At 42.7% G+C, this 57,671-nt stretch carries 50 protein-coding genes (1 of these 50 running past the window's edge); 20 read left to right on the top strand and 30 right to left on the bottom strand.

All coding sequences use genetic code 11. The features are described from left to right. The 7 genes from GTK07_RS04800 to GTK07_RS04770 form a co-directional block, all read left to right on the top strand. Positions 1-786, top strand: partial view of a glycosyltransferase family 4 protein gene (locus tag GTK07_RS04800; RefSeq protein ID WP_163633602.1) — the 3' portion only. 420 nt of this gene lie to the left of the window's left edge; the window shows 786 of its 1,206 coding nt (coding positions 421-1,206); the start codon falls outside the window, past its left edge; its stop codon occupies positions 784-786. A gap of 83 nt (positions 787-869) precedes the next feature. Then, on the top strand, positions 870-1,886 hold the full coding sequence (locus GTK07_RS04795; protein ID WP_163633600.1) for a glycosyltransferase: 1,017 nt from the start codon (positions 870-872) through the stop codon (positions 1,884-1,886). Positions 1,887-2,010: 124 nt separating this feature from the next. Continuing rightward, positions 2,011-2,616, top strand: a complete 606-nt coding sequence (locus GTK07_RS04790) for a formyltransferase family protein (RefSeq protein ID WP_163633598.1) — start codon at positions 2,011-2,013, stop codon at positions 2,614-2,616. Between the two features lie 98 nt (positions 2,617-2,714). Next, positions 2,715-3,359 carry a sugar transferase gene (locus GTK07_RS04785; RefSeq protein ID WP_163633596.1) on the top strand — a complete coding sequence of 215 codons (645 nt, stop codon included), beginning with the start codon at positions 2,715-2,717 and terminating at the stop codon, positions 3,357-3,359. A 14-nt stretch (positions 3,360-3,373) separates the two neighbouring features. Further along, entirely contained in the window at positions 3,374-4,486 is a 1,113-nt protein-coding gene (locus GTK07_RS04780) for a GNAT family N-acetyltransferase (protein ID WP_163633594.1), read from the top strand. 310 nt (positions 4,487-4,796) lie between these two features. Continuing rightward, positions 4,797-5,765, top strand: coding sequence for an ATP-grasp domain-containing protein (locus GTK07_RS04775; RefSeq protein ID WP_163633592.1), 969 nt, complete (start codon positions 4,797-4,799; stop codon positions 5,763-5,765). Next, positions 5,749-6,408 carry an HAD family hydrolase gene (locus GTK07_RS04770; RefSeq protein ID WP_163633590.1) on the top strand — a complete coding sequence of 220 codons (660 nt, stop codon included), beginning with the start codon at positions 5,749-5,751 and terminating at the stop codon, positions 6,406-6,408. Before GTK07_RS04775 ends, GTK07_RS04770 begins: the two co-directional genes overlap by 17 nt. Positions 6,409-6,416: 8 nt before the next feature. On the opposite strand, the gene GTK07_RS04765 is transcribed toward GTK07_RS04770, so the two are convergent. The 12 genes from GTK07_RS04765 to GTK07_RS04710 all read right to left on the bottom strand — a co-directional run bounded on the left by GTK07_RS04765 (position 6,417) and on the right by GTK07_RS04710 (position 20,008). Then, positions 6,417-7,400 carry a hypothetical protein gene (locus tag GTK07_RS04765; protein WP_163633588.1) on the bottom strand — a complete coding sequence of 328 codons (984 nt, stop codon included), beginning with the start codon at positions 7,398-7,400 and terminating at the stop codon, positions 6,417-6,419. A gap of 2 nt (positions 7,401-7,402) precedes the next feature. Further along, positions 7,403-8,857 carry an MBOAT family O-acyltransferase gene (locus GTK07_RS04760; RefSeq protein WP_163633586.1) on the bottom strand — a complete coding sequence of 485 codons (1,455 nt, stop codon included), beginning with the start codon at positions 8,855-8,857 and terminating at the stop codon, positions 7,403-7,405. Between the two features lie 106 nt (positions 8,858-8,963). Next, the gene (locus tag GTK07_RS19470; protein WP_163633584.1) at positions 8,964-9,128 is read right to left on the bottom strand and encodes a carbamoyltransferase C-terminal domain-containing protein; all 165 of its coding nucleotides are present in this window, start codon (positions 9,126-9,128) and stop codon (positions 8,964-8,966) included. Positions 9,129-9,221: 93 nt separating this feature from the next. Next, the gene (locus tag GTK07_RS04750; protein ID WP_235932439.1) at positions 9,222-10,364 is read right to left on the bottom strand and encodes an OmpA family protein; all 1,143 of its coding nucleotides are present in this window, start codon (positions 10,362-10,364) and stop codon (positions 9,222-9,224) included. A gap of 144 nt (positions 10,365-10,508) precedes the next feature. Further along, positions 10,509-10,886 carry a hypothetical protein gene (locus GTK07_RS04745; RefSeq protein ID WP_163633582.1) on the bottom strand — a complete coding sequence of 126 codons (378 nt, stop codon included), beginning with the start codon at positions 10,884-10,886 and terminating at the stop codon, positions 10,509-10,511. Positions 10,887-10,972: 86 nt separating this feature from the next. Beyond that, positions 10,973-12,115 carry an N-acetyl-alpha-D-glucosaminyl L-malate synthase BshA gene (bshA, locus tag GTK07_RS04740; RefSeq protein ID WP_163633580.1) on the bottom strand — a complete coding sequence of 381 codons (1,143 nt, stop codon included), beginning with the start codon at positions 12,113-12,115 and terminating at the stop codon, positions 10,973-10,975. A 30-nt stretch (positions 12,116-12,145) separates the two neighbouring features. Then, positions 12,146-15,058 (bottom strand): glycoside hydrolase family 3 N-terminal domain-containing protein, encoded by a 2,913-nt coding sequence (locus GTK07_RS04735; protein WP_163633577.1) that lies wholly within the window; start codon positions 15,056-15,058, stop codon positions 12,146-12,148. Positions 15,059-15,149: 91 nt separating this feature from the next. Further along, on the bottom strand, positions 15,150-15,632 hold the full coding sequence (locus GTK07_RS04730) for an ABC transporter ATPase (RefSeq protein WP_163633575.1): 483 nt from the start codon (positions 15,630-15,632) through the stop codon (positions 15,150-15,152). A 1-nt stretch (position 15,633) separates the two neighbouring features. Continuing rightward, complete coding sequence (locus GTK07_RS04725) at positions 15,634-16,419, bottom strand: (Fe-S)-binding protein (protein ID WP_163633574.1); 786 nt, start codon at positions 16,417-16,419, stop codon at positions 15,634-15,636. A 10-nt stretch (positions 16,420-16,429) separates the two neighbouring features. Next, positions 16,430-17,758, bottom strand: coding sequence for a 4Fe-4S dicluster domain-containing protein (locus tag GTK07_RS04720; protein WP_163633572.1), 1,329 nt, complete (start codon positions 17,756-17,758; stop codon positions 16,430-16,432). After that, positions 17,759-18,727, bottom strand: coding sequence for an MlaD family protein (locus GTK07_RS04715; RefSeq protein WP_163633570.1), 969 nt, complete (start codon positions 18,725-18,727; stop codon positions 17,759-17,761). Positions 18,728-18,793: 66 nt separating this feature from the next. After that, positions 18,794-20,008, bottom strand: coding sequence for an N-acetylmuramoyl-L-alanine amidase family protein (locus GTK07_RS04710; RefSeq protein ID WP_163633569.1), 1,215 nt, complete (start codon positions 20,006-20,008; stop codon positions 18,794-18,796). A gap of 130 nt (positions 20,009-20,138) precedes the next feature. Here GTK07_RS04710 and GTK07_RS04705 point away from each other — a divergent pair, with 130 nt between their 5' ends. Together GTK07_RS04705 and GTK07_RS04700 are read left to right on the top strand one after the other, a co-directional pair. Then, a complete protein-coding gene (locus GTK07_RS04705; RefSeq protein WP_163633566.1) occupies positions 20,139-22,829 on the top strand; it encodes a putative LPS assembly protein LptD in 2,691 nt (896 codons plus the stop codon). Positions 22,830-22,871: 42 nt separating this feature from the next. Next, positions 22,872-23,252: a RidA family protein gene (locus tag GTK07_RS04700; RefSeq protein WP_163633565.1), complete on the top strand. Its 381-nt coding sequence runs from the start codon at positions 22,872-22,874 to the stop codon at positions 23,250-23,252. Here GTK07_RS04700 and GTK07_RS04695 read toward each other — a convergent pair. From GTK07_RS04695 to GTK07_RS04680, 4 genes are all read right to left on the bottom strand, one after another. After that, positions 23,245-24,096, bottom strand: coding sequence for an N-acetylglucosamine kinase (locus GTK07_RS04695; RefSeq protein WP_163633563.1), 852 nt, complete (start codon positions 24,094-24,096; stop codon positions 23,245-23,247). The two genes, GTK07_RS04700 and GTK07_RS04695, sit on opposite strands and share 8 nt — an antisense overlap. A gap of 75 nt (positions 24,097-24,171) precedes the next feature. Further along, positions 24,172-25,173 (bottom strand): type I glyceraldehyde-3-phosphate dehydrogenase, encoded by a 1,002-nt coding sequence (gene gap / locus GTK07_RS04690; protein ID WP_163633561.1) that lies wholly within the window; start codon positions 25,171-25,173, stop codon positions 24,172-24,174. Positions 25,174-25,197: 24 nt separating this feature from the next. Next, the gene (gene pfkA, locus GTK07_RS04685; protein WP_163633559.1) at positions 25,198-26,184 is read right to left on the bottom strand and encodes a 6-phosphofructokinase; all 987 of its coding nucleotides are present in this window, start codon (positions 26,182-26,184) and stop codon (positions 25,198-25,200) included. A gap of 131 nt (positions 26,185-26,315) precedes the next feature. Then, positions 26,316-30,737, bottom strand: a complete 4,422-nt coding sequence (locus GTK07_RS04680) for a translocation/assembly module TamB domain-containing protein (RefSeq protein ID WP_235932438.1) — start codon at positions 30,735-30,737, stop codon at positions 26,316-26,318. A gap of 101 nt (positions 30,738-30,838) precedes the next feature. On the opposite strand from GTK07_RS04680, the gene tsaD reads away from it, so the two are divergent. Together tsaD and GTK07_RS04670 are read left to right on the top strand one after the other, a co-directional pair. Next, on the top strand, positions 30,839-31,867 hold the full coding sequence (gene tsaD, locus GTK07_RS04675; RefSeq protein WP_163633557.1) for a tRNA (adenosine(37)-N6)-threonylcarbamoyltransferase complex transferase subunit TsaD: 1,029 nt from the start codon (positions 30,839-30,841) through the stop codon (positions 31,865-31,867). A gap of 19 nt (positions 31,868-31,886) precedes the next feature. Beyond that, positions 31,887-32,591, top strand: a complete 705-nt coding sequence (locus GTK07_RS04670) for a 16S rRNA (uracil(1498)-N(3))-methyltransferase (protein WP_163633555.1) — start codon at positions 31,887-31,889, stop codon at positions 32,589-32,591. Here GTK07_RS04670 and GTK07_RS04665 read toward each other — a convergent pair. Further along, positions 32,588-33,376: a DUF1223 domain-containing protein gene (locus GTK07_RS04665; protein WP_163633553.1), complete on the bottom strand. Its 789-nt coding sequence runs from the start codon at positions 33,374-33,376 to the stop codon at positions 32,588-32,590. The two genes, GTK07_RS04670 and GTK07_RS04665, sit on opposite strands and share 4 nt — an antisense overlap. Positions 33,377-33,415: 39 nt before the next feature. Between GTK07_RS04665 and GTK07_RS04660 the strand changes: the two genes are divergently transcribed. The 3 genes from GTK07_RS04660 (at position 33,416) to GTK07_RS04650 (ending at position 36,356) form a co-directional block, all read left to right on the top strand. Continuing rightward, positions 33,416-34,066 carry a DUF4159 domain-containing protein gene (locus GTK07_RS04660; RefSeq protein ID WP_163633551.1) on the top strand — a complete coding sequence of 217 codons (651 nt, stop codon included), beginning with the start codon at positions 33,416-33,418 and terminating at the stop codon, positions 34,064-34,066. 3 nt (positions 34,067-34,069) lie between these two features. Further along, the gene (locus tag GTK07_RS04655) at positions 34,070-35,170 is read left to right on the top strand and encodes an AI-2E family transporter (protein ID WP_163633549.1); all 1,101 of its coding nucleotides are present in this window, start codon (positions 34,070-34,072) and stop codon (positions 35,168-35,170) included. Positions 35,171-35,243: 73 nt separating this feature from the next. After that, positions 35,244-36,356 (top strand): class I SAM-dependent methyltransferase, encoded by a 1,113-nt coding sequence (locus tag GTK07_RS04650; protein ID WP_313790704.1) that lies wholly within the window; start codon positions 35,244-35,246, stop codon positions 36,354-36,356. On the opposite strand, the gene GTK07_RS04645 is transcribed toward GTK07_RS04650, so the two are convergent. The 5 genes from GTK07_RS04645 to GTK07_RS04625 all read right to left on the bottom strand — a co-directional run bounded on the left by GTK07_RS04645 (position 36,353) and on the right by GTK07_RS04625 (position 39,854). After that, positions 36,353-37,279, bottom strand: coding sequence for an alpha/beta hydrolase (locus GTK07_RS04645; protein ID WP_163633545.1), 927 nt, complete (start codon positions 37,277-37,279; stop codon positions 36,353-36,355). The two genes, GTK07_RS04650 and GTK07_RS04645, sit on opposite strands and share 4 nt — an antisense overlap. A gap of 15 nt (positions 37,280-37,294) precedes the next feature. Next, the gene (locus tag GTK07_RS04640; protein WP_163633543.1) at positions 37,295-38,014 is read right to left on the bottom strand and encodes a M15 family metallopeptidase; all 720 of its coding nucleotides are present in this window, start codon (positions 38,012-38,014) and stop codon (positions 37,295-37,297) included. Beyond that, positions 38,011-38,733: a carboxylesterase family protein gene (locus GTK07_RS04635; RefSeq protein WP_163633541.1), complete on the bottom strand. Its 723-nt coding sequence runs from the start codon at positions 38,731-38,733 to the stop codon at positions 38,011-38,013. Before GTK07_RS04635 ends, GTK07_RS04640 begins: the two co-directional genes overlap by 4 nt. Positions 38,734-38,740: 7 nt before the next feature. Then, positions 38,741-39,262, bottom strand: coding sequence for a 5' nucleotidase, NT5C type (locus GTK07_RS04630; RefSeq protein ID WP_163633539.1), 522 nt, complete (start codon positions 39,260-39,262; stop codon positions 38,741-38,743). A gap of 148 nt (positions 39,263-39,410) precedes the next feature. Beyond that, positions 39,411-39,854: a hypothetical protein gene (locus GTK07_RS04625; protein ID WP_163633537.1), complete on the bottom strand. Its 444-nt coding sequence runs from the start codon at positions 39,852-39,854 to the stop codon at positions 39,411-39,413. A gap of 9 nt (positions 39,855-39,863) precedes the next feature. Here GTK07_RS04625 and GTK07_RS04620 point away from each other — a divergent pair, with 9 nt between their 5' ends. The 4 genes from GTK07_RS04620 to GTK07_RS04605 are packed head-to-tail and all read left to right on the top strand — an operon-like array spanning position 39,864 to position 45,283. Beyond that, the gene (locus tag GTK07_RS04620) at positions 39,864-40,742 is read left to right on the top strand and encodes an aminotransferase class IV (protein WP_163633535.1); all 879 of its coding nucleotides are present in this window, start codon (positions 39,864-39,866) and stop codon (positions 40,740-40,742) included. 10 nt (positions 40,743-40,752) lie between these two features. Further along, positions 40,753-42,336: an N-acyl-D-amino-acid deacylase family protein gene (locus GTK07_RS04615; RefSeq protein WP_163633533.1), complete on the top strand. Its 1,584-nt coding sequence runs from the start codon at positions 40,753-40,755 to the stop codon at positions 42,334-42,336. Positions 42,337-42,345: 9 nt separating this feature from the next. Then, on the top strand, positions 42,346-43,647 hold the full coding sequence (locus tag GTK07_RS04610; protein WP_235932437.1) for a M20/M25/M40 family metallo-hydrolase: 1,302 nt from the start codon (positions 42,346-42,348) through the stop codon (positions 43,645-43,647). A gap of 1 nt (position 43,648) precedes the next feature. Further along, on the top strand, positions 43,649-45,283 hold the full coding sequence (locus GTK07_RS04605; RefSeq protein ID WP_163633531.1) for a serine hydrolase domain-containing protein: 1,635 nt from the start codon (positions 43,649-43,651) through the stop codon (positions 45,281-45,283). 85 nt (positions 45,284-45,368) lie between these two features. Here GTK07_RS04605 and GTK07_RS04600 read toward each other — a convergent pair whose 3' ends face one another. From GTK07_RS04600 to GTK07_RS04575, 7 genes are all read right to left on the bottom strand, one after another. Then, positions 45,369-46,808 carry an efflux transporter outer membrane subunit gene (locus GTK07_RS04600; protein WP_163633529.1) on the bottom strand — a complete coding sequence of 480 codons (1,440 nt, stop codon included), beginning with the start codon at positions 46,806-46,808 and terminating at the stop codon, positions 45,369-45,371. An 8-nt stretch (positions 46,809-46,816) separates the two neighbouring features. Then, a complete protein-coding gene (locus tag GTK07_RS19325; protein ID WP_262887564.1) occupies positions 46,817-47,995 on the bottom strand; it encodes an efflux RND transporter permease subunit in 1,179 nt (392 codons plus the stop codon). After that, the gene (locus GTK07_RS19320) at positions 47,992-49,971 is read right to left on the bottom strand and encodes an efflux RND transporter permease subunit (RefSeq protein ID WP_262887563.1); all 1,980 of its coding nucleotides are present in this window, start codon (positions 49,969-49,971) and stop codon (positions 47,992-47,994) included. The genes GTK07_RS19325 and GTK07_RS19320 overlap by 4 nt, the downstream gene beginning before the upstream one ends. 160 nt (positions 49,972-50,131) lie before the next feature. Beyond that, complete coding sequence (locus GTK07_RS04590; RefSeq protein WP_163633527.1) at positions 50,132-51,301, bottom strand: efflux RND transporter periplasmic adaptor subunit; 1,170 nt, start codon at positions 51,299-51,301, stop codon at positions 50,132-50,134. Positions 51,302-51,482: 181 nt separating this feature from the next. Continuing rightward, positions 51,483-52,403 carry a helix-turn-helix domain-containing protein gene (locus GTK07_RS04585; RefSeq protein WP_163633525.1) on the bottom strand — a complete coding sequence of 307 codons (921 nt, stop codon included), beginning with the start codon at positions 52,401-52,403 and terminating at the stop codon, positions 51,483-51,485. Between the two features lie 317 nt (positions 52,404-52,720). Continuing rightward, entirely contained in the window at positions 52,721-53,311 is a 591-nt protein-coding gene (locus GTK07_RS04580) for a hypothetical protein (RefSeq protein ID WP_163633523.1), read from the bottom strand. Further along, on the bottom strand, positions 53,298-53,771 hold the full coding sequence (locus tag GTK07_RS04575) for a PspC domain-containing protein (RefSeq protein WP_163633521.1): 474 nt from the start codon (positions 53,769-53,771) through the stop codon (positions 53,298-53,300). The genes GTK07_RS04580 and GTK07_RS04575 overlap by 14 nt, the downstream gene beginning before the upstream one ends. Positions 53,772-53,937: 166 nt before the next feature. Between GTK07_RS04575 and GTK07_RS04570 the strand changes: the two genes are divergently transcribed. Further along, a complete protein-coding gene (locus GTK07_RS04570; RefSeq protein WP_163633519.1) occupies positions 53,938-55,728 on the top strand; it encodes a histidine kinase in 1,791 nt (596 codons plus the stop codon). 17 nt (positions 55,729-55,745) lie between these two features. Continuing rightward, a complete protein-coding gene (locus GTK07_RS04565; RefSeq protein WP_163633517.1) occupies positions 55,746-56,480 on the top strand; it encodes a LytR/AlgR family response regulator transcription factor in 735 nt (244 codons plus the stop codon). Between the two features lie 38 nt (positions 56,481-56,518). On the opposite strand, the gene GTK07_RS04560 is transcribed toward GTK07_RS04565, so the two are convergent. Then, complete coding sequence (locus tag GTK07_RS04560) at positions 56,519-57,436, bottom strand: TolB family protein (protein WP_163633515.1); 918 nt, start codon at positions 57,434-57,436, stop codon at positions 56,519-56,521. Positions 57,437-57,671 lie beyond the last annotated feature (235 nt).

The raw sequence follows: 57,671 nt of genomic DNA, 5'->3' as shown, positions 1-57,671 counted from the left end.
GCCATTAAAAACAAATTCCTTCAAAAATTGACAAGGTCCTTCGAAAAATCGATCTATAAAAATGCAAAACATATTGTTGCCCTTTCCCCAGGGATGAAAGATGGTGTAATGGCACAAGGTGTTAAGGATGAAAAAGTTACCATGATTCCCAATATGGCAAAAATGGATAAATTTTGGCCCAGGGAAATCAATACGAGCTATCTGAAGAAACTGAATCTTAGAGAGGATTCCTTTAAAGTGGTCTATTTTGGTGCTTTGGGCCTGGCCAACGGGATCGAATACATCATGGACGCCATTGTCGAACTGAAAGACGACCCATCCATCGATTTTGTTTTTATAGGTCAGGGTAAAATGGCGGCTCGCATTGAAGAAAGGAAAAATGAGGAACAATTGACCAATCTTCACTATTATGGCTCTTTCAAAATGGAAGACACTTCTGAAATAGTGAATCTTTGCCATGTTTCATTGGTGACTTTTGATGACCTTCCCATTTTGGCCACCAATTCGCCAAACAAACTGTTCGATTCCCTTTCGGCAGGTAAACCTATTATTGTGAACAACCCAGGTTGGACCAAAGATCTTGTAGAGAAAAATAATTGTGGGGTATATGCAGATTGTAAATCCCCTTCCGATTTGGCCGCCAAAATCAGGTTTCTGAGGGATAATCAAGATTTACGAAAACAAATGGGTATTAATTCCAGAAAATTGGCAGAGACCAAATACGACAAATCAATTCTTTGTGATCAGTTTGCCAAAACCGTAAAAAGGCTTGAACCTGGTTCTTAAAACATTTTTATCCACTATATTACATCAATTCTAATTTGAAAAGCTAAAAATAAAGTCCCCCGACCAACCACAACCAGTAACGGATGAAACTTAGTATTGTAATACCTTGTTTCAACGTGGCCGAATACCTTCCACAATGTTTGGAAAGTATTCTTGATCAGGGACTAAAAGATGCTGATTACGAAATTATTGTGATCAATGATGGTTCTACGGACAACACGTTGGACATTGCATGCCGCTTTAGCGATACATACCCTGTCATTAAGGTTTTTGATCAAGAAAATCAGGGACTTGGAGCTGTAAGGAACAGGGGCATTGATCTAGCCCAAGGTGAGTATATCTACTTTCTGGATTCTGATGATTATCTTGCCGAAAATACATTGGGGGCCATTTTAAATATAGTGGAGCACAACGAACTTGATGTACTAACCTTCAAGACCAGACATGTTTTTGATGACTCCGCCATTACTTCCAACAAATTACCGACCGACAATAGCTCAATTTTAAAGATGGTTGACGGTATCACGTATATCTCAAAGGGCAAGTTTCGTAATGAAGTATGGTGGTACTTGATCAACAGACAATTTTTACTTGATTCAGGATTACGATTTATTGTGGGAAAATGGATGGAGGACACCCTTTTTACAACCAACCTGTTCTGTTTAGCAAACAAAATTACCCATGTTGATGCCGATGTGCACCGTTACCGTATACGCCCTAGTTCTGCTATGAAGAACAAATCTCCAGGGCATTATAACAAGGTAATCGATGATATGGCTGTTGCGGCAATCTGCTTTGACGAGATAATTAAATCAGTACCGGAAAACCATATTTTATCTAACAAATGCAAAAGTACCCTTCGCACCAAACAACAGGCCTTAGTATTTTTTTTGCTGGTCAGGTATCTAAAATCAGATTTGCCGATTTCCTATTTACGGAAAATTCTCGTAGATTTTAAAAAGTATGGGGCATATCCACTTCATCATTTTCTTGGTACGGACTACCATGGCCCCTCTTATAGATTACTTACTCTTATATTTAACTTTAAGCTCATTTTTTATCCGTTTGTAAAACTTTTCCGAATTTTTTATTCCCGCTAAAAATTACATCGGACTTTTAATCACTTTCATCTATAATCCTAAGCTGGTTAGAGAATTCTGAATATATTTAGCTCTTGTATGACAAAGTTCCCAATTGCAATAGTCCATTAAGAACCAGAATCATATGAATAATTCGCACAACAAGGACCAAAGGAAAGTTAAGTGGGCTTTCTTATGCAGTTTTTGGGGGAAGAATGCCAAGGATGTAATTACGTGGTATGCCGAAAACGATGATATCAACAAAATTGGTCTGGTAATTGGTGAGCAGCACAAATGCGGAGCCATGGACGAAGCACAAAAATATAACATCAAATGCGTCCACATAAAACCTGAGGATTTCTCCGATAAGAACGATTATCACGATAAACTTCTAAAAATTCTAATTGAGGAAAAAATCACCCATATCTTCTTATTGGGTTATCAATATTTAATTAAAAAGCCCATTTTAGAAGCTTTTCCAAATAGGATAGCTAACATCCACCCATCCTTATTCCCAAGTTTTTTGGGAACCAAAACGGCCATACAGGATGCCCTTGAATACGGGGTGAAGGTAACGGGTATCACCACACATATAATTGACCACCGATTTGACCGTGGTACCATTCTAAGGCAAGAACCCATAATAATAGAGGATACCGATACATTTGAGACGCTTTACCCTAAATTTTCTGAGAAAGGCCTTCCTATGATATTGGATACTATGCAAATGGTAGAGACGGGGATGGTGTAGGAATTTTATCTAGAAAAGATTACTTCTATCGGTTTTCTCCTGCTTTAAAAGAAAAAACAGGGTACTTTTAGGCAGAAGAATTGCCTCAACCTATTTCTATGTACAAGTCCTTTTTTAAGAGATTGATTGACTTTTTCGTTGCAATGATGGGATTGTTGATTATCTCCCCTATTTTTTTGTTGGTTGCCATCATGCTTTGGTTCGATTTTAAGGGAACCCCGTTTTTTAAACAACAACGCCCAGGGATGAATGAGAAAATTTTTAGCATCATAAAGTTTAAAACGATGAACAACAACACCGATGCAAATGGAAAATTATTGCCAGATAGTCTGCGAATTACAAAACTAGGCAGGTTTATCCGCAAAACATCTTTGGATGAGATTCCCCAGCTGTTCAATGTATTAAAAGGTGATATGAGCTTGGTGGGGCCGCGCCCTTTGCTCCCAAGCTATTTGCCATATTACAAAGAGGACGAACGTATAAGACATAGCGTGCGTCCTGGCATAACAGGTTTGGCCCAAGTCTCAGGAAGAAACTACTTGACCTGGGAAGAAAAATTTGCTTTTGATGCGGAATACGTAAACAATTTAACTTTTAGGATGGACTTTCAAATTTTGTCCAAAACCGTTAAAAAAGCCCTTAGCGGACAAGACGTTGCCTTTGATGCTGATGAAATTGTGGAGAGGTTGGATGATTACCGAAAAAATAATGTCGGACAGAAAAGCGTATTAAAAAAAGTTTAAATGCCATTACATTGATGAACAAAGTACATAGCCAATCAATAATGTCAGCCGATGCCAAAAAACTTGAGGTGTTTGATATAGGTACCGACTCAGAGGTAGAGGCCTTTAAGAACTTTATCAATACCATAAATCCAGACAATCCTTTTTATAAACCTGAACTTTTCAAAGAAGCAGGAAACATAGATGGAAATATAAGATACTTCGTTTATTTTGAAAATAATAAACCTTGTATCCTGATGAGTTTTTATCTACGATCGATCAAAATTAATGGGGAGATTACCGAATATAAGGATACTACTAGCCCATATGGTTATAGCGGCCCTTTATTTCAACCCGATATAGACCACGAAAAGCTGCAAAGTTTCTGGGAAATGGTCGACGCCTGGTACCGGGAGAACAATGTAGTTGCCGAGTTTATTCGATTTTCATTGAACGGAAACCATATCGGATATACAGGGACACCTTTCGCTACCCTGAACAATGTAAAGGGAAAACTGATATCCAAAGAAACCCAATGGGAAAATTTCAAACCGAAAGTCCGGAACAATTATAGGAAGGCCCAGAAAGAAGGTCTGGAATTTGTGATGCATCACGGTGACATTTCCCCTGAAATTGTTTCCCAATTCTATGATATCTATATCAAGACCATGCAACGCAACAAAGCTGTCGATTACTATTACTTTCCAAAAAGTTATTTTTCAGAATATCTGGAAAATAATCCAAAAAATGCTGCGATTGCCATGGTACTGTTGAATGGTATGGCCATTTCAACCGAGTTTATCCTCTTATCCAGTAGCACCATCTTTTCGTATTTGGGAGGAACCCTTGCCGAATTCTTCCACACCCGTCCCAACGATTTCTTGAAAATCAATGTTATGGATTGGGGTCGGGAAAATGACCGAACCCACTATGTTCTGGGTGGAGGAAGAAGCAATGATGACCAATTGTACAAATATAAAAAGGACTTTTTCCCAAAAGAAGAAGATTTGATCTACTACACCGGCAGAAAAATAGTGTTACCAGAAGTGTATCAAAAATTGGTGAATCGCACATTGGACAAACCCGAAGATTTTCCAAGTATTGAAGAAGGATATTTTCCTGCGTATCGGTCTGCTAGCGGTAAATGAGATTAAGAATTGATATTTTCATTGATCCAAAAAAACATGACATTCGTACATATAACAACCAAAACATTGCTTCAGACAAGTTTGTAGTAAGTACAACTCATCCTATCTTTGTGGAAAACTGATAAAATTTTTGGATTTGGAAATTTAAATGGCACAAACAAAAACTAACAAACCTACTGACTTATTTAACTAAAACTCCTTAAATCATTAAAATGCCTCCAACACCAAATTGCCCCCATTTTTATAAACCGAGCATTTCTCTGGGACAAAAGAAACTAAGCGGTCATATCATGAATTTAAATTGGAAGTCATGAATATCCTGATTACGTCGGCGGGTCGGCGGGTTTCATTGTTACAGGCTTTTCAAAAGGAATTAAAGAAATTTGTGCAAGATGGTAAGGTATATGCTGCCGATGCCAATCCCATTCAATCCGCTGCATGCCAAATTGCTGATGACCATTTTGAGGTTCCTCGCTTGGATGAAGAATCCTATATTGATTACATCCTACAAGAATGTATACAACGCAATATCAAATTGATTATCCCAACGATTGATCATGAATTGTTGCTGCTGGCCGAAAACAAGCAAGCTTTTAAAGAAAAGGGTATAACTGTTTTGGTGTCCAGCACAGATCTTGTCCAAAAATGTAGGAACAAAAAAGAAACCCACAAGTTTTTCGAATCGAACAATATCTCCATAGCCAAGGAATTTAAAAAAGATGATTACAAGTTGCCTTTGTTCATTAAACCTATAGATGGTAGCCGCAGTATCGATACATTTATTATACGTACCAAGGAGGATTTGACCCCATATCATTTTGAGAATGAAAAATTGCTTTTCCTTGAGTATTTGGACCACGATACCCATGATGAATATACCTGCGACCTCTATTATGACAAGAATCACAGGTTAAGGTGCGTTGTTCCCAGAAAAAGAATCGAAGTAAGGGATGGTGAGGTGAACAAAGGGCTTACCTGTAATAACTCAATGGTCACTTTTTTACGGGAAAACCTTGCTGTAATGGATGGAGCCGTGGGCTGCATCACAGCCCAATGCTTTATGAACAGGGAGACCCAAAAAATATATGGGATTGAACTGAACGCCCGATTTGGTGGCGGTTACCCCCTATCCTATTTGGCCGGGGCCAATTTCCCTAAATGGATCTTGGAGGAGTACTTTTTCCAAAAAGAAATGGAAGACCAATTTGATTGCTGGGAAGACAATCTCCTGATGCTCAGATATGACAGCGAAGTATTGGTTCATGGATTTAAAGATTGATCAAAATACCGTGGTGGTCTTTGACCTTGACGATACCCTTTATAACGAAATTGAGTATCTAAAATCTGCCTACCAACACATTGCCAAAAAAGTAGACCCTCATTCGTGGCAGAGCCTACATGCTATCATGTTTTCCCTATATAGATCGGGAAGCAATGTTTTTGATTATTTGATCAACGAACGTTCCTGTATCAAAGAAGATTTGTTGGACCATTACCGATACCACAGCCCTGCCATTGAACCCTTCCCGGGAGTTTTGGATCTATTTGTCGACATTAAAAAAAATGGAGGGAAACTTGCACTTGTGACTGATGGAAGGTCCGTCACTCAGCGTAACAAAATAAAGGCATTAGGGTTGGAACCCTATTTAGACCATATAGTGATCTCAGAGGAAATCGGGACTGAAAAACCTCATACAAACAATTTCCTGTCCGTTGAAAAAGCATTTAACCGCACCTGTCACTATTATATTGCCGACAATATTCGAAAAGATTTTGATGGTCCACATGAGTTAGGTTGGCAAGGAATCCTTTTGGCTGACAACGGCCTCAACATCCACCAAAATCCTTTGCTGAACTATAAAATAGAAAAATTGAATTTAACAGTTATCCTTTCCATCCAGGAGTTGCGCGTGGTTTCTTAAAAAAAGGATTATTCCGTTTCGGGATTCTTGGCCAATCCACTTGTCACCAAATCATTTTTAATGATATCGGCAACCAGGGTTCGCCCATAATTGTTCCAGTGCATATCGTAAACCAAGGTTGTTCTGCGCTTGGAATTGTTGATTGCATTCCCAAAGTCCAAATACTGAAAACCATTGGCGTTCAAATAATCCAAGAACACGGTAGAGGTCTCGGACACATCTATCAACAGAACAGTTTTCTTCTTATCAAACCCATACAAGGAAACCAAACTTTTAAAGTTTGCCAAATAAGTGGAATCCAGTTGTTGCTGATCAGTTTCAGATTCCTCTGTTTCCGTTTTTTCAGAAACACCTCCCTTGGCCAAATTTTTCACATCCTTCATCAAATCCCGTACGGGATCCAATACTCCAATTTCTGAAAAATACACAAGTAATTTGCTCTTTTTCAATAATTTGTTCAATGGTGACTCAAGATTAAGACGTGAAGTCTGCACAAAATATTCACCCCGGTTCAAATCATTGTTGAACTTCACCTTGATGTAGATTCTATCTATCAAATCAAAATCTTCCTTGTAAGCATTGATCAAATGTAACTGATCGGCCATATCGTAACCGGAATATCCGTATTCAAAGACCTTCACTTCATCATGGAGCTTATTTTCCACTTTGCGGCCAATGGATACCCGATAGGGTTGGTGGAATCCTTCTATGAAAGAATCACCGACCAAGGCAACTTCAACCCCATCATCCGTAGGAACATATTCCTGATACGAATTGAAACCTGAACTGTTGATATTATACCTGATGAAGTTTTGGTTTCGGTTGCCCGTCACATTATAGCCATTTTGGTTGGGCACCCATTTTTCAACCCTTTTCTCATCCACAAATCGAGATGGTTTGTCTTCTCCCAGATAGAAAATACGTACCAAGATTTCTAAGGAAATCAAGATGAGTACAGAGTATATGACCAAGTTTTTGACTAATTTTTTCATATCTAGAACTGGAAGTAAATAAATGATCTATCAAAACCGCTATCATAAAACAACAGCATGGTAAATACTACCAAGGTGTAGGCTACAAAACGTACTGCTTTAGACCTGAATTTGAACGGGCTGCGTTCATCCTTTCTAATTCTATACTCATACAAAACAAAGGCAGCCAATAAAATATAGTAGTCTACCATTCTGTATCCATTTGGGTGAACATAATGTTCGTAGCTGAAATTATTGAATATTCTTCCGATAAAATTAAAAGAATCGGTCAAAGACTCCGATCTAAAGAATATCCTTGAAAAGGTTACGATGGCAAAGGTCAAAATCAACTGACCTATTTCGGTAAAGGTCGGGAAAAGGGTGTTCTCCCCTACTACACTGTCTTTGTAAATGGCGTTACGCCCCATTAAATAAACGGGAATATACGCCAGGGCGTGGAAACCTCCCCAAAAAATGAAGGTCCAGTTGGCTCCGTGCCAGAATCCGCTCACCAAGAAAATAATGGATATATTGCGTATTGCCTTCATTTTACTGACCCTGGATCCTCCTAGCGGAATATATATATAATGTCTAAACCACGTGGAAAGGGAAACGTGCCAACGTTGCCAATACTCGGCAACGTTCCTGGAAAAGTTGGGAAACTTGAAATTGGACATCAGTTCCACCCCGAACATTTTTGAAGTACCGATAGCAATGTCGGAATACCCACTAAAATCCCCGTACACTTGAAAGCTGAACAAGGTTACACCCAAAATTAGGGTAGATGCCGAGTACGTTTCATAATGCATAAAAATATCGTCCACTATGGGCGCGATACCATCCGCAATGACCAATTTTTTGAACAGGCCCCACAAGATCAACTTAAGACCTGCTGCCGTTTGCTCATAACTAAAAGTCCGTTTATTGGTAATTTGATGGAGCAGATTGGAGGCCCTTTCAATGGGCCCTGCCACCAATTGGGGGAAAAATGCAACGAAAGTAGCAAAGGAAAGGAAATCGCGACAAGGTTTGATCCTCTTGTAATATACATCCAAAGAGTAGGACATGGTTTGAAAAGTATAGAACGATATACCCACTGGCAGAATAATCTGGAGCGTCCACGTACTCTTGATCTGGTAGCCCAAAAGTTGGAACATATCCACAAAGGAATCCACAAAGAAATTGTAGTACTTAAAGAAGCCCAGTAGGGACAAATTAAAGATCATACTGACCCAGAGCCAAAGCTTCTGCTTTTTCCGCTCGTCAGCATTGTTCTCAATCATGATACCCACGAAATAGTCCACAATGGTACTGGCAATGATCAGAAATAGGAACCTCCAATCCCATAGACCATAAAAGTAATAACTACCTGCCAAGACCAAGGCATTTTGTACCGTAACCTTTTTATTGAAGACAAACCAATAAAGCACGAACATTATTGGGAGGAAAATGAAATACTCCAGCGAATTAAATAGCATTTATTTATTTTTTGGTCAGAACATAATTTCCGATTACCAAGCTGTCCAATCCCGTTGACCAAAAGCATCTAATGGCACCAATCGGAAATCATACAACAGGTTTTCCTTAAATATTGAAACTCTTATTCAAAACTACGGGGACACCCGTTTTTTTCCCAAGCTTATCGACAACATTATAATATCTTGGATGTAATTCTCTTCTAATGGTCTGCAATCGGGTACTACCATCCGCATGGGTCACCACAGAAGTCACGGATTGTTTTTCCCTCAATACAGGGCCTTAAAAGGAAAGACGTTTCAGTCTTGATCCTAAAACTTGTCCCGGCTCACAATGGTGGAAGGGACGTCTGGCCTATAAGCTTCGCTAGAATTCAACAATAATAAACTCCGACCGTCTATTCTTGGCATGCTTTTCCTCAGTGCAATATACGCCATCCCCACATTCGTTCGTCAACTGTGTTTCGCCAAAGGCCTCGTAGGATATCCTCTCTTGTGAAATACCTTTGGATACCACATACTCAACCGTACGCTGGGCCCTTCTTTCTGATAACCATTGGTTATATTCCTTGGTTCCCCTAGAGTCGGTATGGGCTGTAATCTTGATATTCAAATTGGGTTCACTTTCCATGATGGTCACCAATTGGTCCAACAATTCTTGGTCACGTGAAGTGAGATACGAAGAATTCAATTTGAAGTATACACTGCCCAAATCATTGATCTTAGTCTGCAAAGCTACCCTCCTTGCATCTTCGGCATCCTTTTTGGCCTTTTCGGCGGCGGCCAATTCGGCAGCTTCTTTTTCACGCTGTAAACGTTCCGCCAACAAACGAGCCTCTTCCTCGGCCTTGGAAATGGAATCCTGCACCCTTTGTTGCTCTTTTTCCAATTCTTCCAAATAGGCCAATTTTTCCTCTCCTTTTCTAGAAAGTCCTTTTTCTACTTCGAACCTATAGGCTACACCTAAGGCATGTTGAATATGGTTGGTTCCATTTTCGGTACTCATGGCCCACTTTCCAGTAGAGTTAAAATCCAATCCCCAGTGGTCTGAAAACCATGTTCTAAATCCAATAATAGCGTTATAGGTACCCCTACTTTGATTGTTGGCATCTGTATATCCAGCACCAATGCCAATATAGGGATCAAAAAAACCGGTTTCACCAAGGATCATGTTCAAATCGTAGCTGACCCTAAAGTCCATCCCCCAATAATCAATATCCTCGGTATTAACAGCATTGTCAATAATCTTACCCTCCTTGTATTTGTTATAGGTTCCGATCGCCTCCAATCCCAGACCGTTGTTGAAATAACGGCCAACACTGAATCTTGACGGATAAGGAACCATGTTCCACCCTTCACTAAGATCAAAGAGTTCACCAAATTCATCTCCGGAATCATCCACTATATTGACACCCAAGGTAACCAACCAATAACTCTGCACAATGCTGTCCTTTTTGGTAAGTTGTTCCACTTCTTGGGCAAAAATGGAAGACATAAAACAAAATGACATAATTGCCATTATAGGTTTTGAAATATTCATGATATGCGATTTGAGGTTATCGACAACAAAACTATACCAATGTTACCAATAGATAAATTTTGCACTTCCAAGTGCTCCAATTTTCGATAAGAAGTAAAAGTTATTTTTAATCCCTTAATTTTCAATGTTTTGAAAATCGATACTTTGATCGATTATCGGCATTTTATACAGATAAAAGGGATAATGGACAGACTGCACGACATTATTTTCAACTTGCTCTTTGCCAATCAATTGCACAGCAATGGAAAATCCTGATTCTGTTTGGGGAAGTTTAGAAAGTACCGGTTCCACACTTCCATGTTGTTCTCCCAAGCAAACCAAAATCAACATATCTTTTGAAAAATCGATAATAGGGACCGGAAGTCCTGGCTTACGGGTCATGTTGATTTTTGAATAAAATTTTTGGAGGGATTTTTGATCTCGAATTACCTGCACCCCATACTCGGTAACGGTGCTGAAATCATCATGATCCATCAAAACCAAATTATCCAAAGGTTCACCTAGTGGTTTATGACCGTCCTTTTGCGCTTTGCACGACAGAAAACAGATTAAATATAAAACCAGCATTCTGCCCATAATCAAAAGGTATTCTTAAATCGGGATTTATATGCCTTTTCATAAATTTCCTCATAAAGGGGAAGTATATTGACGATGTCGAACTTGGAAGCTACCTTATAGGCGTTGTCCTTGAATTTTTTCAGAACAACATCGTCCTTCAAAATTTCAATAGCCTTTTCGGCCATGGTATCCACATCACCCACATCGGCCAAGTAACCAGAAACTCCATCGATATTCACTTCAGGAATACCTCCTGTATTACTGGAAATGATCGCTACCTTATTGATCATGGCTTCCAAAGCGGCAAGACCAAAACTCTCCGATTCCGAAGGCAATAGGAACAAGTCCGAAAAACACAAGATCCTGTCAATTTCGTTGCTATTGCCCAAGAACAGCACCTTATCCTTCAATCCAAGGTCTTCACACATTTTTTCTGCCCTTTCCTTCTCTGGCCCTTCACCCACCATAATCAATTTAGCCGGTACGGTTTTCTGAACTTTGTTGAAAATGTTGATTACATCCGGTATACGTTTCACCTTCCTAAAATTACTAATGTGCGTAACGATACGTTCATTTTCCTTTGCCATCATTGAACGCTGGCAATCAGAGTACTCTGGACGGTATTTGGAAATTTCAATGAAGTTGGGCACCACCTCAATTTCCTTTTCTATATCGAACAGCTCCAAAGTACTTTGTTTTAAAGCTTCGGAAACGGAAGTGACCACATCGGACTTATTTATACTGAAGGTAACTGCTGGTTTATAGAAAGGATGTTTGCCCACCAAGGTAATGTCCGTCCCGTGTAGTGTGGTAATCATCGGAATAAAGATTCCTGACTCCTGAAGCATCTTTTTGGCCATGTAACCCGCGTAGGCATGTGGAATGGCATAATGGACGTGCAACAATTCTATATCGTACATTTTGATGGTATCCACCAATTTGCTGGAAAGTGCCAACTCGTACGGTTGGTAATGAAAAAGCGGGTATTCCGGCACATGGACTTCGTGAAAATGGATGTTGTTTCCCAAGAGTTCCAAGCGTACCGGCTGGCGGTAGGTGACAAAATGTACCTCGTGCCCCCTTGCTGCCAGGGCAATCCCCAATTCTGTGGCCACTACTCCACTACCGCCAAATGTTGGGTAGCATACAATCGCAATTTTCATAAAAACAAATCTAAGGCAAATAATTTATGCCTAGTTAATAATGGAATCATAAATAACCTGTTGTATCCTTGTCCTCAATGCGGAACCGATCAGCAAGTTATTGGCAGCAGATGGGTAGGTTCTGTTAGAAAGAAACACATAAACCAATTCGGCATCTGGGTCGGCCCAAGTATAAGTGCCCGTAAAACCACTGTGCCCGAAGCTTTTCCGTGAGACGCAACCACATGTTGGTCCTTTTTCTTCCAACTGGGGTTTATCAAACCCTACACCTCTACGCACATTCTTGTTACAGAAATAGCACGTGTTGAATTTTTTGATGGTGCGCTCGTTCAATAATTGTTCACCACCATAATATCCCCCTTGCAGGTACATTTGCATGATCTTGGCCACTTCTTCCGCCGTACTGAAAAGTCCGGCATGACCTCCTACCCCACCTTGCATGGCCGCTCCCATATCGTGCACATAGCCCTGTATCCGCTGATATCTGAAGTAGTCGTCCTCCTCGGTCGGAACTATCTCATCTACTTGAAATTTTTTTAAAGGGTTGAAGGTAGTCCTCTGCAAACCCATCGGTCGGTAGAAAAACTCTTCTACCAATTCATCAATTGGTCGTTGATAGGTCTTTTCAATATACTCCTTGAAAACATAGTATCCCACATCACTGTAACGATAGCGATTGGACTTCAAGGTCTGCCTTCCGATACGATTGTAAATGGAATCCTTATAAGATCGGGTTAAATACAAATGATCGGCCACTTTATACGGAAAAGCATCGGATGGATTGTTCCTGTAAAACTCTGTTGAAGGCTTTCTATCCTTGGTCAGCGTGTCCAGATAAAAGGCAATCCAGGAAGGGAGCCTACCATAGTGGGACAGTGCCTTTAAAACGGTCACGTCCTTTAGTTCAGTATCTGCATATTCCGGTATCAAATCCTTGAAGGTATCATTAAGTGCAATTTTCCCTTCTTCCTCCATTTTCATGATCATGGGCAAGGTGCTCAAGATTTTGGTCAAAGAAGCAAGGTCATAAATGGATTCGGAGGTAATGCTGTCCGTGGAATCATAGGTGGGCTTTCCAAAGCTCTTGTTATAAATGATCTTCCCTTTTCTTGCCACCAAAACCTGCGCTCCGGGGAACATCAATGAATCTATACCTTGTTGTACCATAGAGTCGACCATGGCCAAACCTTCAGTGCTCATCCCAACGCGTTCTGGAACACTATAACCCAATCTTTGAATCGGTTTCAACTCCACACCTGTACCCACAGGAAATTCCGTATGGGCGGAAACCGGTAATTTCCCCGTGGCACCAATTGCCCCGAAGATTACTTCCGCGGCCTTTTCCTGGGCAATGTCACTATTCTGATAAGCCACCACCACTCCGTCCATGGCATCCATATTGGGTACATCCAAAAGGGCATAGGGCTTGGTAAACAGGGCCAGAATGGTATTGCTGGTCCTCAGGTGTGATATCTCTTCCAACCAATACAACTCGTTCTGCGAAAACTTATATCCCTTCCATGGGCTGGCATTGCTTTTGTGAAACCCGATAATGACCAAATTATAGTTTGCGAGCTCCGTTTTATACTCCGAAATGTTCTTGGCATCAATTTCGGTTACCTTAAAATATTTGTTCAAAGATGTAAGAAAAACAGACCCGGAATCATCACCAAAATGCACGTAGGCAATTTTTTTGTTATCCAGTTTTTTGATGGGCATCAATGAAAAATTGTTCTTGGCCACCGTGATGGCTCCCTCAATGGCTTCTTCATAAAGCACATCATTTTCTATGGTATTGAGATCGTTATACAAATTCTCCAATGAAACAGGCCTGTAATCGTTCAACCCAGCCTTGTACTTTGCCTTCAATATTTTCTTTACCGACAAGGACAGCCGCTCTTCTGTAATCAATCCAGAATTATAGGCCTCAACCAATTTTTCCTTTGCCTTGTCGACATTCTCGGGCATGAGGAGCACATCGTTACCAGCCAGAAAAGCTTGCAGTTCCACTTCCCCATCAGGAGCAAATTGAGAAACCGCTTTCATGTTCAAGGCGTCGGTGAAAATCAACCCTTGGAAACCCAGTTCCTCCTGCAATAAATCCGTGACAATGGATTTGGATAGTGTTGAAGGGTGCCCTTCCCTATTCTCCAAGGCTGGAACATCCAAATGGGCTACCATAACAGAACTAAGTCCATTTTCCATGGCCTTTTTAAAGGGATAAAGCTCAATGGAATCCAACTCTTCCTTAAAAGAGTCAATGATGGGCAAAGCCTTATGGGAATCCGTTTCCGTATCGCCATGACCAGGAAAATGTTTGCCGGAAGACAAGACCCCAGCGGTTTCCATCCCCTTTAGAAATGCAATGCCCTTTTGCGCCACATTTTTGGGGTCCTCACCAAAAGAGCGATTGCCTATGATGGGATTTCGAGGATTGTTATTTACGTCCAGGTCTGGAGCAAAGTTGATGTGGACCCCCAAACGTTTGGCATGTTTTCCAATTTGATGCCCTACCTTTTCTACAATAGTACTATCCTGGATAGCTCCGAGGGTCATGTTCCAAGGAAAGGCATACGTGGAGTCAAGCCGCATGGCCATACCCCATTCTGCATCGGTCCCAATCAGTAACGGTACTTTGGATTCAGATTGGTACGCATTGGTCAATTTGGCCTGGGCAAGGGGTGTTCCGCTTAAAAATATCACTCCACCAATCCCTTCATCCTTAACCAAGCTTTTGATTTTATCCGTAGAAGCCTTGTCTTGATTGGATGCAATACTGACCATGAACAACTGCCCCACCTTTTCTTGCAAGGACATGGAATTGTATTGGTTTTCCACCCAAGTATGTTGGGCCAAAGAATCCTTGGTGACCAAAGGGTCTGTTTGGCCAAAAGCTGGGATACAAATGAATATGAATAGGGGAAAATAGAGGTTTATCCGCATAAATACCTTGTCTAAGACATGAACTTATTGCTGATAAAAATATTGCATTTGGTCGAGGAATGCACAGAAATTATGATAATTTAAGAACTCCTTAAACAAATCTGGAATGCCAACTTTCACTGGCGGGCACTTCCCAATTTTCGAGATATTCCTGTTTGGTGGCCACCAAATTATTAAAAACGATAGTGTTCGCGGAGACAGCCTTGTCCTTGGCCATTTTCTTGAAATCTGTTAACGGTTTATATGCAACGTATTCCCCTTGTTTAAAGGATACATTCATACGGTCCATAAGTTCCACCTGAAATTGTTGTTCCAAAGTCTGTATAAAATGAACGGATGCATCAATGGAACAACCCGAGGCACTGGCATTGGTCTGATCCAATCCAATGACAATAAACCTGTTGTATTTGATCTCAAATCCCGCATGCAAATCACTGCCATGAGCGGTCCATTGCTTTAGAAACTCCGATAGGCTTTCTTCTATGTTGCGCAATTCGGCTTCCGTGAAGCTTCTGTTGGATTGATAGATCCAAATCCGGGAATGATCGGGCAATTCATTAAATGTTACCAACATATCAAATTGAGTTTGCTAAAAGTTCGGCCACATCCAAAACGGCGACACTATCTTCTTTTTCATGCGCCTTGATGCCGTCCGTCATCATGGTATTGCAATAGGGACATCCTGTTGCAATAATATCGGGGTTGGTTTCCAAGGCATCCTTGGTACGTAATACATTGATGTCCATATCCCCTTTTTCGGGCTCCTTGAACATTTGTGCCCCGCCTGCACCACAGCACAAAGCAGTTGTTTTATGGCGTTTCATTTCTACCAAATCGGCATTGGTCTTTGCAAGCACTTCCCTTGGCGCCTCATACACTGCATTAGCTCGACCCAAATAACAGGGATCGTGAAAGGTGACACGTTTGCCTTTGTAGGTTTCCCCTTGTAAGGTCAAGCGACCTTGATCCAAGAGTTCTTTTAGGTATTGGGTATGGTGGACTACGTCATAAATGCCTCCCAAACTTGGGTATTCATTTTTTAGGGTATTGAAGGAATGGGGGTCGCAGGTCACGATCCTTTTCACTTCATATCCATTCAACAGTTCAATGTTCATCATGGCCTGCATTTGGAACAAAAACTCGTTGCCCGCCCTTTTGGCCACATCACCCGTAGAACTCTCTTCCTGACCCAAAACGGCAAAATCAACATTGGCTTTGTTCAACAGCTTCACGAACGCCCTGGATATTTTCTTGGCCCTATCATCATAACTTCCGGCCGAGCCTACCCAAAACAAAATTTCCGGCTGCTTGCCTTCCGCCATAAACTGCTGCATGGTTTTCACCCTCAATTGATCACCCATAATGCTAGATTTATTCGTTTACCCAGTTTAATCGGTCCATTTGGTTGTATGGCCAAGGAGCACCGTTATTTTCTATGTTGGACATCATATTGTTCAACTCCATAGGTGCAGCGGACTGCTCCATAACCAAGTATCTCCTCATCTCCACAATGATGGACAGGGGATCGATACTCACGGGGCATGCCTGTACACAAGCATTGCATGTGGTACACGCCCAAAGCTCTTCCCTGCTGATATAATCGTCCAACAATTGTTTGCCATCCGGAACAAACTCTCCTTTGTTGGCATCCATGTTCTTGCCTACTTCCTCCAGACGATCACGGGTATCCATCATGATCTTTCTGGGGGATAATTTCTTCCCTGTCTGGTTGGCAGGACACTCCGAGGTACATCTACCGCATTCTGTACAGGTATAGGCATTCAATAGTTGGACCCAGTTCAAATCCATCACGTCCGAGGCCCCAAATTTCTCGGGTACCGCTGCGGCATCTGTGGTAGTTGGTGCGGCAAAGGGGTCGGCATTGGGGTCCATCATCAATTTGACCTCATTGGTCACCGATTGCAGATTGTTGAGTTGTCCTTTGGGTTTTACCTTACCATAGTAGGTGTTTGGGAACGCCAAAAGAATATGAAGGTGTTTGGAAAAGTACAAATAGTTCAAAAAGGCCAAGATGCCCAAGATGTGTAACCACCAAGCTGTACGTTCCACCAAAATCAAACTAGACTCTGACAATCTGCTCCATAAAGGCACCAAATATTGACTGATGGGGAAAGCACCCGCTTCCAAATAGTGCCCTACTCCCAATTGCTGCAATTGGAAATCTGCCGCGTTCATGGTCAAAAAGAGCGTCATCAACACGAATTCGATGTACAAAATCAGGTTACCGTCCTTTTTGGGCCATCCCTTCATTTCCGGTTTGATGAAACGTTGCAATCGGATAATATTCCTGCGAATCCAGAATACCACAACGGCCACAATGACCAAGAAGGCCAAAATTTCAAACGAGCCTATCAAGAAATTATATACCAAACCCAAAGAAGAAAACAGTCTATGGGTACCCAACAAACCATCAAGGATGATTTCAAGTACCTCAATGTTAATGATGATGAATCCCACATAAACAAAAATGTGCATGATCCCTGCCACTGGTCGCACCACCATTTTGCTCTGTCCCAACGCAATCTGCACCATATTTTTCCAACGCTGGGGCTTGTTGTCGCTCACATCCACATCTTTCCCCAATTTGATGTTCCTAGAGAGCTTTTTCACATTGTGCGTAAAGAAACCCACCCCTACCAACAGGGCAATGGCAAACAATATGTTGGGTAAGTATTCCATCTATTGATTCTCTTTTTGTTCTGCCGGATCGTTTTCAGGAAGGGTATATTCCTTCTGTTTTTTACCAAAAACGGAAACATTCACGTAGCGTTTTGGATTAAGTCTGAAATCCTGTAACAACAGATCCAACTCCCTTGATGCGGCCGCCAAATTATCGTACAGGGCATCGTCTTTATGCAATTTGCCCAAAGAGCCTTCTCCTTCTTCTATTTTTGCCAAAATGCCATTGAGCTTGCTAACCGTACCTTGGAACTCGGCAAGGGTACCTCCCAAATCCGCATTGACCAATGAGTCAGAAAGTTTGGAGAAATTTGAGGTGATATGGCTCACGTTTTTCAAAGAAGAATCCAATTGCATTTTGTTGTTGGCCAGCAACACGTTTAAGTTATCGGCGCTTCCTTTAAAGGATTTTACCAACGCGTTCAACGAAACTATGGTTTCCTGAAGCTGCTTTTTGGTAGGATCGTCAAGTATTTGGTTCACATTCATCAATAATGAATCGGCATTGGATACCGCACCTTCTACCTTCATTTGCAATGGGGTCAATTTTTGTTGAACCAGTTCGGTAATGCCCGGTTTAATTTTGGATTGCAGGGTATCTCCAGATTTGGCCATCGATGCATTATCAAAAACAGGTACGATCTGCACTCCTTTTCCACCAATGATCCCAGTGTCGAACAATTCTGCCACACTGTTTTCTGAAAATTGAAATTCATTGCTAACGGATAGGGTTACCAGTAATTTTCCGGAGCCATCCTTAAATTTGATACTGGTGACATTCCCAACATTATATCCGTTTATGGACACTTGGGTGCCGGGTTGCAGCCCCCCAACATTGTCGTACACGGCATAGAACGTTTTGTTATTATCGAAAAGTGGGGAGGATTTTAAGTAGCTAAGCCCAAAGATAAAGGCCACGATTCCTGCGACTACAATAATCCCGGTCTTGATTTCCCTGGATAGTTTCAAAAGATTCGGTTTACAGTTTAAACAAAATTAGGAATATTTTTTACAAGGAGACCATTCATTCGACGGCTACTTCAAAGCATCCGTCAATGGCACCCTGTTTCCTTTTTTATAGGCAACGATATAAGATGTGGTGTAGCCTTTGGCATCTGCATTGGCCTTTAGCTTTTTGGCCTCTTCATATGTATTGGCATTACCATACATATATCGGAACAGATTTTTATAAGGCTCTTTGGTCATTTGGTCCAATCCATTGAAGTTTTCACTCTTTAACGGAATGTTTTTGGCACTTGCCATAATCTGCACCTTATATTCAATTCCGGCACTAGTGGGCGGGGTGACTTCTTCTTTCACAACCTTGGGTCCTTCCTTGACCGGAACGGTTTTTGGTTCCTCTTTGATTGGGGCTTCTTCCTTTTTAATCTCCTTTTTGGTTTCTTCCGGAAGGTTCACTGTAACTTCCGTGTTTTCCACTCGTTGGGAAGATGGCGTGGTAACAACTCCTGTTCCAATTTCTTCTTTATAGGAAAGTATGGCATCAGCAATGGCCTTACCCATTTCTTGCTGCCCCTTTTTTGAATTCAGATAACTTCCCTCACTTTTATTGGTCAAGAATCCTGTTTCGATCAACACACTGGGCATAAAGGTTTGGTGCAATACAATGAATCCGGCCTGCTTTACCTTTCTGTCCTTTCTATTCAGTCTTGAGGTGAAATTGTCCTGCAGTTTTTTCCCCAAGTGGATACTTTGTTCCAAAAATTCTTCCTGCATAATGGTCAATCCAATAATGGATTCAGGCGAATTGATGTCGTACTCAGCATATCGGGTGGCATAATCATCTTCCAAATAAATTACGGAGTTTTCCTTTTTGGCAACCTCAAAGTTTTGTCGGTTGGCATGCAAACCAAGCACAAAGGTGCCTGCCCCACTGGCATCTGAGTTATGGGAATCACAATGCACGGAAACAAAGAGGTCCGCATTGGCCTGGTTGGCAATCTGTCCTCGAACGAACAAGTCCACAAAAGTGTCATCATCCCTTGTATACACTACCTTTATGTTCGGGTCCTTTGCCAATTCCTCGCCAGCTTTTAACACAATGGCCAATGCAATGTCCTTTTCCAGATAGCCATTTCCAAGGTTTCCAGGATCATGTCCACCGTGTCCTGCATCTAACACTACAACAAATTTATCCTTCGGTGGCACCCTAGTTTCATTATTGGTAAAAGATGTCAACGGAAGGACAAAGAGAAGAAAAACTAAAAATGCTGACCGACTTTTATTCATAAGAACTGCTTGATTATAGTGCTCCGTGTTGGTTAAAAATATGGTAATCTCCCATAAGTAGACCAAAAAATATATGTAAGTTTGAGGCCAAAAACTGGGCCAAACTAGCACAAAAATAGGATTTATCACGTTGCAACCAAATAAACATTTTCTAGTTTTCCTATTTGTTCTTCTATGTGGCAATGCTACCTTAAGCGCTCAGGAAGACCAGATTACACCTTTGCCCATAAAGGCCGTTAAGGACACCATACAGGCCCCTATACTTACCACAAATATTTTCGATAAAACCAAGGCGATAGATACCGTTGATGTAGATACGGTACCCAAAAAGCAGCCCTTGCTGCTGGACAAGATCAAATACAAGGCGAAGGATTATGTTAAAATGAGTCAGAAGGAGAACAAAATCTACCTTCATGACGAAGCTGAAATCTATTACCAGGACACGGAACTAAAAGCGGGTGTCATTGTGATGGATTACGTTAAAAATGAGGTTTATGCCGGGCGCATGAAAGATAGCTTGGGAAACTATTCCCAAGTACCATTTTTTAAACAAGGGGATAATGAGGTTCGGCCCGACTCCATCCGTTTTAATTTTGACACCCAAAAGGCACTGATCTGGAACTCCAGGACCGAGCAGCAAGCTGGATTGGGTCAGTTGGGCAGTGATGCCATGAAAGTCTATGCCCAAGTGACTAAAAAGGAGAATGACTCCGTTTACTTTTTGAGGGAGGGCAAACTCACCACGTCCAAGGATACCGTGGATCCCGATTATTACATTCGGGTGAGGAAAGCGAAGTTTGTACCCAAGAAAAAGATCATTGCCGGTTTTAGCAATATGTACATTGTAGATGTCCCCACACCAGTTGCCCTACCCTTTGCCTATTTCCCGTTAACACAAGGAAGGGCGCCCGGACTCCTTTTTCCTACCTTTGGTAATGACCCCAACAGAGGTTATTTTATCCAGAACGGCGGATATTATCTTCCCATCAGCGATTATGTGGATTTAAGTGTTACCGGTGATTACTACACCAATGGCAGTTACGGATTCATAGGGCAATCGGTTTATACCCAAAGGTACAAGTTCAAGGGGAACATCAGGATCAGTTATGAGAATTTGATCCAAAGCCAAAAAGGTTTTGATGATTATAGCCGATCCAGCAATTACAACATCCGGATATCACATACCCAGGACACCAAAGCCAGTCCCAATTCAAGGTTTTCTGCATCGGTAAACTTGGGGAGTAGCCAATATTACACCAATTCACTAAACCAGGTCAACCGGAACAACTCGCAAACGAACACCTTTGCTTCGTCCATTAGCTATTCCAAGACTTTTCCGGAATATCCCTCCGTTAATGCAAGTTTAACCCTCAGCCATACCCAGAATTCCAGGACCCAAACAATCAATATGTCCCTGCCCACATTTCAGGCGAGCATGGAACGTATCTACCCCTTCGTAAAAAGGGACGAAGTGAAAAAGGGCATTTTTGAGAACATCAACTTTCAGTACGATGTGAATGCCCAAAATAGCATAACCACTACGGAAGAAGATTTCTTTACCAGTAAAATGTTCGATGAAGCCAAGATCGGCGCCCGCCATCGCTTGCCCATCGCCACCAACTTTAAAGTGGCCAAATATTTTAGTGTAAGCCTAAGTGGCACCTATGAGGATATTTGGACCTTGGAAACCATTCGAAGACAATATGATGCTGTTGAAGAAGCCGTAGTCACGGATACCATACCTGGATTTGATCGTTTTAACCGATACAGTTTGGGAACGAGCATCGGTACCACTCTTTACGGAACATGGAATTTTGGTGAGGACAAAAAAATCCAAGCCTTGCGCCACGTTATGCGCCCTTCCATCAGCTATAGTTATGCACCTTCTTTTGAGCAATTTTATGATACTTATATTGATGGGGATGGCGATGAAGTGCAGTACACTCCATTTCAAACCAGTCTTTATGGGACTCCTTCGTTAAGCAAGGGAAGTTCTGTTAGTTTCTCCTTACAAAATACCTTGGAGGCAAAGGTTCGTGATAAGGACTCTACCGCTACAGAGCCCAAGAAGATCAGTATCCTCAGCAACTTGACCCTTTCGGCGAGCTATAATTTTGAAGCGGATTCACTTAAATTGAGCCCCGTGAGTTTAAGTGGTGCTACTGAAATCATCAAAAACGTACCCATTAACTTTGCGGCCACCTTTGACCCTTATGCCATTGATAACAGTGGACGAAGGATCAATACCCTGAATCTGAACAATGGTGGTGGTTTGGCCCGATTGACTTCGGCCCGATTGAACACTGGGTTTTCCCTTAACAGTGAAATGCTCCAAAAAGGAGGGGCCAAAAAGAAAGACGATAAGAACAGACAGCAGAATACCGATTATGGGTCAAACCCATTTGAATTGGAAGGCGCACAGACCGGGGACCGACATTTTGGCAAGGAAGGAGAGTCTGATAATGAGGAGATACCCCTATACAATAACAAATTGCCTTGGGATGCCCGTTTTACCTACGTAGCCACATACAACAACAGTAATAGGCAGGGCGAAATCACCAACCACTCCCTTATGTTTTCTGGGAATATTCAGTTGTCGCCCAAATGGGAAGTGGGTTTTAACTCTGGCTACGATTTGAAGAACAAAGGGTTTGCCGATACCCGATTTGCCTTTAAACGTGAATTGGGAAGTTTTAAAATGAGCTTTGACTGGACCCCCTTTGGAAGGTACGAACGTTGGTACTTTTTCATAGGGATCAGCAGTTCCATCCTTAGCGATCTTAAATGGGAAAATCGTAGTCAGCCCTATAGAAACCGATAATGTTTTTGAATATTTTCACCTCGTAATATAGAAACCAGTACCATGAAAAAAATTATCAATACCACAAAAGCCCCCGCTCCAATAGGACCTTATAACCAAGCAACTTTGATCAAGGATACCCTATATATTTCAGGGCAAATTCCCATTGACCCGGCAACTGGTGAATTGGTTCAGGGAGACATCAAAATGGAAACCAAGCAATCCATGGAAAACTTGAAAGCTGTTTTGGAAGAGGCCGGAATGACCTTTGAGCACGTAGTGAAATCGACTATCTTCATAAAAGATATGCACCAGTTTGCCCAAATCAACGAGGTATATGGCACCTACTTTAATGCGGATACTGCTCCTGCCAGGGAAACTGTGGAAGTTGCCAATCTCCCCAAATTTGTGAATGTGGAGATTTCGATGATTGCCGTTAAATAGTCTCTTTGTGGAATTCCACTAGACCTTCAATAGGTCTTCTTCGAATAACGCCGAGAATCAAATCATTGCGCTCCAAACAGGCTTCAAGTTCGTCTTGAAGAAAATGGGCAATACTTCCAACAAAGCTTATAGGTACTTTTGTGGCCAGTTCAAACTGCATGATGTAGTTGTTCACAAACTGCTGTAATCCCTTTTCTATCACTCCTTTACAATAAGGATGCTCTTTGTTTTCAATGATAAAACGGGCAAAGGTTGCCAGATAGGTATTGGGGTTGGGCTGCTTGTACAGATGTTCCTTGATCACGTCCGCATCCAAATCGTATTCCTTAGCAAACTTGATACCCAAATCCTGTGGCATTTTGTGGAAGTAATAATCCCGAAGCAATTTACGTCCGAAGAAGTTGCCACTGCCATCGTCCATCAAAATGTATCCTAAAGAGGTAACTTTTTGGATAAGTTGGTGGCCATCATAATAGCTACAATTGGAACCCGTCCCTAAAATGCAGACAATACCTTGTCTACCAATTTTGGTGGTGGCATAAATGGCGGCATAGGTATCTTCCCTAACTTCGGTTTTGGCATTGGGAAAGAAATCCTTGAAAATGGCTTTCAGGAAATTTTTCATTCTATCCGTACCACAACCGGCGCCGTAGAAAAACAATTGACGTACTTCTGTCCTATTTTTGGAAAGTTCAAAATTATTGGCCAAACGGTCTTCAATAACCTCACGGGTCAACACTTCAGGACTTAACCCTAAGGTTTGGGTCAAGAACAATTGCTCTCCTTTATCATCAAGGGCTATCCAATCGGATTTAGTGGCACCACTATCCACGATCAAAATCATACGTCAAAAATTTTAGGTTGAAATTTTGGGAAGAGAGATTTCTCCCTTCCCAAAACTATAGTGTAAGATACTAAATTATAGGCTAGCTGCGTGCAACGCCAACTCTACCAATTTGTTGGAATATCCGGTTTCGTTGTCGTACCAAGACACCACCTTGAAGAACGTTGAGTTCAACTCGATACCTGCATCGGCATCAAAAATGGAAGTTCTTACGTCTCCAACAAAATCTTGGGACACCACCAATTCGTCAGTATAACCCAAAACACCTGCCAATTCGCCTTCAGAAGCTTTTTTCATGGCCTGCTTGATGCCTTCATAAGAAGTTTCTTTTTTCAATTTAACGGTAAGATCTACCACAGAAACATCCGCAGTAGGCACCCTGAAGGCCATACCGGTAAGTTTCCCTTCCAATGCAGGGATTACTTTGGTCACCGCTTTAGCGGCACCGGTAGCAGCCGGGATAATGTTCAACAGGGCACTTCTACCTCCCCTAAAGTCTTTTCTTGAAGGACCATCCACTGTCAACTGGGTAGCAGTGGTAGCGTGTACCGTAGTCATCAAAGCTTCTTCAATACCGAACTCATCGTTAAGTACTTTGGCGATTGGCGCCAAACAGTTTGTTGTACAGGAAGCGTTGGAAATAATGGTATCAGTTGGCTTTACTTCTTTGTGGTTTACACCCATTACGAACATAGGTGCATCTTTGGAAGGAGCTGAAATCACCACTTTTTTGGCACCACCATCAATGTGAGATTGGGCCATATCCAAGGTAGTGAAGATACCGGTACACTCGGCAACGATCTCAGCACCAACTTCGTCCCACTTCAAATTTTTGGGGTCACGCTCGGCAGTAATCCTGATTGTCTTTCCATTAACGACCAAATGGCCATCCTTTACTTCTACGGTACCATCGAACAAACCATGTACCGAATCGTACTTCAACAAGTAGGCAAGATGGTCTACATCCAACAAATCGTTGATGGCCACAACATCTACATCTCCTCTTTTAACGGTTGCCCTAAAGACCAACCTTCCAATTCTACCGAATCCGTTGATTCCTATTTTCAAATTTGACATTTTTACTTTTTTAAAGTGTTTACATTAAGTTGTCATTATATCGGAAACTCTGATGAGTTCTTCGTCTACTTCCGTATGGGACTTGATGGCGTCCGCCAAGGGCGTCAATACCATTTTAGTGTCTCGGATACCTACCATCAGGTTCGATTTGCCTTCCAAAAGGCTCTCCACGGCTTTTACTCCCATCCTACTGGCTAAAACCCTATCAAAACAAGTTGGGTTACCTCCACGTTGCATGTGTCCCAAAACGGAAACACGCACATCATAAATAGGGAGATGTTCTTCCACATATTCCTTCAATTGGAACACGTTCTTCCCAATCTTATCACCCTCCGCAACGATCACTATGCTCGATGATTTACCGGAGGCCTTACTACGTTTGAGGGATTCCAGCAACCTTTCAAGCCCAAGGTTCTGCTCAGGGATCAAAATTTCCTCCGCGCCGGCCCCTACACCTGCGTTCAATGCAATATGGCCCACATCACGACCCATTACTTCCACAAAGAACAAACGGTTGTGGGAACTTGCTGTATCCCTTATCTTATCGATTACCTCAACTACGGTGTTGATGGCCGTATCAAATCCAATGGTATAAGAAGAACCCAGGATATCATTGTCTATGGTACCCGGAATTCCGATCACTGGAAAACCAAATTCCTCCGTGAACTTGAGGGCACCTGTGAAACTTCCGTTACCACCAATGACCACAAAGGCATCTATTCCTTCTTTCATCAACTGTTCATGGGCCTTTTTTCTTCCCTCCGGAGTCCTAAATTCCTCACAGCGGGCCGATTTCAATATAGTACCCCCTTTGTTGATGATATTGTTTACACTTCGTGCATCCATGGGCTTAAAATCCCCTTCGATCATTCCTTGATATCCTCTGTAGATGCCCACGCACTCCTTTCCCAAATACGCACAGGTTCGTACCACTGAGCGTATGGCCGCATTCATTCCGGGTGAGTCCCCACCTGATGTGAAGACGGCAATTTTCTTGATTTCTGAAGCCATTAAAAATTTTAAGAGGTCAAAACTAGGAAACTTTATTGAAATTATGAATGGCTTAATAATTTATTTAATTTCAATGGATTCCTCAAACGTTTTCGTAAAATTTTAGATGAAAAACGTTTAAAAATATAAATTTATCTTGGGCTTTTTGGGATATTATCCGCCTTTTGGGAAAACCGGATCAGGCTATCCTTGCCCATCACTTCCGATGTAGGTCTTTGGGGGGCAGGTTGTTGTTTCTTTTCCTTTTTTTGGAAGACCTTCTGCATCAGTTCCCGAAAGCTATCAAAATCCACTTGGTAAGAAAGTCCCACGCCTTGGGTGTAGCCTTGTCGTTCAAACAAAAACTGTTGTATTTGGTTTTCCCTATTAAAAATCTTTGCACTCAAGGTTCCTTGATCGTTCAACAACACCTGAACTTCCACATCACCGGCCACCACGGTCTCGGAAACTCCGCCAACCGGAACCCCGACCCTGCCGTTCACAAGGATTTTGTCGGAAATTTGTGTGGAAACTGTCACCCCGATCCTATTTTCGGTTCGGGTGTCGGCATTTGGATCCAATAAACCTTGTTCATAGGAAACCCCAAGATTGAATTTACCATTGTTATTTCCCAAAATGGAGTTGAGCAAACCTGAGGCGGTCTGTATCAAATTCCCAGTAACCGCTTGTTGGTTGATTCCTGTTTGGGCATTTACGAAAGTTCCCTGGGCCAAAAGGAAAAACGCATTACGCTCCTTGACCGTGGGATCCTGCAATCTATATTGAAGTTCCGATTGTACCACGGAATTGGTGCCCGGGAAATCTATGTCAAAATTCACATTGGGCCTTTCCAGCTCACCATCCAAACGGACGACCACCTCGGTAGCGATCCTACCCGTGTACCCGGCATTGTCCAATAACGGGGCCGGATTGGCATTGAGGGCATACACCGCTTCCAAATTCAACTGGGCGGCCAAAGGATCACGCTCCCAAAGAATAGTCCCCCCGGGGCGCACCTTGAATTTCTTATCAATGATCCCACCATATTTAAAATTGTACTCACCTGTCACTGCAACGAATTCCCCATACATGTTGAACTTGCCATTGGTGTTGATCTCGATCAGCAAGATACCTTCCCCGGTACCTTTTAAGGAACTTCCAGAAGCCCTATCCACCACAATTTCCACTTCGGCTTCAGGAGTTATAGTCAAATCGAATCTCATTTCAAGACCTTGATATTCTTCCAAGACCCTTTCTTCCTCAAAGGAATTGGTCTGGTTCTTATCGATGAAATTGATAAAGGAATAGTCACCCACACTGGTTACATCGCTCAATGGTATTTTGAGCGAGGTACCCCTTGCCGTAGATGCATCCACAGCTATGGTCAAAGCATCCGTGGGACCATAAATGCTTCCTGTTCCGTTGATAAAGCCAGTGCCATAATAGAGAGATTCCTCATCATATTCGGTGTTCAGTATCATAAACCGATCATTATTGGTGTCCACATCCAAGCCTAGGTACCAATTGGAGAATTCGGTATGGCTAATGGTACCATCAAGGGTGGCTTTTGTTCCCTCCACCACATCGGACAACCCAACTTTTTCAAAATAAAAGGTTTGGTCAAAGAGCCGAACACGTGAAAATGGGGCAAAGTCGTAATCCACATTCAGATAGGGAATCCCAATACCGGCATCGTTCAAGGTCAGTTCCCCGTTGATGGACGGATTGGTTGCTGGCCCAGTAATTTGTGCACTGCCGTTTACTTTTCCCCTGATGTTGGATATGACCCCATCCCCTAACGGACTGAAGGGTTCCAGTGCAAAATCGGTAAAGTCGGCCGATAAATTGAGTTCCTGTTTATTATTGTAATTGGTCACCTTTCCATTGACGCTTAATTTTTCCTTGCCGTTGTCGTTCAGCCAAGTGCTTACCCCAAATTCCGTGAGGTCATTGTTCCCAAAAATCCCTATTTCCAAATCCCCCAAATGCATGTCATTGACACTAAAGTCATCAATTTTTAAGCTGGAGGTTGGCAAATACTTTCCATCCTTTTGCAAAATATTGAGGAAACCATCCACGGCCCCGTTCAATTTCAGGCTATCGATGGCCGGGGTGATTTTATTCAAAGACACTAATTTAAACTGAAGGTCCAAATCCTTGTATGTGGAATCTGCAATTTCTCCACGCAAACGGATCTGTTCATCATTGTTGTTGTCCATGACCAGATCCTCAATTTTGATACTGTCCAGGGCACTGTTGAAAATCACTTTGTTCTTACTGTTGCCGTCACGGTTCAACACCCACGTATTTCCCTTAAAACTGACGTCAGATTTTTTGAGTCCGATCACGGATTTGTTGTTCTCGTTGAAAGTATGGTAGAAGTTCAGGTTATAACTATCATTGTATTGACTTCCTCCCTTAAATTCTGTTCTAAAGAACAGTGTATCCTTAAGGGTGGTGTTGATCAAACTAAAATCCTTGATATCGTAATACGCAGTGGAAAGATCTTCCACGGATACGAAGGTGTTGAAAAGCGGATTCTTGTTATCGATCTTCACCTCAATATTGCCAAAAGTATTGCCAAATGCCTCTATACTTGGCGATTTGAAGGTAAGTTTGAAGTCCCCTTCATCTGCCACTATACTCCCCCTGATGAAGGTATTGGCATCAAAAAAAACTTCCGGAAAGAACACGTCAACGATCTTATTGTAGATCTTAAAATTGAAATCCAAATACTGTCCATCCGAAATTTCAAAAGGTTTATAGTTGGTATAAATACTACCAATGGAGTTTTGGACCAATCGACCCAATTCATTCACCTTAAACTGGCCTCGCATGTACCCTGTAATAATGTCGGGGGAATTGATTTCAATGGTACGGACGGTATCCTTTTCATAAGAGGAGTTCACCGTAAAATCCTCAAAGAAATAGGTGTCGTTGGCATTTTGATAGGTAGTGTTCGTGAAATTCATCTGCCCGACCATGTTATCCAAGTTGTCCCCTTCAATATCCATGTTGATGTGTCCCTTGAAGATGCTGATACTGTCGTCAATAAAGTTCAGTTTCTTCAAATCGGCATAATCTACCGCGGCAATAAAGTTGAATTTGTTCTCACGACCACCAAAATCGGCAAGACCCTTAAAGTCGAACCTGAAATTATCATCATTACACAACAAAATCCCATCGAACAGTTGATCCTTCAAAATACCCGAAACATTGATTTTGTTGTATTCGTAGTTGTTGTATTCCAACTTGTAGATTTCCCCACGTACCTCGGTGTTAAGGCTTTCTGCCACAAATCCCTTTCCTTCTACGTTCATATCCAAAGAGGTACGGCCCAACTGATCGTTGCTGATGAAATGTCCAAGATCAAAATCCATCAAAGAAATAAAACCGATATAGGAAGCATCATCGATGGTCTGGATGTTGGTCATCTGTAGATCCACATAACTATCCCCTACCGCGGTGTTCAAATTCACCGTGGCATCGATTGAGGTTTCGGTTACTTCCACCTCTCCCCTGACAGTAAATTGCCCCAGCTTTTGTACCGATTCCGGGATGTTCTCACCCAAAATCTTGGGTAATATTCCCCTCAACTGGTAGTAACTCGATGTTAGGTTGTCAATATCGCCGCGTAACACAAAAGGTGCCTGCCCGCTGAACATGTTATCGAACTCAAAATCGCCACGGATGCCCGTATTGTCAGTATATAGAAATAAGTCTTTCACTTTGATCTGGTTGAGCACCCCACTGAAACTTCCAGTAAAAGTGACCACTTTATCCTGGCCAAATTCGTTGTAGAACGTATTCACCTCATTCAGTGCCACGGTTGATTCTGTAAAATCGGCATTCAATTGTACGCGGTCCAAAAACTGGGCAAAATCCTCACGATCGTAAGTGAACACCAATTTTCCTTTAAGTTCGGATTGCTCGGTATCGATGAGCAGGGAATCAAACCGCATTTCTTCTTTGGTATACTTGAAATCCGCCGCCAATTTTTTCAATAGGACACCCCTTCGGGCCAACATGGATAAATCCTCTATGCGGGTGGTAACCTCAGGTCCTAAAATCTGGAAATCGGTCGCCGTGATCTTCACATCGTTGAAATCCAAGGTCTTTGGTTTTTCCAAGTTATCATCGATCAACCGGAATTTACCGTTGTTGATCTCTATTTCATCGGAAGAGAGGAAAAAAGGAGGGGTTCCGGGATCTCTAGGTTTTCCATCATCCAGTTTATCCACAAAAACATCTAGGTTAGTATCTGTTTCCCCTTCGTAAGTTCTCAGGTTGAAGGTGAGGCCATCCACCTCAATATCCCCAAATTCCATTTTGTTGTTGGCCATATTGCGCAGGTTTAAAATGGAGGTGGTCAACTTGTCAATATAGAAAAGGGTGTCTTTTTTGTAGTCTTCAACATAAATGCCTTTTACGCCAGTATTCAAGTTAAAAAGAGAGAGACTTACGCGGTCTATCTGGATATTGGTCCCAAACTCCTCATTGATGGAATCCATGGCATATTTGGCCAACTTCGTCTGCACTACCGGCATGGAAAGTACCAGCGAGCCCAACACCATGAACAGCAAAATAGCCAGTAGGATACGTAATAGTATTTTACGAAGTTTTTTGATAGGGCTTTATGTTTTACCTTTGATGTCCAATTTTTGTTCCAAAACCAGTGACCGACACAAAAAAATATATTCTTGCGATAGAATCATCCTGCGATGACACTTCGGCTGCCGTACTTTGCAATACAAATGTACTGAGCAATGTAGTGGCTACGCAAGAAATCCACAAGCAATATGGAGGTGTTGTCCCAGAGTTGGCTTCTAGGGCACATCAACAAAACATTGTTCCCGTGGTGCACCAGGCCTTGGCCAAAGCAAATATCGATAAAAAAGAACTATCTGCCATAGCCTTTACAAGAGGTCCAGGACTTATGGGCTCTTTACTTGTCGGCACCTCATTTGCCAAGTCTCTGGCATTGGGTCTTGACATTCCCTTGATCGAGGTCAACCACATGGAAGCTCACATTTTGGCTCATTTTATTAAGGATGAAGAGCGATCCAAACCCACCTTTCCGTTTTTGGCCATGACCATAAGTGGTGGACATACACAGATCGTAAAAGTAACGGATTACTTTACCATGGAAGTTTTAGGGGAGACCTTGGACGATGCCGTAGGCGAGGCTTTTGATAAGAGTGCCAAATTAATGGGGCTGCCATACCCCGGTGGTCCTTTGGTGGACAAATATGCCAAATTGGGAACCCCCAATGCTTACGATTTTCCAAAACCAAAGGTGGATGGACTCAATTTCAGCTTTAGCGGACTAAAGACCAGCATTCTTTACTTTTTGCAGCGGGAAACCCAGAAGAACCCCAAATTTGTGGAAGAAAACATCAACGATATCTGTGCCTCGGTACAACATACCATTTTAGATATTTTGATGGAAAAACTTCAATTGGCCGTGGATCAAACCGGCATCACCCAAGTTGCCATTGGTGGCGGTGTTGCCGCCAACTCCGGAATCCGGGCCAGGTTAAAGGAGGCAGAGGAAACCTTGGGCTGGAAAACCTATATTCCAAAATTTGAGTATTGTACCGATAATGCCGCCATGATCGGAATTGTTGGCTATCTTAAGTTCGAAAAAGGGAAGTTTACCGACCAAAGTGTGGCGGCCAAGGCCCGCTATGCTATCGGCAGCTAACCGACCAAAACCAGAAACCATGCAACTTTTCTACCATCCTTCGCTGGACAGCAGTATCAAACAATTTGTGTTTCCACCTGAGGAAAGCAAACATATAGCTAGGGTCCTGCGCAAATCTGAAGGGGATATTGTGCATGTCACCAATGGCAAAGGATACTTGTTCGAAGCTGAAATATTGGTGCCCGATCAAAAAAGATGCAAAGTTCAGATTATTTCTGAACGCAAATCCGTTCCCAAAAGATATAACCTCCATATGGCCGTGGCCCCTACCAAAATGAACGATCGGTTTGAATGGTTTCTCGAAAAGGCAACAGAAATAGGAATTGATGAAATAACTCCCCTGATCTGTGACCACTCCGAAAGAAAAACCGTAAAAATGGAACGTATGGATCGGGTGTTGCAATCCGCCATGAAGCAGTCCTTACAAACGGTACTGCCAAAGCTGAATCCTCCCATGTCCTTCAGCCAGTTCATGGGATTCGAAAACACGGGTCTAAAATTCATTGCCCATTGTGATGAAGGGGAGAAAATGGAATTGAAAAGAAGGGTCATTGCTGATATGGACACTACTATCATGATCGGTCCCGAAGGTGATTTTTCCAAAGATGAAATCGATGCCGCCAAGGCCAAGGGATTTATTCCCATTTCCTTGGGGAATAATAGACTGCGCACGGAAACTGCGGCCATCGTGGCATGCACAACCGTAAACGTTATCAACAGTTAATGCGAAATCTCCCTTTTGGCAGCCCCAGTGATATCAAGGCCTGCTGTTTCCACTAAAAGTATTAAAGTGAGTCCATCGTCCTTGGACACGACACTTGGAATTTGGATGGATGATTCCCCACTTGAATGTTTCAGTTCAACGTGTTTTTCCTGTACCACTATGTTACTGTTCTTTAAGGTTCGGTTTCTGTTCTCGCCCCTTTTCACTTGGGTAACCCGCTCATCAATCACCAAAACCACCCGAAGCAATTTATGCTCAATATTCCCTATTACATCATACGAAAATGCTATCGTTCCGTTGGCTACATCTGCATTGATTATTTTAATTGTGTTCACAACACTAATTGCCCTGCAAGCATCAATTTTGGAATACAGTTCCGCACGGTTGGACCCCACAAAATGCTCCCTCCCATTGACCACCATTTGAGGGGTATAGATGCTGTTCAACCTAAACTTTTTTCCATAGGCCCTTTGTTTCTGGGTATGCTCGGTCTTTGCAAAGGGATCTTTCCAACCTATGTAATCCCAATAATCCACATGATAGGACAACGCAAAGACATCGTCCGGGAATTCCTGTTTCACTTTCCACAAAAGCGCATCAGCGGAAGGGCAACTGGAGCATCCTTGGCTGGTGAACAATTCCAATACCACTGATGAAGAGCCTACAGCATGCCCTTCGGGCATATGGTTATCTTCACCATTACCCATTGCCGGGTTTGCTTTCAATAAGGCCAATAGGGACATTACAAAAAAAGCAGATGAGACAAATATGATTTTTTTTATCATGAATACTGTACATTTGACTAGTTGGTTAATCGTAACTCCATGAGACAACTTACCCAATTGACATTGATTTTAACGTTTTTTGGATCATGTTTGGTCGAGGCGCAGGAAATTGCCGTGCTCAAATACGGAGGTGGCGGGGATTGGTATTCCAACCCAACGGCACTACCGAATCTTATCCAGTTTTGTAATGCCAACATCGGCACCAAGCTCAATCCCCAACCAGAAACGGTAGAACCGGGTAGCGTATCCCTTTTTAAATACCCTTTTGTGCATATGACAGGGCACGGGAATGTATATTTTACGGACGAAGAGGCAGAGAACCTCCGGACCTATCTTCTTTCTGGCGGATTTTTGCATATTGATGACAATTATGGCATGGCCCCGTACCTGAAAAGGGAACTGCAAAAGGTATTTCCCGACAAGCAGTTGGAAGAATTGGGTGCCGATCATCCCATATTTTCCCAAAAATTTAAATTTTCGGAAGGCTTGCCCAAAATCCACGAACATGATGGGAAAAGACCCCAGGCCCTAGGTATTTTTGTACAAGGGAGGTTGGTGCTTCTCTTCACATTTGAATGCGACCTTGGCGATGGTTGGGAAGACCCTACCGTACACAACGACCCTGAGGATGTAAGACAAAAGGCCTTGCAAATGGGTGCCAATATTGTGGAATATGCCTTTAAAAGCTGATTCATGAACTCTAAGACAATAGCAAACGGAATACTACGTGCAGTGGCCATATTGACCGGTATGGTGTTACTTGCCCTGTTTCTTTATAAAATTCAATCCGTATTGGCCTATTTGGCCATAGCGGCGGTGATAGCCCTTTTGGGAAGACCCATCGTCCTGTTTCTTAGGAGACGGTTAAAGTTCCCGAACACCTTGGCTGTGGTAGCCACCATGATATTTATGCTTGCCATTTTCTTGGGGATTCTGTCCTTGTTTATTCCTCTAATTTCGGAACAGAGCAAAAACCTATCGTTGTTGGATATCGACGAGTTGAAATCGAATTTGAACACACTTTACCTGCAAGGATTGGAATATTTTGGAGCCTCAAAAGGAAGTGTTGATAACCTTATTGAGGATGCCCATATGGAAGAGAGTATGCTCAAAGGGCTTGATTTGGGTTTTATACCCAATTTTCTGAACTCGCTGGTCAATGCGCTGAGCAGTTTCAGTGTCGGATTGTTTTCCGTTCTGTTCATTTCATTCTTCTTTTTGAAAGACAGTAATCTTTTGCAAAATGGCATCTTGACCTTTGTTCCCGACAATAAGGAAAGTAACCTGGTAAAATCTATCGATAAAATCAATGGATTGCTCTCCCGATATTTTGCCGGTATACTCCTTCAACTTTTTATCCTCTTTGTAATCTACACCATTGCACTGCTAATCGTGGGAGTGGAAAATGCCATTGTGATCGCCTTCCTTTGTGCACTATTCAACATCATTCCCTATGTGGGTCCGATCATCGGAGGTGTGATCATGATTACCCTTACCATGACCAGTTCTTTGGGCGCGGATTTCAGTACCGTAATCTTACCTAAAGCGCTGTATGTTTTTATTGGTTTGACCATAGGACAACTGGTGGATAACTTCTTCTCCCAGCCCTTTATTTTTTCTGCCAGTGTTAAATCCCATCCATTGGAAATCTTCTTGGTGATCATCATTGCAGGACTCCTTTTTGGGGTGGTGGGAATGGTTGTTGCCGTACCGGGATATACCGCAATAAAGGTAATTTTGAAGGAATTTTTAGCCGAAAACACCTTCGTGAAAAAATTGACCAAAAACTTGTAGTATCAGTTTGAATGAACTCATATTAAATACTGGTGTACAGCATTTTATAATTGAAAATATGGATGCTGACATTATGTCGGTTTTGCTAAAGAGCCAACAATTTGAAGGCGTTTCCCAAAGGGAACTGGCAGAGCAGTTGGAGTCCCGAAAAAAATGTCGGGGAAAGCTACCCGCCTGGTTTCAAACCAAAGGTATTTACTACCCCAATAAACTGAACATTGAGCAGACCAGTTCCCAAGCAACAGCCGAATACAAATCTCGACTGGTATCCGGAAAAAACCTGTTGGACCTCACAGGTGGTTTTGGTGTCGATTCCTATTTTTTTTCGAAGAAAATCGAACAGATTACCCATTGCGAAATCAACACCGATCTCAGTGAAATTGCCCGTCGCAATTTCAATGTTTTGGGTCGCAATAACATCGATTGCTTCCCCGAAGATGGGTTGACGTTTCTTCAAAAGACAGAAGCAACATTCGATTGGATCTATGTGGACCCATCCAGACGAAATGATGCAATCGGAAAAGTTTTTTTGTTGAAAGATTGCCTTCCGGACCTCACCGAACACCTCGATGACATTTTACAAAAAACACAAAATGTTCTTATAAAAACATCTCCTCTTCTTGATATCAAACAGGGTATTTCCGAACTTCAATTTGTAAAAGAGGTACATATATTGGCCATCCACAATGAAGTAAAAGAACTGTTGTTTGTTATCGAAAAAGGATATGTGGGTGCTATTGACATCAAAACGGTGAACCTCTATCAAGGGCAGGAAGACCACTTCAACTTTAACCTCACTGAAGAAGAAAATGCCCCTTTGGAACTGGGGGAACCGTCTACCTACCTTTATGAACCCAATGCGGCCATTTTAAAGTCTGGTGCCTTTAAAGCTATTGGAAGCTCCTATCAACTAAAAAAACTGCATCCCCATTCCCATTTGTACACCTCGTCAGAACTTGTGGAGTTTCCGGGACGAAGGTTTGCCATCCAAACCGTGCTTCCCTACTCCAAAAACACATTGAAATCATTAAGGTTGACAAAAGCGAACATTACCACCAGAAACTTTCCCCTTTCTGTGGCCGATTTGAGAAAGAAACATAAGATTGCCGATGGTGGGGACCATTACCTCTTTTTCACCAAAAATATGGAAGGTGAATTGATCGTACTGGTTTGTGAAAAGGCTTAATCCAGATGCTCTACCCAATCAAAAAACACATTGATCCAATCACGTAGTACCGGGTCATGAAGGGCCAAGGAAAAACCATGCCCACCATGGGGATACACATGCAAGGCCGAAGAAACTCCATTTTCCCGAAGTGCCCTAAAAAACAGGATGCTATTCTCCACGGAAACGCTGCCGTCATCGGCTGCATGAATCAAAAACGTAGGAGGGGCGTCTTTGTCCACATGCTTTTCATTGGACAGGTAATCTATTTGAGCCCCGGTAGGGTTTTCTCCCACCAATGATTTTCTTGAGCCACTATGTGTGCTTACCGCTCCCAAAGTGATCACCGGATAGACCAATGCCATGAAATCGGGACGAGCACTTAAGTCATCGATATCGTCCTGTCTGTCATATACATTTTCATTGTAATGGGTACCCAAGGTGGATGCCAAATGACCTCCTGCGGAAAAACCCATAATCCCAATTTTATTGGGGGAAATATTCCACTCGCCTGCTTTTTGCCTCACCATCCTTATGGCACGTTGCGCGTCTTGCAAGGGAACAATATTTTTATTGCTGGTGATGGATTTGGACCAAGGCAGACGATATTTCACCACTATACCTGCAATTCCTTTGGCATTGAAGGTCTTCGCAATATCGGTTCCTTCCCAATCATAGGCCAAACCGTAATAACCACCACCCGGAAAAATAACCACCGCCTGTCCGCTGGCAGCACGCTTGTTGGGCAGATAAACCTCTATGGTAGGTTCCTGCACGTTGGTAATCCACAAAATGCCATCATCGTTAAACGTCGCATCTTCTTTTTCATCCGTTTCTTTTTGATTAGGAATTTCCTTAGGCCATAGAGGCATAATGGTGTGTTGGGCAGAAATTTCCATGGTCACCAGCATTATTAAAAAGGTATATCTCTTGAAACTTTTCATTTTCTATTTTATTGGCTAATTTTTACAGTCCCATTTAAAATCGGCAACCTTGTCATTGGATCCCGCGGATAGGTTGTAGTGCCACCACTCGGTCCTGATGGACCAAAACCCGTGGGCTTCCATGGTTTCCTTCAACAATTTCCGATTGTCCAAAATTTCCTTGGGAAGATCGAAATTATCATGATAGGCACGCTTCCCAAAAAAATCAAAGTCGGTTCCCATATCCAGTTCATTTCCATCCAAATCCACCAAGGTAATATCGACTGCGCCGCCTTTATTATGGATGGACCCTTTTACGGGATCGGCAACATATTGCGGATTAGGGACAATTTTCCACATTTTGTACTGAACCGAGTTGGGGCGGTAACAATCAAAAAACTTGATCTTGGCTCCGTGTTGCATGAATTCCTTATTGGCCTCGATCAATGCTTTTGCCGTTTTTACCCGGGTGTAGCATTCGGCACAATCATACACCTTGGCCTTTAGAAAATTATTTTCAGTGGCATACCGAAGGTCATAGGCGAAATCGTCACTGAAATCAGCCAAACGCACAAAAGTGGTATCAGCCAAACCATCAAAAGTCTTAAATGCTTTTTGCTGAATTACTGGAACCGGATCAACAACTATCTCCTTCTCCATTTCAATATTGGAATCTTGTTTCTCAGGAGTTTTTTCTCGACATGAAACTGCCAAGCACCCACCAACGACCAAGAGCAAATATCTTAAATATGTCATTTCAATCTTTTTTGTTTGGCCATCCAAGTATAAAGGGAATCGGTGGTATAGGCCCTATCCCAAGCATTGTGCCCCACTCCTTTGTATCTGGTATATTGGACTTGGTAACCCATTTCTTTCAATTTTTTCACCATCTGATCAGACTCTTCCACATCAATGACCTCATCTTGATCCCCATGAAAGACCCAAATGGGCATTTTTTTGTCGATCCAATGGGCATAGGGCAACGGTGCCATACCACAAACCACAGCCAAGGCCGCAAACCTTTCAGGATATTGTGTGGCCAACTCCCAAGCAGCACTGCCTCCCCTACTCAGACCCGTTAAATAGATGCGCTTTTTATCCACGCGGTTGTGATCCACTACGGAATCCAGCAATTGCATCACAGCTTGGGTGTTCCACCATTTTTTCTCGTGGGGATTCTGTGGGGCCAATATCAAAAAAGGAAATTGTTTGCCTTCCACCAAAAGTTTTGGTGGCCCAGTATCCTTAATCTCTTCCACCGCCCTGCCTGATTCCCCTCCTCCATGCAAGAAGAGCAATAACCCAAAGCTTTCGCTTTCGGAAGAAAAATAATCCTCAGGATAGTACAGGTAATATTTCAAGTCTTCCTTGGTCACGGTCTCCAACTCATCTTGTACCAAATGCGATTGTGCTGCACAGGCCTCGAGCAAAAAAATACTCATCAACAGCAATAAACTTGGTATGGTCTTGGGCATCTGCATCTTATAATAATTTATCGGCAATATCTTTCCAAGTATCGGCCCTTTCAAAATCGGTTGTATTGGTGTTGTGTGGGGAAGTGAACATAATGGTCCGTCCATCAAAATTTTTGAGATTTTTACTCCTGTCATCGATGAGGAGGTCTCCCTTCAAAATAAACTTATCACCGCATAAGATACGTTTTTGCCATGGGATAAAGGGAAAAAATGCATCCAGCCAATCAGATTTCTCACGAAGTGACTGAGGAAATTCCATGGCAGCGGATGCAATATAAACATCGTGTTTAAGGCTCAACTCCCGCAATACTTCCTGGCTGTCCTGAATAATTCTTAAATCCTTGAAAAAACCAACACGATGTGTGTGTTGCTTGATGGAAAGTTGGTGTTCCTCGGGAACGCATTGCCAAGCTTCTTTACCAAAACAATCTTCAATTTGAAGGTTGGCATTAAATTCCTGGTTATAGATTTCGATATGGGCCGTGTAAGCATCTGCGATGACCTCGTCCATATCCACAAAAATGATCATGTAATTTGTTTTTTGTGAAGTACGCTAAAACTTGGGGGAATTTCAAAAAATGTGATGTTATAATTTTTAACTGCCAATTGGTCGGATTTTATTATTCTGGAAAAAGGAGCTTCCTTGGAAAACGCCAGAAGGTAATTCTGGCGTTTTTTCAACCAAAAAATATTATTGCAATAACTGTGATTAGTGCCATTATCAAAATGACAATAAATGAAAACTTCATCGATTTCTTCGTGTCATGAATATCATGCAGCAGTATGGTTTCAGTACTTGCTATGATTCCATTTGATTTAACAATTTTGTCAATTAACGGTCTATCCTCATCAAGCAAAAAGTACCTGACATCTATATTTGGTCCGGTCTGGTCGTTTATATCCGAATAAAATGGAACCTCATTAGTATGCAATAAGGATTCAAACTTAACCTTATCCTTTACTTGTACATATAACTTGAAGTGGTCCTTATATTTTACACCAAAATTTTCATCCATTTTTACCACATTCCCAAAACTTAAATCTACTGCCCATTTAACGGCTTTGCAGTGTTTTAATTTAATGAAATAACCGTTACCTTCACAGCTTATGACCAAAACCAACCCACGAACATGCTGCCCAAAGGTAATTTTCCTGCAAAGGTTTTTTTGAACGGTGAAATTGTAACCAGTGAAAATGCCACCATTTCGGTATTCGATCGTGGATTCCTCTTCGGGGATGGCATTTATGAAGTGATGGTACAACTGGAAAACGGCATTTTCTACAAAAAGGCCCATTTGGACCGACTACAGGAAAATCTCGTAAAAATCGGCATCGAGTATCAGGTATCCGACCTGGAAAAGGAAATCAAACCCTTATTGATTGCTTCGGGACTTGTGGACCAGCCTTGTCTTATCTACATGCAGGTTACCCGTGGTGTGGCCCCTCGAAAGCATTCCTACCCAAAGGGTATTCCCGCCACTGTGATGATGTATGCCCTGCCCTTTCAAATGCCCTACATCAACCAAAAGAACATGCATGCCATTTTACAAACCGATTTTAGATGGCACCGCTGCGATATCAAATCCATTTCCCTGCTGGGCAACATCATGACCAATGAGGCCGCCATGTTGGTCGGAACGGATGAAGCTGCTTTAGTTCGTGACGGCATCATTACCGAGGGATCGCACACCAACATCTTTTTTGTGAAGAATGGTTCGGTGATTACCCACCCTGCCAACGAACATATTTTGGATGGCATTACCAGAAAAATTCTTGTGAAGCTTTGCCAAGAACTGAACATCCCACTGGTAGAAAGAGGGATTTCCGTGGAAGAAATACCATCTATGGAAGAAGCCTTTTTTACGGGGACATCAACTCAAATTGCGTCCATTGCCCAGTTAGGTAATCATACCTATCATGCACCGGACAATTTTGGTCCAATAACCCAAAAACTGCAGGAAGCCCTTGCTGCTCTAAAAGAAATCGACACTTCTGAAGTGACCTTATAAAAATGTAATTATGATCTATAAAACACCCGCTTTAGTTAGCACGATGATTCTTTTGGTATCCGTGTTGATTCTTTCATCCTGCAGCAAAAAATATGACCTGCTTATTCTGAACGGAACCGTTTATGATGGTAAGGGAGAAGAACCCGTTGTGACCGATATTGCCATCAAAGATTCCATGATCGTGGCCATGGGGGATTTGGATAATGCAAAAGCAGACAGAATCATTAATGCGGAAGGATTGGCCGTTTCCCCTGGTTTCATTGACATGCACGCCCATTTGGAACCGATTATGGAATTGAATTCCTGCGAAAGTCATGTCCGCCAAGGAGTGACCACCGCACTGGGCGGTCCAGATGGCAGTTCGCCCTACCCCATGAAACCTTTTATGGACAGTCTTCAACAAAAAGGAATTGGCATGAACGCCGCTTTTTTGGTAGGCCATAACACAGTTCGAAGAAATATTATGGGGCTCGAAAACAGGGCTCCTACTCCCGAGGAACTCAAAGCCATGGAAGCAGAGATCGACAGTGCCATGAAAGATGGAGCCTATGGTATTTCCACTGGATTGAAATATTTGCCCGGGGCCTTTTCCAAAGTGGATGAAGTAATCGACCTTTCCAAAGTGGCCTCCAAATACGGGGGCATCTATACTTCCCACTTACGGGAGGAAGGACTGGGACTTTTCGATGCCGTGCAAGAAGCTATCCAAATTTCCGAGGATGCAGACATTCCAGTAATCCTTACCCACCACAAAGCCATTGGTAAACCCATGTGGGGCAAGAGTGTCCGTACCTTGGCCATGGTAGATTCCGCACGGGCAAAGGGATTGGACATTAAAATGGACCAATACCCTTACGCAGCCAGTTATACCAGTATTTCGGTGCTTATCCCAAGTTGGGCAAGGGCTGGTGGTCAAGAAGAATTCAAGGCACGGGTGGAAGACCCTGTACTTCGCGACAGTATTAAAAATGGGATTGTCTTCAATATTTTGAATGACCGAGGCGGTTCGGATTTAGACCGAATCCAATTTGCGAAAGTGGAATGGGCCCCGGAACTGGAAGGAAAAACATTGAAGTATTGGTGCGAACAACACAATTTAGAACCTTCCGTGGAAAATGGGGCGGACTTGGTCATAAAAGCCCAATTGAACGGCGGGGCATCCTGTGTATACCATGCCATGGCCGAAGAAGATGTGGAACGCATCATGAAGCATCCGATGACCATGATCGGTTCAGACGGGCGTTTAGTGGAACCAGGCATGGGTCACCCGCACCCCCGTTGGTATGGAACCTTCCCAAGGGTATTGGGGCTTTACGTGAGGGAAAAGCATACTCTGGAACTTTCCGAAGCCATAAGAAAAATGACCTATCTACCTGCCCAAAGCCTGAATCTCACGGACCGTGGACTCATCAAGGAAGGAATGAGGGCAGATATCACCATATTCAATCCAGAGACCATCATCGACAAGGCCACTTTTGAAAAACCCCATCAATACTCCGAAGGCATCGAATATGTTTTGGTGAATGGAGGGTTGGCCGTGGATGAAGGTGAGTTCAAGGATATCAAATCAGGAAAAGTATTACGTAAACAATAGCACCTCAACATGATGAAAAAAACTTCAATAGCATTTGTTCTTGCCCTCGGATTGGCAACTTGCATTCTGAAAGCACAAGAAACTCCAACCATTGAAAAGCAGTACACCAAGGAAATTGAAAAATTGACCAAAGCCAAAAAGGTCAAGGCTGCCTTCGAAATTATCAAGGGGCAAATGGACCAAACTACTGCCGACCTCATTACCCTTACGGAAGTGTTGGCTCCTCCTTTCATGGAAGATGAAAAAGGAAAAGTATTTGCCAAAATGTTGGAGGAAGCTGGTATTGACAGTATCTGGACGGATAAAGTCGGCAACGTCATCGGCCTTAGAAAAGGAACCTCAGGCGAATCAGGATATGTAGGCGTGGATGCGCATTTGGATGTAGTTTTTCCAGAAGGAACCAATGTGACCGTTCAAAAAGTAGGCGATACGCTCAAAGCCCCCGGAATCGGGGACGACACCAGGGCTTTGGCCATGCTCATCAGTATGTTGAAAGCCATGAACAAGGCTGATATCAAAACCGAAAAAGATGTGTTGATTGTAGGTTCCGTGGGTGAAGAAGGTCTGGGTGACCTTCGCGGAATGAAATACATTTTTAATGAATCTGGCCTCGACATCGATTCATGGATTGCCATTGACGGGGGAAGCATGGGCAGGATCAGCAATGCTGGATTGGGTTCCAAACGCTATAAATTAGAAATCAAGGGAAAAGGAGGCCATTCTTGGGGAGCATTTGGGCTGGCTAACCCACATCACGCCTTGGGTAAGGCCATCGATATGTTTTCCGAAGCTGCTTGGGCCTATACTTCGGGTGACATTCCCAAGACCAGTTTCAATGTAGGTCGGATCGGTGGAGGCACCTCTGTAAATTCCATTCCTTTTGAATCTTGGGCGGAAATAGATATGCGGGCCATCGACCCAAAAAATTTGGACGAGATCGAATCCATCTTGCTAAATTCGGTAGAAAAGGCTATCACTGCATACAACGCAAGCGGAGTGAAAGGGGAAGTTACCTATGAAATGACCAAAATTGGCGATAGACCTTCCGGGGAACTTCCAGCTTCGCTCCCATTGGTACAGCGCACCATGGCAGCTACCCAATACTTTGGTGTTGTCCCAAGTTTGGGTCGTGGTTCCACTAACATCAACATACCTGTTTCCAAAGGAATTCCATCGGTCTGTATCGGTCGTGGTGGTCAAGGAGGTGGTGCCCATTCCTTGCACGAATGGTACCTGAACGATGAGTCAGGGGATGAATCCATCCAATTGGCTTTATTGGTCACCTTGGCCGAGGCAGGATTGGAAAAATAAGATGATGAGAACCTGGAATCCTAAAACCGTAAGTTGTATTTTTTTCCTCTTGTGGGCCGCTACATATGGCCAACTGGGTAGGGAAAAAGAAGCGCAAATCGACAGCCTGTTCCAAGCATGGAACAAGCCCAATCACCCAGGAGGTGCCATAGCCATTATGCAAGGCGATAAGGTGGTGTACTCCAAAGCCTATGGATTGGCGAGTATGGAATATTTAGTACCCAATGCCACGGGGACTTTGTTCAATGTGGCCTCGGTATCCAAACAGTTCAGTGCGTTGGGCATTGTACTATTACAGGAACAGGGTAAACTATCCATTGATGATACCATCGACAAATACATTGATGGACTTGCCCCTTTTGGCAGTAAGATTACCATCCGTCAGATGATGCACCATACCAGCGGCCTTCGGAGCCTCCACGCCCTCTTTGCCTTGGCCGGATGGCGTAATGACGACTCGCGGACCAACGCAGATCTAGATCGTATCATGCAACTACAAACGGAGCTCAATTTTGAGCCAGGTTCCGAGTATCTCTACTGCAACACAGGATATATGTTCTTGGCCAACATTATTGAAAAAGTGACCCATAAGTCCTTTATGGATTTTATGAAGGAAGATATTTTCGTTCCTTTGGGCATGCACGAAACCTATGTGGAAGATCGCTATGACCGGATTGTCCCGAACAACGCTACCTCCTACTATACCCAAAGAAATGGCTTTATCCGAGCGGTAGAGTATTGGGGTTATGTGGGTTCTGGCAATATGCACACCACTACGGCCGACCTTTTAAAGTACCTGAAAAACTATTATGATCCGCAACCTGGATGGGAAAACATATTCCGAACCATGCAGACCTTGGACCCCTTGAATGATGGGAGTTATCTGGAATATGCCTTCGGTGTGAATGTGGACAAACTATACGGCAAAAAACGGATTACCCATGGCGGTTCCATTGGTGGTTTCCGTTCCAATGTAGCGGTATTCCCAGAGGAGAAAACGAGTATTGCCATCATTACCAATTTTTCATCTTCGGGACCTGGGGGCAAATCCAATGACATTGCCGGTATTCTATTCGGCAAGCCCGCTCCCTATAAAAAACTGAAGGTGGCCAAAATTTCAAAGTCGACCATGGAATCCTATGTGGGTGATTATTGGGATGATGACACCTATATAGAACAGCGTATTTCTGTTAACGGCGATACGTTGTTTTTAGGTCAATCAAAAACTGCTTTCCTACCCGTTGCAGATGGAAAATTTGAAGCCCTGGACTCCCAAAATGGTACCAAATTGGAGTTCCATGAAAATCAATTTGATTATATCCCAGGCTCCAACCGATCACTTCATTTTAAAAAATTCAAGGAAGAACCCCTAACTGATGCCGATGCGGAAGAATATGTAGGAGCTTATTATAGTCCCGAAATCCATACCTCCTATTCCATCTTTTATAGGGAAGGAAAGTTGTATGCTTTTCATATACGGTTTGGTGAATTGACCCTCACGCAAAAATTCAAGGATTTATTACAGGGTGAATATCCATTGAGCACATTAAAATTCAAGCGTGAAAATGGAAAGATTACTGGAGTTTGGATTTCCGATGGCAGGGTACGAAACCTATGGTTTGAAAAAACGGAATAACACAATTTGGTCTTTATGGCCTTATAAAAAGAAACCCCCGCATGCAGCAGGGGTTCTTTTCTTTTTCAATCAGCAATTTTCATCCTCAATTTTCCAATCGCCCGGAATCAAGTGCCATTGATCGTATCAAATTGACCCGTTCAGTAAGTTCCTGTCCAAAAAGTTGGACACTAAGGCGTTCCGCTTCAAGTACCTGACGCTCTGCATCCACTACATCTATATAGTTTACCAATCCTTTTCTGTATCGTTCATTGGTCAAAAGGGCAGCATCCCGTGCCGCCACCACAAACTCCTGTTGTGCCAACAACTGTTCCCGTATCCAATGCAAATTGGAGAATGCATTTTCCACTTGCCTGTATGATTGAAGCAGGTTTTGCTCATAATTTCTATGTTCCTCCTCCAATTCACTCTTTCTCAGCTTAATCTCAGCGCGTTTCTTACCTCCTTCAAATACCGGAAGAGAAGCCGTAACACCAGCAAACCACGTTCTGCTGTCCCGCTCAATGAGATTGTCCGAATCCCCAGAAAGATAGCCGTAGGCCCCACTCAATTGGAAGGAGGGCAACAATTGTTTCTTTTGATTGACCAGCATTTTTTCCGCTGACTCAATCATCAATTTTGAAGCCCGTAAATCCGGTCTCGTAACCACCAATGAATCTTTCCTCAAAAATTCAACATTGGGTGGAAGATATTGTATGTTGGCATGGGGCACCTCAAACGTACTGGCATCTTCCCCGACCAACGTGGCCAATATAAGTTCTATTTCGGATCTTAATCTTTGGGTGTTTTTCAGTTGTACCTGTACCGAAGCCAATTCCGTTTTTGCCCTAAGTTCATCAATCTGGCTTACCAGACCTGCGTTGTATCTGGTGGAGGCTATCTCCAAATTATCGAGTCTGGTTTTTTCCGTGTGCTTCAGCAAATCAATCTCAGCATCCAATCGGACCAACAAAAAGTAATTACCTGCCACTTCGGTGGTCACCTCCAGCAATATCTGCTTTCGATTCTCTTCAGTAGCCTTGTAGACCAAATTATTAGCTTCAAAATTGTTCAAGTTTTTACCAAAGACATCCAACTCATAAGAAGCCGTGACCGGAGCTTGGTAGGTACTCAAAGTTGCCGGTCCCAGTTGCCCTCCAAACGGATTAGGTCGGTTGGCCGAAAACTCCTGCCTCGTGAACGAAGGTTCCACCCGAATGGTCGGAAACATGGTGGACATGGCAATATGTTTGTTGGCCCTGGCCTGGTTCAGTTTGGCCAAGGCTATTTTTAGATCAAGATTCTGCTCCAAGGCCTTGCTTTCCAAAGTATCCAAGGTTGGATAACCGAAAGCTTCCCACCATTGTTTATCCTGCGTGATGGGCCATACATTTTTGCTTATGGTATCATTCCCGATATATAGCACCACATCCTCTTTGGATGTATCCCGCCATCTCCATTTGGAAGTATCCAACTCCTGTCCATGGACAGAGAACACCCCAAAAAGGATCATAACGGATTTTATTATTGTTCTTGAATATTTCATTCCTGTTATTAGTTTAATTCGATTGCCTTTGTTTTTCTTTTCCCAATATTTCTACAGAGCACATAAAAAACTGGTGTGAACAGTAAGCCAAAGAAGGTTACCCCCAACATTCCACTGAACACTGCCGTTCCCAAGGAACGTCTCATTTCTGCCCCTGCCCCGGATGCCAAAACCAAGGGCACAACACCCAAAATGAAGGCAAATGCGGTCATCAATATGGGACGAAGTCTTAATCGAGCCGCTTCCATGGCTGCTTTTTCCAAGGGATATCCTTGATCTTCCAATTGTTTGGCAAACTCAACGATCAGGATGGCATTTTTACTGGCCAATCCCACAAGGACCACCAATCCGATCTGTGTAAGGATGTTATTGTCCATGCCCAACAGTCCAATCCCGGTCATGGATGAAAGCAAACACATGGGCACAATCAGGATCACGGCCAAGGGTAGCACCCAACTTTCATACTGGGCCGCCAACAACAGGAACACAAACAAAACGGCCAATCCAAAGGCGATACCTGCGGTATTTCCTGATTCTTTTTGTTGATAGGCCAATTCCGTCCATTCATAATCAATTCCCTCGGGCAAGATTTGGTCCGCCAAACGTTCCATGGCTTCCAGAGCCTCCCCTGAACTATAGCCGGGGTTAACGTTACCGGAAAGTGCCAATGCGGGATAAAGGTTGTATCTGGGCACCCTTGCTGGTCCCGAAATATCCCTTAACTGGCCCACAGCACTCAAGGGTACCATTTCACCATTCCTGTTCCGTACCCTGATTCTGGTAAGGTCTTGGGGAGTATATCGATATTCACCATCTGCCTGTGCCGTTACCCTAAAGGTTTTACCTTGCATGTTAAAATCGTTCACGAAGGCAGATCCCATGTATACTTCCATGGCACTTGAGATCTCTTCGATAGGCACTCCCATGGTCTGGGCCTTTTCCTTGTCCAGATCAAAGAACAATTGTGGTGAACTTGAATTAAAAAAAGTGAACACACTGCTGAGCGCAGGGTCTTGGTTGGCTGCCGCCATAAGTTGATACCCGGCCTGTAACAATTGCTCCGTACCCAATCCTCCACGATCTTGGATCATCATCTTGAATCCGCCAGCGTTTCCAATTCCTCGTACCGGAGGAGGGGCCACTACCACTGTAAAAGCATCATCAAAAGGGGCCAACTTATTGGTCAACTCTTGCTGTAATCCCTTAAAGGTGATGCTTTTTTCTTCCGAGTCTCAAAATCTTCCAAAGCCGTGAAAATGGCCCCGGCGTTGGAGGAGTTCGTAAAGGTGGCTGCATCGAAACCTGTGAAGGCCACGGCATTTTTCACCCCATCGATGGTCAAAACACTGTCAATGGCCTTTTGCATTACCTTATCGGTACGTTCCAAAGAAGAACCGGGAGGCAATTGAATGATATTGATGAAATAGCCTTGGTCCTGTTCTGGGATAAATCCTGTAGGTACCCGACTAAAAGCAAAAATGGTAAGTACGATAAGTCCCACATAGGATAATAAGACCCATTTACGCTTCGCGATAAATTTTTGGGTAATATTTCCATACTTCAATGAAACCCAATCCATGACTTTATTAAAGCTAGAGAAAAACTTTGGAACAAAACCAAACCGAGCTGTTGCCACTTTTTCGTGGTCTTCCTCCTTATGTTTTTTCATGACGATGGCCGCCATTGCAGGACTCAACGTAAGTGAGACAAATACAGAAATCATGGTTGCTACTGCGACCGTAACACCAAATTGACTGTAGAAGGCTCCACTTATTCCTTTCAAGAATATGGTTGGTAAGAACACGGCCACCAATACCAAGCCCATGGCAATCAATGCTCCACCAACTTCATTCATCGTTTTTCTTGCAGCTTTCTTGACCCCCATACCGTTCCTCAGGTTCCGTTCCATATTTTCCACAACAACAATGGCATCATCCACCACGATACCGATGGCCAATACCAAACCAAAAAGGGTCAAACTGTTCAGCGAATATCCCAATGCCTGCATCACCGCAAAGGTTCCGATAAGGGATACGGGTATCGCCAAAATGGGTATGATGGCAGCCCTCCAGGTCTGGAGGAACAAAATAATCACCAACACTACAAGGATGATGGCTTCATAGATGGTTCCTCCTACCTCATCGATGGATTGCGCGATAAATTCCGTTGGGTTATAGGCAATCCTGTATTCCACCCCTTTTGGGAAGTCTTTGGATACTTCCTTCATGGTATTTATAATGGCATCCGCAGTTTCCAAAGCATTGGTTCCCGGCCTTTGAAACACGGGAAGTGCCACGGCAGGATACTTATCCAGATAACCTTTGGTGGCATAACTTGCCGAACCCAGCTCCACACGACCAATATCCTTGACCCTTACCAACTGGCCCCTATCGCCGTTTCTAACAATAATGTCCTCAAATTCCTCTTTGGTATTGAGCCTCCCTTGGGTCTGTATGTTCACCTCAAAGGCATTCTGGTCCATTAAGGGTTGTTGGTTCAGGGTACCACCAGCCACTTGGACGTTCTGTGCCCTCAAGGCACTGAGTACCTCGTTGGGTGTCATGTCCATACTGGCCATCTTATCCGGGTTGAGCCAAATTCTCATGGAATATTGATCCCCACCGAACATCCTTACATTCCCTACACCATCAATCCTTGAGATTTTGTCTATAATCTGGAAATTGGCATAATTGGCCAGATAGGTCTGGTCATACGTATTGTCTGGAGAAATCATGTGGATGACCAACATAAGGTCTGGGGAACTCTTTTGCGTGGTGATGCCGAGTCTTCTTACCTGTTCGGGCAACCTAGGTTGGGCAATGGCCACCCTGTTCTGCACAAGTACCTGTGCCTGGTCCACATCTACCCCCTGTTTAAAGGAGATGGTGAGGTTCAGCAACCCATCGTTGGTGGCTTGGGACAACATATAGATCATCCCCTCCACTCCATTGATTTCCTGCTCCAACGGCGTGGCAACGGTCTTGGAAATGGTCTCCGCACTCGCCCCTGGGTAGGCAGCGGTCACCACCACCGTAGGGGGAGCCACTTCCGGATATTGTGATACCGGAAGCGAGAAATAAGCCAGTCCTCCAAGGATCATCAAAATGATGGAGATCACAATGGAAAGAATTGGCCTTTTAATAAAATTATGCGTGAATTTCATATTGAAATATTGGTTTTTGATTTACTACGTATTAGTTGTTCCTTTTGAATTTTGAAAAGACCTGTCCCTAACCTACCCCATCCATAATGGGATAAGCCTGTAAAAAAGGGCTTTGTAAATGAAATACTTACATGCCTATTCAAAAAAGGATATTGGATGCTTACATGGCTGCCAATGAGGTATCAGGTTCAACTTTGAAGGTCTTTTGTTCCGGTTGGATCTGAATTCCAGGACGAACCTTGAGCAAATTGCCACTGATGACTTTATCACCAGGTTCCAAACCACCCAAAACAATTCTGTACTTGTGGTTGTACAACTTGCCTATCTGGATGGGTTTTACCTGAACCGTATTGTCCTCACCTACTGTATACACTATTTTTTGTGACTGGTTGGTGGTAATCACTTCCTCTGGAATCAGTAAGACCTCGGTTTCTTGTCCCAACAATCGCATGCGCCCGAACATCCCTGATTCCAGTTCCATGTTCTTGTTGTCAAAAACTGCCCTTCCTCGAATGGTACCGGTGGTTTGGTGGATTTCATTGTCCACAAAGTCCATATAGCCGACCCTATCATAGGAAGTTTCATTGGTCAACTTCACCAACACTTGTTTTTTATTGGTTGAAGTTTTTCCATCACTGGCTCCAGGATTTCCAAAGAAATCCGTTTCACTGGCATCAAAGTAAAAGTGCATTGGATTTACTTGAAGGATTGTGGTCAAAAGACTCGCATCGGCCGACCCTCCCGAAATATAGTTTCCTGCGTCTACATACTTTTCGCTTACCTTTCCACTTATGGGGGCTTTAATGGTGGTGTATGAAAGGTCCAATTGGGCTTGGGCCAACCGCGCGTTTGCCGCCATTAACCGTGCTTCGGAGGACTTAGCAATCTGCTTACGCTGTTCTACTTCTTCCGTGGAAACTGCCCTGGAATCCTGCACGGACGAAACCCGATCATAGTCACTCTTGGTCCTTTGTAGATCAGCCTCCGCTTGTAACTTTTCGGCCTCCGCTTGTTTTAGCGCCGCATAATAAGGACGTTGATCCACAACAAAAAGCACTTGGCCCTTTTCTACGAAGTCGCCATCCTTGAACTTAACGGATTCTACATATCCGTTTACCCTGGATCGTATCTCAACTCGCTCCGAAGCTTCAAAACGACCGATATACTCATCCCAATTTGTGATCTTTTCGATTGATGGGAGAATATAGGGTGTTGCCATGGCAACCACCTTTTGTTCCGCAGCGTTGGAATCGGCACAAGACGTTAATACCGACCCTATGATTGCCATAACGCATATGGCCAAAAATGTCTGTAAATTTTCCTTTTTCATGGTGTTGTTGTTTTTGGTTATAATGATTGATAATGCAAATACCCAAACCCCAATACGGGCCTGGTACGATAAAATTCTTTTAATGTTTAAATGAAAATACCCTGTCACGAACCGATCGGTCGGCCGTGATATGGTCAATGTCCAAGAACAAAAGTTTGTTTAGATGATGTGCTTTCGTTGTTTAATTGAGCATACGATAATCGTTCGGGGAATACCCCACTCGTTGTTTGAACAGTCTCGTGAAATGCTGCGGGTACTTGAACCCGAGCTCATACGCGATCTGGCTTACTGATTTGGTGTTGTCAAAGATTCGCTCCTTGGCCACATCGATCAATTTTGTCTGTATATATTCCTGTGCGGTCTTACCGGTTTCCTTTTTGACCAAGTCACCAAAGTAGTTGGAAGACAGATTAAATTCTGAAGCAAAATATCCAACCGAAGGTAGGCCTATGTTCTTTGGGTTTTCCGACATAAAATAATCGTTCAGTAAACTCTCAAACCTGTTGAGGACTCCTTGGTTTTGGTTATCCCTAGTGATGAACTGTCTGTCGTAAAAACGCAAACAGTAGTTCAGGAACAGTTCAATGGTTGAAACGATCAGTGTCTTGCTATGTTTGTCAATGGCCTGTTTTAGTTCAAATCCTATTTTTGAAAAACAATCCAAAACAATTTCCCTTTCACAATCCGAAATATGCAATGCCTCATTTACTTGGTATGAAAAGAAGTTATACATATTGATGTTTTTGCCCAATGACGTTCCTTTGATAAGATCAGGATGGAATGCCAATGCATGACCTTTGGGTTTCATTCTTTTACATTCCTTTTTTGACAACTCCTCTGGTTTTGGAGCTCTACCGGCCACTTGTCCCGGGGCCATGAACACCAAAGTTCCTTCTTGGTAGTCATAATAATGTTTTCCGTATTGCATGTCCCCACACTTCACATCCTTTAACATCACCAAATAAAATCCGAAATTCATTTTGGAGGGCACCTTTGGGTCTACCTTAGAAAAGTCGATGACAGAGACCAAAGGGTGTTCCGTTTTTACTCCATAATGCTTGTTGTAATCACAAATGCTGTCAAATTTTATGATCTTTTCCATGGTAATTATCTCTTAACCTTGATCAAAGGTAAATCATTCTCCTGCTCATGGTACATCCTGCGGTAATAATGGTATGCTTTCGGTAATTTATATAACACCTCCCTATACTGGTCCGCTATTTTGGAACAGAATGGAAGTTATACAATTCATTTACAATAAATTAAACTAGATAAATCTATTCATTTACCTAAAAAGATAGATGTAATGGGAGGATAAGAATCGGTATGAATATGACCTAAAAAAGGGGGGTGCCCTAGGAATAGGAATTGCAAATTACCCTTAAAAAGGGTAGAACCATGCTTTGGATTATTTTCACATCAATATCGTGGTACCGAAAACATGCCCTCGGAAATTACCACGGAATCTAGCAATTCCGTTGTTCCTCCACTCACATCGTACCACAAAAGAGTGCCTGAAAATGTTCCACTGATCTGGGTGTTTGTAATTTCGGTAAAGCTTATGGTAGCCAATTCATAGAGCGCCTTTGGCCCAGGGTTCAAAGCTGCCGAGTATAGATTTCCTTGACCGTCATAATACCCCATCAAGAAAACGGAGTTTGGGTTTACATCTCCTTCATCTTCTACGTTGGTATACCTGACGCTTGTTGCAATAGCATCCGAATCACTCAAAAAAATGGTCAGCCTGTTTTTGGTTCCGCTTTCAAAAATATTTTCCATACCTGCAATACTGGCAATATTTGTATTGGTACCGCTATCAAATAGAATGGATCCGGTAAGGTTTACCTGGGTCTCCGGTTGGTATTCGTAACTTACCTGAACTCCATCCTCCTTAAAATGAAAGTAATAATCCTCATGTTGATTATCATTCGGCTCATTGTCATCAGAGGAACAACCCATTAAGACAAACACCCACAGTAGCGTACAACAAAATACCCTATTTTTCATCATTTTGTCCGCTTTTCCTTTTTGATGCATCCATAAAATAGCCAATGGCACCGCCAATCAACATAAAGACCACCACTCCTATCATGGCATCCCATATAATATCCATCCCATTGCCTACAAATCGGTCCACATCATCCACAATGCTGACAAAGTTCTTTACGTATCCCGTGATGCCCCCTGCCATGCGCTGGACCATTTCGGATTGAAAATAGTAGCTAAAAGGAATACCCAAAAATGCCCCGATCAAGGCCAAGATCAGCATTTTACCTGCCATTTTGTTCAGGATCAAATACCCCCCCAAATAAGCCAAGATTCCTAATGGGATGAACAATAAGGTGAGTACAACAAAAACGATCCGTATGACTATGGGCTGCAAGTTCAACCTTAGTGCTAATTTGCTGCTGACACCTAATAGTATCTTTTCCTGACGGGTAATGAATTGGATGATTTTCTGCGTGTCCATTTGGCTTTTGGTATTGATTATTGGTTTAAAAGTATGCGAAGCGTTCTTTACCTTAACCCATAAATGATTTTCTGCCAACACCTTCTTATTTTCTGTGTTACATAGATTATTCTTTGTGAAAATGTGTATTTTCATTTTGCCTTCACCTAGATTAATTGGTTGCCGTATGAAATACATCTTAATGCTGATGTTTTTTTTGTTTATCATGCACTCTTCCGCCCAACAATTTCAGATGGAACTGGACTCCCTATCCAAAAAAATCAATTCAAGTCCGTTGTTCAATCAAGAAACCATAGACCTTAGAAACCAATACACCAAACAGGCCCTTTTTACCAACCCTTCGGATACCACGCTTTTGGCATTTTCATTAAAAACTGTTGGCTTGGCCACGGAACTGAGATATTGGAAAGGACTTTTGCTTGGTTATGAGCGGGTTGCCCTTGTCTACCAGTATTCCCTTTCCAATCCATACAAGGCATTGGAATATTATCACAAAGCATTGGACCTCATGGAAAAGGACAAGGGCTTGGAAACAATGGGTTGGAGCATTTATGGAGGCATTGGTACCCTTTATTATGAGCAAGAGGAATATGGGAAAGCCCTGGAGCAGTTCAGAAAGGTATTGCGAAACGATAAAAATCTTGAATTGACCGCTACCGCCAATATTGCCAATATTTTTGGCTCTTTGAACCATTTGGATTCTGCCATCTATTATTATAACAAAGCATTGGACCTAGAACAGGTTTCTAACAACCCAACCTATAGGGCAAACCTATATAGCAATCTTTCCTTGATCTATAGTCAAGCAAACCAAATGGACTCCGCAATGGCTTCCGCTGAAAAGAGTGTTGGCCTTATTGATCAATATGGAATAGAATTCGTAAGACCCACGGCCTATGCCAATGCCTCAATGGCTTATTTGGGCAATAAGGATTATGAAAGTGCCGAGCAATACGCCAATGAATCTTTACAACTTAGTGAAGTACAGGGAAATATATTTCTTCAAAAGTCTGCTTGGGGCACCCTTGCCGATGTATACTCGGCCAAGGGCGAATATGCCAAGGCACTTCAAGCCTATACTACATTTTCCTTGTTAAAGGATAGTCTCAACAACCAGAACAGGCGTGTAGAGATCAACCGAAGGCAACTGGAGTTCGAATTTGAAAAAGAAAGGGCCGTTGCCCAGGCGGAAATCCATAGGCAGTCGGCCATTAAAGCTGCTACACTTCTGGGCGGAAGTGGCCTGTTGGCGGCATCGGTTATTGGGTTTGTCCTTTACAAAAGACGTAGGGATGCCGTGGAACAGAAAAAGGAAGCGGAATTCAGGGCATTGGTGGCAGATACCGAATTAAAGGCACTGAGGGCCCAAATGAATCCCCATTTCATCTTCAACTCGCTCAACTCCATTGGGGATTATATTCTGAAAAGCGACAATGAAACGGCTTTGGAGTACCTGACCAAGTTTGCCAAGTTGATGCGCATGGTGCTCGAAAATTCTGAGAACAAGTCAATACCCTTGGAAGAAGACTTAAAGTTTCTTGAACTCTATCTGCAGGTAGAGGCCAAAAGACAGCCTGGCAAATTTTCATATTGCATTGAGGTAGATGAAGGATTGGATACTGCAAATACCTTGGTCCCTCCTTTGCTGTTACAACCTTTTATTGAAAATAGTATTTGGCATGGGTTTCGGGACAAGGATGGGCCAGGACATATTTTGGTTCACATAAGGGAAGATCACGATTTGCTCCTGTGCTCGGTCAAGGATAATGGAAAGGGAATACGGTTTTCGGAAAATGGAAATGCAACCAAAAAGTCTTTTGGGGTGGCCATAACCGAAAATCGACTTGAAATCCTGAACAAGCAACAAAATAAGAAAGGTAAATTGCAGATTATTGATCTAGGTGAGCAACAGGGCACTCGGATAGAAATCAGCATACCCCTTGATCGCCTTTTTTAAATGGAACCAAACCTTACATGAAAGTAGCCATTATAGATGACGAGCAACACTGTATAGACCATTTGTATGCATTGTTAAAACCTTTTGGTGCGGGTATGGAAATATCCTGTTTCGGGAATGCGGAAGAAGCCATTATCGGGTTGGAAAAGCTTCAGCCAGATATTGTTTTTCTCGACGTGCAACTACATCAAAAAACCGGTTTCGATGTGTTGTCCGCCATTTCAAAACGTGATTTCAGCTTGATCTTTACCACTGCATACGAGTCGTATGCCATAGAGGCCTTCAAGTTTTCTGCCATAGACTATCTTTTAAAACCCGTGGACAGGGACGATTTTGAAACGGCCCTTCAAAAGGCCATCGATAAAGTAGAACAATCGCAACTCCATGATCGGATCAAGGTGCTGTTGTCCCATGTTTCAACGGACAACCATCTCAAACGCATCAGTGTTCCCTCCAATGAAGGCTATGCCTTTTTATTGATAGATGATATCGTCCGATGCCAGGCCGATGTGAACTACACCCATATTTTCACCGTTGATGGCAAAAAATATACGGCATCCAAGACCTTGAAGCATTTTGAAAAACTCTTGGAAGGTCGACACTTTTTCAGAATCCACAATTCGCACTTGATTAACTTACATTATGTGGCCTCTTATCATAAGGATGGATATGCCATCCTAAAGGATGGCCTTAAATTGGAAGTCTCTACCCGAAGAAAAGAGGCTTTCATCAAAGAATGTGGGAAATTCTGAGTTTTGTGAATCCTGAATCGTTGAAAACAGTAAAATCGTTATTCTACCTGATACCCGATAAATGCTACTTTTTTGCTATCCGGACTCCAAGATGGTACATTGATGGTTCCCTGTCCGCCAAAAAAGATAGGGGTTAAATCTCTAATTTCCTTAGACTCCACATCCATCAATCGGAGTTTTACATCCTTACCGAACAAATGCTCCTGCTTTTGATCGGAGGTATACGCAATATAAGCCACCCACTTATTATCCGGGGAAACATGAGGAAACCAATTGGAATTTTCATCAAAGGTCAACTGTTCAGGATCACTGCCATCCACTTTCATGCGCCACAATTGCATATGGCCTGTTCGGTATGAGTTGAAATAAATGAACTTGCCATCCGGTGAATACTCGGGTCCATCATCCAATCCTGCGGTAGAGGTCAACCGGGTTTCTTCTCCTCCATTCACATCAATAGTGTAGATGTCATAGTTACCGTTCCGTTCGGCACAATAGACGAGTGTACTCCCGTCTGGGCTCCAACCGTGCCAATAAGAAGGCACTTGGTCGGTTACTTTTCTAGGGTTCCCTCCCTGAATAGGGAGAATAAAAATAGCAGATTTATAAGATTTAAGCGATGGATCTTCCCTATCATTGCTGCTCACCACCAACCACTTACCATCTGACGACACCCCATGATCGTTATTACATTCGATCACGGATCCTGTGTAGAGTGCAGCCATTTTTCTATCCGAAATATCATAGGTGTAGATAAATCCCTTACTGTTCATGATCAAATACCCATCAGGATGCCAATTGGGCGCCTCAAAGTGTTGGTTCAATTTTAGGATGGTGTCTATTTTACCTGTTTCAATATGAACGGATTGTATATAGCTGATGGTGTTCTTTGCCTTTTGGGCCTTAATATGTCCTACATAGCCCAACACCAACAGAAATAGTACACGAAAAACCATATAAATAGCACTTACTTTAATATTTGTAATTGAAACGAATTGAATTGTACTACAAGATAAAATCTTTTCCCATCTTTTATTTATACTGGACAAATAATCCCTCTTATATGGATAGGGCGGTCAATGTATACCACCTGCGGCGGATGAAAGTGAGCAGTGCAAATCAAGTGCACGAGATCGACTCATTTTGGTGCTGAAGTTAACGTTTATTTTTAATTTTTTTTCTCATTGATTC

Origin of the sequence: Flagellimonas sediminis (genome assembly GCF_010500845.1) — a bacterium.
Lineage (GTDB): Bacteria > Bacteroidota > Bacteroidia > Flavobacteriales > Flavobacteriaceae > Flagellimonas > Flagellimonas sediminis.
The sequence above is the reverse complement of the archived record's forward strand: the minus strand, read 5'-3'. Positions and strand labels throughout refer to the sequence as shown.

What these genes read in the sequence shown, in the direction of transcription:
- GTK07_RS04795 (WP_163633600.1), top strand. Translation starts at nt 870, where the DNA reads ATGAAACTTAGTATTGTAATACCTTGTTTCAACGTGGCCGAATACCTT.
- GTK07_RS04790 (WP_163633598.1), top strand. Translation starts at nt 2,011, where the DNA reads ATGAATAATTCGCACAACAAGGACCAAAGGAAAGTTAAGTGGGCTTTC.
- GTK07_RS04785 (WP_163633596.1), top strand. Translation starts at nt 2,715, where the DNA reads ATGTACAAGTCCTTTTTTAAGAGATTGATTGACTTTTTCGTTGCAATG.
- GTK07_RS04780 (WP_163633594.1), top strand. Translation starts at nt 3,374, where the DNA reads ATGAACAAAGTACATAGCCAATCAATAATGTCAGCCGATGCCAAAAAA.
- GTK07_RS04775 (WP_163633592.1), top strand. Translation starts at nt 4,797, where the DNA reads ATGAATATCCTGATTACGTCGGCGGGTCGGCGGGTTTCATTGTTACAG.
- GTK07_RS04770 (WP_163633590.1), top strand. Translation starts at nt 5,749, where the DNA reads ATGGATTTAAAGATTGATCAAAATACCGTGGTGGTCTTTGACCTTGAC.
- GTK07_RS04765 (WP_163633588.1), bottom strand. Translation starts at nt 7,400, where the DNA reads ATGAAAAAATTAGTCAAAAACTTGGTCATATACTCTGTACTCATCTTG.
- GTK07_RS04760 (WP_163633586.1), bottom strand. Translation starts at nt 8,857, where the DNA reads ATGCTATTTAATTCGCTGGAGTATTTCATTTTCCTCCCAATAATGTTC.
- GTK07_RS04750 (WP_235932439.1), bottom strand. Translation starts at nt 10,364, where the DNA reads ATGTCATTTTGTTTTATGTCTTCCATTTTTGCCCAAGAAGTGGAACAA.
- bshA (WP_163633580.1), bottom strand. Translation starts at nt 12,115, where the DNA reads ATGAAAATTGCGATTGTATGCTACCCAACATTTGGCGGTAGTGGAGTA.
- GTK07_RS04735 (WP_163633577.1), bottom strand. Translation starts at nt 15,058, where the DNA reads ATGCGGATAAACCTCTATTTTCCCCTATTCATATTCATTTGTATCCCA.
- GTK07_RS04730 (WP_163633575.1), bottom strand. Translation starts at nt 15,632, where the DNA reads ATGTTGGTAACATTTAATGAATTGCCCGATCATTCCCGGATTTGGATC.
- GTK07_RS04725 (WP_163633574.1), bottom strand. Translation starts at nt 16,419, where the DNA reads ATGGGTGATCAATTGAGGGTGAAAACCATGCAGCAGTTTATGGCGGAA.
- GTK07_RS04720 (WP_163633572.1), bottom strand. Translation starts at nt 17,758, where the DNA reads ATGGAATACTTACCCAACATATTGTTTGCCATTGCCCTGTTGGTAGGG.
- GTK07_RS04710 (WP_163633569.1), bottom strand. Translation starts at nt 20,008, where the DNA reads ATGAATAAAAGTCGGTCAGCATTTTTAGTTTTTCTTCTCTTTGTCCTT.
- GTK07_RS04700 (WP_163633565.1), top strand. Translation starts at nt 22,872, where the DNA reads ATGAAAAAAATTATCAATACCACAAAAGCCCCCGCTCCAATAGGACCT.
- GTK07_RS04695 (WP_163633563.1), bottom strand. Translation starts at nt 24,096, where the DNA reads ATGATTTTGATCGTGGATAGTGGTGCCACTAAATCCGATTGGATAGCC.
- gap (WP_163633561.1), bottom strand. Translation starts at nt 25,173, where the DNA reads ATGTCAAATTTGAAAATAGGAATCAACGGATTCGGTAGAATTGGAAGG.
- pfkA (WP_163633559.1), bottom strand. Translation starts at nt 26,184, where the DNA reads ATGGCTTCAGAAATCAAGAAAATTGCCGTCTTCACATCAGGTGGGGAC.
- GTK07_RS04680 (WP_235932438.1), bottom strand. Translation starts at nt 30,737, where the DNA reads ATGGTGTTGGGCTCGCTGGTACTTTCCATGCCGGTAGTGCAGACGAAG.
- GTK07_RS04670 (WP_163633555.1), top strand. Translation starts at nt 31,887, where the DNA reads ATGCAACTTTTCTACCATCCTTCGCTGGACAGCAGTATCAAACAATTT.
- GTK07_RS04665 (WP_163633553.1), bottom strand. Translation starts at nt 33,376, where the DNA reads ATGATAAAAAAAATCATATTTGTCTCATCTGCTTTTTTTGTAATGTCC.
- GTK07_RS04660 (WP_163633551.1), top strand. Translation starts at nt 33,416, where the DNA reads ATGAGACAACTTACCCAATTGACATTGATTTTAACGTTTTTTGGATCA.
- GTK07_RS04655 (WP_163633549.1), top strand. Translation starts at nt 34,070, where the DNA reads ATGAACTCTAAGACAATAGCAAACGGAATACTACGTGCAGTGGCCATA.
- GTK07_RS04650 (WP_313790704.1), top strand. Translation starts at nt 35,244, where the DNA reads ATGTCGGTTTTGCTAAAGAGCCAACAATTTGAAGGCGTTTCCCAAAGG.
- GTK07_RS04645 (WP_163633545.1), bottom strand. Translation starts at nt 37,279, where the DNA reads ATGAAAAGTTTCAAGAGATATACCTTTTTAATAATGCTGGTGACCATG.
- GTK07_RS04640 (WP_163633543.1), bottom strand. Translation starts at nt 38,014, where the DNA reads ATGACATATTTAAGATATTTGCTCTTGGTCGTTGGTGGGTGCTTGGCA.
- GTK07_RS04635 (WP_163633541.1), bottom strand. Translation starts at nt 38,733, where the DNA reads ATGCCCAAGACCATACCAAGTTTATTGCTGTTGATGAGTATTTTTTTG.
- GTK07_RS04630 (WP_163633539.1), bottom strand. Translation starts at nt 39,262, where the DNA reads ATGATCATTTTTGTGGATATGGACGAGGTCATCGCAGATGCTTACACG.
- GTK07_RS04620 (WP_163633535.1), top strand. Translation starts at nt 39,864, where the DNA reads ATGCTGCCCAAAGGTAATTTTCCTGCAAAGGTTTTTTTGAACGGTGAA.
- GTK07_RS04615 (WP_163633533.1), top strand. Translation starts at nt 40,753, where the DNA reads ATGATCTATAAAACACCCGCTTTAGTTAGCACGATGATTCTTTTGGTA.
- GTK07_RS04610 (WP_235932437.1), top strand. Translation starts at nt 42,346, where the DNA reads ATGATGAAAAAAACTTCAATAGCATTTGTTCTTGCCCTCGGATTGGCA.
- GTK07_RS04605 (WP_163633531.1), top strand. Translation starts at nt 43,649, where the DNA reads ATGATGAGAACCTGGAATCCTAAAACCGTAAGTTGTATTTTTTTCCTC.
- GTK07_RS04600 (WP_163633529.1), bottom strand. Translation starts at nt 46,808, where the DNA reads ATGAAATATTCAAGAACAATAATAAAATCCGTTATGATCCTTTTTGGG.
- GTK07_RS19320 (WP_262887563.1), bottom strand. Translation starts at nt 49,971, where the DNA reads ATGAAATTCACGCATAATTTTATTAAAAGGCCAATTCTTTCCATTGTG.
- GTK07_RS04590 (WP_163633527.1), bottom strand. Translation starts at nt 51,301, where the DNA reads ATGAAAAAGGAAAATTTACAGACATTTTTGGCCATATGCGTTATGGCA.
- GTK07_RS04585 (WP_163633525.1), bottom strand. Translation starts at nt 52,403, where the DNA reads ATGGAAAAGATCATAAAATTTGACAGCATTTGTGATTACAACAAGCAT.
- GTK07_RS04580 (WP_163633523.1), bottom strand. Translation starts at nt 53,311, where the DNA reads ATGATGAAAAATAGGGTATTTTGTTGTACGCTACTGTGGGTGTTTGTC.
- GTK07_RS04575 (WP_163633521.1), bottom strand. Translation starts at nt 53,771, where the DNA reads ATGGACACGCAGAAAATCATCCAATTCATTACCCGTCAGGAAAAGATA.
- GTK07_RS04570 (WP_163633519.1), top strand. Translation starts at nt 53,938, where the DNA reads ATGAAATACATCTTAATGCTGATGTTTTTTTTGTTTATCATGCACTCT.
- GTK07_RS04565 (WP_163633517.1), top strand. Translation starts at nt 55,746, where the DNA reads ATGAAAGTAGCCATTATAGATGACGAGCAACACTGTATAGACCATTTG.
- GTK07_RS04560 (WP_163633515.1), bottom strand. Translation starts at nt 57,436, where the DNA reads ATGGTTTTTCGTGTACTATTTCTGTTGGTGTTGGGCTATGTAGGACAT.